Source organism: Mycobacterium pinniadriaticum (assembly GCF_026242045.1).
Classification (GTDB): Bacteria; Actinomycetota; Actinomycetes; order Mycobacteriales; family Mycobacteriaceae; genus Mycobacterium; species Mycobacterium pinniadriaticum.
Window position 1 is genome coordinate 230,687 of the sequence record NZ_JAPJDO010000005.1, and the last position, 56,254, is coordinate 286,940.

A 56,254-nucleotide genomic window follows, 5' to 3' on the forward strand; every position below is an offset into this window, starting at 1 on the left:
CAATCGCTCGGCGATCGACGTGTACCGCTACGCGGCCGACCCGGCGCATCTGTCGCAGTGGGCGGCCGGACTGGCCCAGGGCGAGGTGACCAGGGTCGGGGATACCTGGGTGGCGCAGTCGCCGATGGGGGAGATCACCATCGAATTCACCCCGGCCAACGATCTCGGGGTGCTCGACCACGTCGTGACCATGCCGTCGGGCGAGCCGGTGTTCAATCCGCTGCGGGTGGTCCCCGCCGGTCCGCAGTGGTGCGAGGTGGTGTTCACGCTGCGGCGCAGATCCGGGATGTCCGATGAGGACTACGCGGCCGACGCGGCGGCGGTGGCTGCCGACCTGGCCACCCTGAAGCGGATCCTGGAGAGTTAGCGCCGGCGCAGCCCGAACACCAGCCACACCACCGTGGAGGTCCCGGCGGCCAGCAGCACGGCCGGCGCGGCATTCGCCGTCGCGACGCCGACCACGGCGAACACGATCAGGCCAAGGGCCAGGGCGACGAGCTTGTAGCGCGGCCACGGAACTCCCGCGATCTGCACCTGACGCATGCTCGTCATGGTTTCACGATAGCTCGTATCTTTTGTTTCGGGTACCCGAAACCATCAGGCCGATGCGCGGGGGTGGGCCGGCAGCACGGCCAGCACGATCACCGCCCCCGCCACGCAGACCGTGGCGGCGGTCAGGCAGCCGGCCTGCAGGCCGACCAGGAACGCGTTGTCGACGGCGCTGCGCACTGCCCCGGCGATCGGCGCGGGCGCCTGGGCGGACACCGCGAGTCCTTGGGCCAGCCCTTCGCGGGCCACGGACTGCACGGGCGACGGCAGCAGGGCCAGTGGCTGGCTATCGGCCAGATGCCGGATATAGAGGGTGGAGAAAATGCTGCCGATGACCGCCACTCCCAAGGTGCCGCCGACCTGGCGGGTGGCATCGTTGACCGCCGATCCGGCTCCGGCCTGCTCGGGGCGCACCACGCCCATGATCGAATCGGTGGCCGGTGCCGTGGTGAGTCCCAGCCCGCCGCCGAGCAGCGCCATCTGTGCGGCCATCGTCGGATAGGTGATGCCCAGATCGCTGGCCGCAATCCAGAAGAACGACCCGGCCAGCAGCAGAAGGCCGGCGAACACAACGACTTTGGTGCCGACGCGGGTCACCGCCAATCGGGTGCCGAGGATCGATCCCACGGCGATGGACAGTGCCACGGGCAGGATGCGCACCCCGGTTTCCAGAGGGCTGTAACCCTGGAGCAGCTGCATGAATTGGGTGATCAGGAAGATGAAGCCGAACAGGGCGAAGAACGCGATGGTCACCGCGCCGCTGGCGGCGCTGAACCGCAGGTTGGTGAACAGGGAGACATCGAGCAGCGGATCGCGTTGTCGGCGTTCCCACCACGCGAAGCCCACCGCGGCGACGAGTGCGACGGCGAACCCGGTCAGGGTCGCGCCGCTCGCCCAGCCCCGGTCCGGGGCCTCGATGATCGTGTAGACGAGAGCGCCGAGCATGATCACCGACAGCACGACGCCGCCACGGTCCAGTCGGTGCTGCCGGCCGGGCGACGCGCCTGGAATGACGATGGGGGCCGCCAGCGCCGCGGCCAGGGCGATCGGGGCCAGTGCCAGAAACAGGCTGCCCCACCAGAAGTTTTCCAGCAGTGCGCCGCCGAGAATGGGTCCGATGGCCACGCCAAGACCGGTGACCGCGCCCCAGACGCCGATCGCGGCCGCCCGCTGCCGAGCCTCGCGGAAGGTGTCGGTGATGATCGCCAGCGTCGTGGGAAAGATCAGCGCCGAGGCCACGCCCATTACCAGCCGCATGCCGATCAGTGGTCCGGTCGAGGTGCACAACGCGGCGCCCACGCTGCCGACCGCGAACAGCAGCAGGCCGGCGATCAGGGTGCCGCGGCGGCCGAACCGGTCGCCGACGGTGCCGCCGGCCAGGACCAGTGCGGCGAAGGCCAGGTTGTAGGCGTCGACGATCCATTGCAGCGCCTTGGTGGAGGCACCGAGGGCCGAATTCAGGGTCGGCAGAGCGACATTGACAATCGTGGTCTCGACGTTGATGGCCAAGGCGGCCACCAGGACCACCGTGAGGATGGCGACGGGCCGGCCGCGCCGGGATGCCCCGCGCAGGGACTCCGGTGAGCGGGTTTCGACGGACATGGGCGGACGACCTTCATGTTGACGGCGATAACATTCGTGAGCATGCCAGCGTAAGTTATCGCTGTCAACATCAGGGCCTAGCTCAGGCCTTCGCCGAAGGCATCGAGCAGGCGGTCGGTGATCAGCTGCTGGCGTTCGGTACCGGCCATCCCCAACGGACCGTCGAGGAACAGCGTCGCCGCGCCGTGTACGGCCGCCCAGGCCGCTTCGTCGAAACCGTCCCTGCGGCCTTCGGCGAGCAGGCCGGCGGCCACCAGGTCGTCGACGCAGCCGCGCAGGATCTGGAACGGATGGCGGTCGGCGGGCACCACCTCGTCGCCCGGTTCGGCACCGTCCGGCGCGAACGCGGTCCGGAACAGGCCCGGCTCGGCGACGGCGAAGTCGATGTAGGCCTGACCGGTGGCGCGGAACCTGGCCAGCGCCCGGGCCGACCGTGCGCCCCGGGAGGGCACCCGATCCAATGCCTCCACCATCGCCGCTCCCATCTGCGCCATCACGTTGGCCTTCACCGCCGTCAGCAGTGCCTGCCGGTCGGCGTAGTGGCGGTAGGCCGCCGAGTTACTCACCCCGGCCAGGCGCTGCACGTCGCGCAACACCACCGCGTCGGGGCCACCCGCGCGGGCGAGTTCGACTCCGTGCTCGAGCAGCGCCTGCCGCAAGTTGCCATGGTGGTAGGAGGCGGTCGCCATGTTGACAAGTGTTACATCGCGGCAGGAATGCGTACCGGTAAAGTGCGGCGTGCAGTCGCAGGGGAATCCGGTGCGAATCCGGAGCTGTCCCGCAACGGTATGCGCGGCGTGTGCGCCCGCGAGTCCGACTACCTGCCGGCTGTGCCGGGCGCGCGGCGCCCGGGGGTTTGTCGCCACGTGGATTGGGGAGCTGCCATGCATATCGAGCCAGGGATCGTCGAAGGTCCCAAGATCGTCCTGAGTTATGTCACCGCCGCCGGGGCGGGCGCCTTTGGGGCCTACGCCACCTGGCAGCTGATCAAGGAGCGCGGAATCGCCGCCCTCCTGGCGCGCAGCGCCGCCAGCACGGCGCTGGTGTTCGTGTTCTTTCAGGTGTTCCCGCACTATCCGGTCGGGATCTCCGAGGTCCACCTGATCCTGGGCTCGACCCTGTTCCTGCTGTTCGGTGCCGCCCCGGCCGCGATCGGGCTGGCCGGCGGTCTGCTGATTCAGGGGTTGTTCTTCGCCCCGTTCGACCTGCCGCAATACGGCATGAACGTCACCACGCTGCTGGTGCCGCTGTTCGCGTTGCGGTTGGTCGCCAATCGGGTCATCGCCCCGCGGACACCCTATGTGCAGCTGCAATATCGCCAGGCTCTCGCCCTGTCGGCCACCTACCAGGCCGGCATCGTGTCGTGGGTGGCCTTCTGGGCGCTCTACGGTGAGGGGTTCGCCGCCCAGGCGATCACCGACATTGCGACGTTCGGTGCTGCGTATATGACGGTGATCATCGTCGAGCCGCTCGCCGATCTCGGCGTGTTGGCCGCCGCCAAGGGTTGGCACCGGCGCAAGGACTCGCCCTTTCTGGAACGTCGTCTGCTCAACCCTGCCTGAGCTCACAACGCCGTCGCGGCAGATGTGAGCGGGCGTTATCGCAGCTATAACGCCTCTCGGCTCCGCCCGTAATTTTTTCCATGCAGGGTGAAGCGGTGACCGGTGGGGACGATCGCGATGAGGAGACCCACCGCGGAAAGCTTCCCGTAACAGTCGTGAAACAACGCCGCCCTATCAAGGCGTGTAGGGGCTTGAGAACAACGTCAGGGTGGTCGATGGATTCATCGAGAGCAGAAGTCGCCGACCCACTCGCCGGCTTCACCGTGGGGGTGACGGCAGCTCGCCGCGCCGAGGAACTGATCATGCTCCTGGAGCGCCGGGGGGCCGCGGTCGTCCACGCGCCGGCGATCCGGATCGTGCCCCTGGTCGACGACCTGGAGTTGCGCCGGGTGACGGCACAGCTGATCGAGGAACCACCGGACCTCGTCGTGGTCACCACCGGGATCGGGTTTCGTGGCTGGATCGAGGCCACTCACGGCTGGGACGTCTCCGATGACCTGATCGCCGCGCTCGAGTCGACGCGCATCCTGGCCCGCGGCCCCAAAGCCCGCGGCGCGGTCCGTCAGGCCGGGCTGTGCGAAGAGTGGAGCCCCGAATCGGAATCCTCCGTGGAGGTGTTGGAGCGGCTGTTGTCCGACGGGGTCGATCAGCTGCGCATCGCGGTCCAGCTGCACGGCGCGGCCAGCGAATGGGAGCCCGATACCGATATCTGCGAGGCGCTGGCGCGGGCCGGGGCCCACGTGGTCAAAGTGCCGGTGTATCGCTGGGAACCGCCCGCCGATACCCGGCGAATCGACCAGCTGATCTCGGCGATTGTCGATGCCGATGTGGACGCGGTGAGCTTCACCAGCGCACCCGCCGTCGCGGCGTTGCTGGAGCGCGCGAAAGCCCTTGGCGCCCTGGAATGTCTGGTCAACGCGCTGCGCAACGACGTCGCGGTGTTCTGTGTCGGGCCGGTGACGGCCACCCCGCTGACCCGACTCGGAATCGAGGCCCGCTTCCCGCAGCGGTACCGGCTCGGCGCGTTGGCCCGGCTGATCACCGATGAATTGCCATGCCTGGCAAAGCAGTACAGTGCGGGCGGGCACGACATCAGTGTCCGCAGCGCCAGCGTCGAGGTGGATGGCCAGCTGAAGGTGCTGCCACCGGCCGCCATGGCACTCTTGCGTCGGCTGCTGGTGGCACCCGGGCTGGTGGTGTCGCGCGAGGAGTTGCTCGCGGAGCTGCCCGGCGGTGGCGACGACACCCATGCGGTGGAGACGGCGGTGGCCCGGCTGCGTTCGGCACTGGCCGCGCCCCGCGTCGTCCAGACTGTCGTCAAACGTGGTTACCGCCTGGCGCTGGACCCGGCCGCGACATGACGCAAGAACTGGTCCTGGTCGCTCACGGCACCCGAAATCCGCTGGGGCTGGCCACCATCACCGAGATCGCGTCGGCCGTTGCAGCGCACGTCGGTGCGGTCCGAACCGCGTTCGTCGACGTACTCGGGCCCAATCCCCGTGAGGTGCTGGCGGATTCGACAACCCGGGCGGTCGTGGTTCCCGCGTTTCTGGCCTCGGGCTACCACGTCAACACCGACCTTCCGGCCCGGGTCGCCGAGAGCGGCCACCCCGACGTCACCGTCACTCGTGCGTTGGGACCCGACCCGGTGCTCGCCGAGATCATGCACGGCCGACTGCTCGAGGTCGGCTGGTCACCCGGTGACGCGGTGGTGATGGCGGCCGCCGGCTCGTCGGATCCGGCCGCACGACGCGAACTGGCGCAGGCCGCGGCGCTGCTGGGCGAGCTGGTGGGGGAGGTTCACCTCGGATTCGTGGCCACCGGAGTGCCGACCGTCGCCGATATCGTGCGCCGGCTGAGGAAATCCGGCCGCCGGGCGTTCATCGCCTCCTACCTGCTGGCGCCCGGGGTGTTCCACACCAAGCTCGGCCATTGCGGTGCGCACGCGGTGACCGAGCCGCTGGGCGCGCACCCCGATCTGGTGGCGCTGCTGGCACGTCGCTTCACCACGCCGGTCGGCATACGCTGGACCCCATGCCACTGACCGGAGATTACGAACCCAGCACTTCGGACTGGGCGCGCGAGAACGCCGAGTTGATCATGTCGTCGGGTGGAACGGAAGGCACCGAGCTCAAGGGGAAGGCAGTCATCCTGTTGACCACCGTCGGAGCCAAGACCGGCAAGATCCGCAAGACGCCGTTGATGAGGGTCGAGCACAACGGTGAGTACGCCGTCGTCGCCTCGCTCGGCGGCGCCCCGAAGAACCCGGTCTGGTACTACAACGTCAAGGCCCATCCGCGGGTCGAGTTGCAGGACGGCACAACCACCGGCGAGTACGAAGCCCGCGAGATCTTCGGCGACGAGAAGGCGACTTGGTGGCAGCGCGCGGTCCAGGCGTGGCCCGACTATGCCGAATACCAGCAGAAAACCGACCGTCAGATCCCGCTGTTCGTGCTGAGCCCGATTCACTGATTCGCCGTGGAAGGTGGCACCATTGAGCGGTGACCGCCGAACTGAGCCAGCACCGATTGTCAGCGCCGCTAACCGCGGCTGACATCGATGAGGCCGCGCGGCGAATTTCCGGTGTGGTCAGCCAGAGCCCGCTGCAGCACAGCGACCGGCTCTCGCAGGCCACCGGCGCCGAGGTGTATCTCAAGCGCGAGGATCTGCAGAGCGTGCGGTCCTACAAGCTGCGCGGGGCATACAACCTGCTCAAGCAACTCTCCGATGCCGAACTCGCCGCCGGGGTGGTGTGCTCCTCGGCCGGTAACCATGCGCAGGGATTTGCGCTGGCCTGCCGCTCGATGGGTGTGCACGGCAGGGTCTACGTGCCGGCCAAAACCCCGAAGCAGAAGCGTGACCGCATCCGCTATCACGGCGGGGACTACATCGACCTGATCGTCGGTGGGAACACCTACGATCTGGCGGCCGCCGCGGCGTTGGACGACGTCGCGCGCACCGGTGCCACCCTGGTCCCGCCGTTCGACGATCCGCGCACCATGGCCGGGCAGGGCACGATCGCCGTCGAGATCCTCGATCAGCTCCAGGCCGAGCCGGACCTGGTGGTCGTTCCGGTCGGTGGCGGCGGGTGCATCGCCGGGATCACCACCTACCTGGCCGAGCGGACCACGAGCACCGCGGTGCTCGGCATCGAGCCCGCGGGCGCGGCATCGATGATCGCGGCACTTGCCGCCGGCGGTCCGGTCGCGCTGGATCACGTCGACCAGTTCGTCGACGGCGCGGCGGTCAAGCAGGTCGGTGCGCTGACCTATCAGGCACTGGCCGCGGCCGGTGACATGGTGTCGGTCACCACGGTCGACGAGGGCGCGGTCTGCACCGCCATGCTGGACCTGTATCAGAACGAGGGCATCATCGCCGAGCCCGCCGGGGCGCTGTCGGTGGCGGGGTTGCTGGAGGCCGATGTCGCACCGGGGTCGACGGTGGTGTGCCTGATCTCCGGAGGCAACAACGACGTGTCTCGCTATGGCGAGGTGCTCGAGCGGTCGCTGGTGCACCTGGGCCTCAAGCACTACTTCCTGGTCGACTTCCCGCAGGAGCCCGGCGCGCTGCGCCGGTTCCTCGACGAGGTGCTCGGCGCAGGCGACGACATCACGCTGTTCGAGTACGTCAAGCGCAACAACCGCGAGACCGGGGAGGCGTTGGTCGGTGTCGAGCTTGGCTCGGCCACTGGACTCGACGGGCTGCGGGCACGGATGGACGCCTCCGGCATCCATGTCGAGGCACTGGAACCCGGTTCGCCGGCCTACCGCTACCTGACCTGACCCGCCCGCGTCACCACCACCGAATGCCCGGGCAGGTGGGTGCCGTGTGCACCCACTTCCGGCTCACCCCAGGCCAGCACCACTTCGCCGGCGGCCGGAACAGTGACCGGTTGCTCGCTGAGGTTGCAGGCGATCGCGATTGCACCGCGGCGCATCACGATCCAGCGCTCGTCCTCGTCGTAGTCGACCACCAGGTCGGTCAACCACGGGTCGGCCATGTCGGGGTCGGTGGCGCGCAGCGCGATCAGGGCCCGGTAGAAGGTCAGCAGCCTGGCGTGCTCGCCGGAGTGGATCTCGTCCCAGTCCAGCTTGGAACGCAGGAAGGTCTGTGGGTCCTGGGGGTCGGGGACGTCGTCGGCGTCCCAGCCGTGGTCGGCGAATTCGGCCTTGCGCCCTTCGGCCGTCGCCACGCCCAGTTCGGGTTCGGGGTGCGAGCTGAAGAACTGGAACGGGCTCGATGAACCCCACTCTTCGCCCATGAAAAGCATTGCGGTGTAGGGCGACCCGATGGCCAGCGCGGCTTTGACCGCGAGCTGCCCGTAGTCCAGGTTCTGCGATGGCCGGTCGCCGAGTGCCCGGTTGCCGACCTGGTCGTGGTCGGTGGTGTAGGCCATCAGCCGAGTCGCCGGGATCAGGGAGGTGTCCAACGGCCTGCCGTGTCTGCGTTGCCGGAACGACGAGTAGGTGCCGGCATGGAAATACCCGTTCTGCAGGGTGGCGGCCAGCGTGGCCATCGAGCCGAAATCGGAGTAATAGCCTTGCCGTTCGCCGGACACCGCGGTGTGGATGGCGTGGTGGATGTCGTCGTCCCACTGGGCGGTCAGCCCGTAGCCGCCGCGGTCGCGGGGAGTGATCAGCCGGGGGTCGTTGAGATCGCTTTCGGCGATCAGGGACAGCGGCCGGCCCAGAACCGCTGACAGCGCGTCAGTCTCGATGGCCAGCTCCTCCAGAAGATGGATCGCGGTGCTGTCGACGAGGGCGTGCACCGCGTCCAGTCGCAGGCCGTCGACGTGGAAATCGCGCATCCAGCGCAGCGCGCAGTCGATGATGTAGCGGCGCACCTCGTCGGCGTCCGGTCCGGACAGGTTGATGCCCTCGCCCCACGGGTTGCTCACCGCGGACAGGTACGGCCCGAACTTGGGCAGATAGTTTCCCGACGGGCCCAGATGGTTGAACACCGCGTCGATCAGTACCCCGAGTCCGCGGGTGTGACAGGCCTCGACAAAGCGCACCAAACCGTCGGGGCCGCCATAAGGTTCATGCACGGCGTACCACAGCACCCCGTCGTAACCCCAGCCGTGGATGCCGTTGAAGGCGTTGACAGGCATCAGCTCGACGAAATCGACACCCAGATCCACCAGGTAGTCCAGCTTCTCGACGGCGGAATCGAAGGTGCCGTCGGCGGTGAACGTCCCGGTGTGCAGTTCGTAGATCACCGCGCCCTCGATCGACCGGCCCGCCCACTGCTGATCTGCCCACCGCACCGCCGAGGCATCCCACAGTTGGGATCGCTCGTGTACTCCGTCGGGCTGGCGAGGGGAACGCGGATCGGGAAGTACGACCGGATCATCGTCCAGGACAAAGCCGTAGCGGGCATCCGGGGCGCAGTCCACATCGGCGCGCCACCAGTCGTCGTCGCCGGCCGTCATATCGTGCAGCTGGCCATCGACATCGAGGCGCACCAGATCGGGCACCGGCGCCCACACCGCGAATTCAGGCATCCGACCTCTCCAACAGCACGACGGGCAGATCACCGAACAACACGCCGGCCGGCGTGGGGCCGCAGAAGCGCGCACCGGTGAGCCGGTCGGTCCAGACGCCGTCCGGCAACGGCACAACGGTGTCGCCCCAGCCGTCGTGCTGCAGTCGAACCGTCCAGCGGGTGACCGCGACCAGCACGTCGGCACCACGCCCGAACGCCACGATGTGGTGGGCGGCGCCTCCGGCTGCCAACACCGGCCGATAGTCGCCGGACAGGAACGTGTCGGGGCGATCACGCCGGGCCTGCAGGGCGGCCCGCACCACCCGAATCTTCGGATGCGACAGGTGTTCGAGCTCGACTCCACGCAGGGCATAGTCGACCGGCCTGCGGTTGTCGGGGTCGACCAGGCTGTCCTCCCACAACTCGGTGCCCTGGTAGACGTCCGGGACCCCGGGGACGGTGAGGGCCAGGAGTTTCTGGCCCAGCGCGTCACTGTGTGCGTGGGGCTGGAGCTGGACCACCAGTCCGGTGAGCTCGGCGGCGGCCGGGCCATCGAGGATCGCATCCAGCCAGGCATGCACGGCGTTCTCGAATTCGGTGTCCGGATCCGTCCACGAGGTGCGCCACGCGGCTTCCCGGATCGCCTTCTCGGTGTACGCGTGCAATCGGTCGCGCAACTGGGTCGTGACCTGTCCATCCGCCGGCCACACCCCGAAGATGTTCTGCAATAAGAACAATGCGGTCGCAGGATCGGGCGCGGGTGAGGTGATCTGCCAGCTGGCGACGAATTCGGCCCACAGCGACGGCACCTGTGACAGCACGCCGATGCGCGCCCGCACATCCTCGCCGCGCTTGGTGTCATGCGTGGACAGCGTCATCATCGTGTGCGGCCACAGCCGACCGCGGACGGCGGCACTGCGGTGGAACTCCGCGGCGCTGATACCGAAGCAGGCCGGCTCACCGCCGACCTCGTTGAGCGAGACCAGCCGGGCATCGCGGTAGAAATAGCAGTCCTCCACCGCTTTTGCCGTCATCGCCCCGCACAGTTGCTGCAGGCGGGCCGCCGGTTCGGCGCAGACCATCGAGGCCGAAACCAGTGCCAGCGGCGCGGCCAACTCCGGCTCCGCCTCGACGGTGTGGGCGATGGCCACCGACAGCACCGCCGACAGGTTCTGATAGTCGCAGCGGTAGACGCCGACGTTCGTCAGCAGGGCAACCACCGCGTCGGGCAGCTGTGGGTGATCGGTGCCGACCGCGGCCACGATCGAACGGGACAGCCTGGCCAGTTCACTGGCCAAGGTGGTGGTGGCCGCACCGACCTTCAACTGGCGCAGCAGATTCGGAATGCCCGCGTAGTCGAACCCATTGACATCAACGAGTTCGGTCAGCGCTTCGGCCCCGGTGGGGTCGACAAAGATGCCACCGACCTCCCGCAGGACGTCATAACCGGTGGTGCCGTCGATCGGCAGTGAGGGATCCAGCGGCTCACCGACGCCGAGGATCTTCTCGATCACGATCCAGGCCCGTGGTCCGATCAATTCCCGCAGCCGGAGCAGGTATCCGGTCGGATCGGTCAGGCCGTCGGGGTGGTCGATGCGCACCCCGTCCACCAATCCGTCGCGAAACCAGCGGGCCACTTCGGCGTGGGAGGCCTCGAACACGGCCGGGTCCTCCTGGCGCAGACCGGCCAGCGACGTGATGGAGAAAAACCTGCGGTACCCGCACACACCGTTGCGCCAGCCGATCAGCCGGTAGTGCTGGCGGTCGTGCACCTCGGCGCCGGTTCCGTCCCCGGTGCCGGGCGCGATCGGGAAGGAGAGATCGCCGAGTCGGAGCCGGTCGCCGTCCACCCTCAGATCCGCCGTGTCTGCGTCAGAACCCAATACCGGCAACAGGATTCGGCTGTCCGGATCCGCCGACCAGTCGATGTCGAAGTACGTCGCGTAGGCCGACTGTCGGCCGTGCCGCAGCACATCCCACCACCAGGGGTTGCGCTCGGGCTGGTCCACTCCGACGTGGTTGGGGACGATGTCGACGACCAGACCCAGCCCGCGCGCCCGGGCCGCCTCGGCCAGCCGGGCCAGCCCCCCGGGGCCGCCCAGTTCGGCGGACACCGTGGTGGGGTCGGTAACGTCGTACCCGTGGCTGGACCCTGGTGCCGCGGTCAGAACGGGGGACAGGTAGAGATGGGTGACGCCGAGTCCGTCGAGATAGTCGAGGAGCTTCTCGGCGTCGGCAAAGGTGAAGGCGTCACCCGCCGAGGCGCCACGTAGCTGCAGGCGGTAGGTGGACAGCACCGGGTAGGCCATAGCTGTGACTGTTCCCGCTAGCCGGTCTTTTGAAGCACCAGAACCGATCGAGATGGCACGGTGATCGATTCGCCCGCCTTCACCACCACCTCGGTGGCGCCGGTGGCATCCCAGGTGTCCAGGACGGCGGTCCACTGCTCGGCGTAGTCGCCGTCGGGAGTGACGAACTCGATCGGCTTTCTGTGCGCGTTGAAGCACAGCAGGAATGAGTCGTCCACGACGCGTTCTCCGCGCGAATTGGGTTCGGGGATGGCGTCACCGTTGAGGAACACCCCCACAAACTTGAAGCCCGAGCCCCAGTCGTCGTGCGTCATCTCCTGGCCGGCCGGGGTGAGCCAGGCGATGTCACGGACCTGGTCGCCGGTGCGAAGCGGCTCTCCGTCGAAGAAGCGGCGCCGCCGAAAGACGGGGTGCGCCTTGCGCAGAGCGGTCGCTCTCTTGGTGAACTCGAGCAGATCGGCGTTGGTTTCCTTCAATGTCCAGTCCATCCAGGACAGCGGGGAGTCCTGGCAGTAGACGTTGTTGTTCCCCAGTTGGGTGCGGCCGATCTCGTCGCCGTGAGCGATCATCGGGGTGCCCTGCGACAGGAGCAGGGTCGCGATGATGTTGCGCATCTGTTGATGGCGAAGGGCCATGATCTGCGGATCGTCGGTCGGACCCTCCACCCCGCAGTTCCACGACCGGTTATGGCTCTCGCCGTCGCGGTTGTGCTCGCCGTTGGCTTCGTTGTGTTTCTCGTTGTAGGACACCAGGTCTGCCAGGGTGAAGCCGTCGTGGCAGGTGACGAAATTGATGCTGGCACCCGGGCGCCGGCCGGTGGCCTCGTAGAGATCCGACGATCCGGTCAACCGGGACGCGAATTCGCCGAGGGTGGCCGGCTCGCCGCGCCAGTAGTCCCGCACGGTATCGCGGTATTTGCCGTTCCACTCCGTCCACAGCCCGGGGAAGTTGCCGACCTGGTAGCCGCCCTCGCCGATGTCCCACGGCTCGGCGATCAGTTTCACCTGGCTGATCACCGGGTCCTGCTGCACCAGGTCGAAGAACGCCGACAGGCGGTCGACGTCGTAGAACTCGCGGGCCAGGGTCGAGGCTAGGTCGAAACGGAATCCGTCGACGTGCATTTCCAGCACCCAGTACCGCAGCGAGTCCATGATCAGCTGCAAGGTGTGCGGATGCCTGGCGTTGAGGCTGTTGCCGGTGCCGGTGAAATCCTTGTACAGCCGCTTGTCGTCATCGAGCAGCCGGTAGTAGGCAGCATTGTCGATGCCACGGAAGTTGATCGTCGGGCCCAGATGATTGCCTTCGGCGGTGTGGTTGTAGACCACGTCGAGGATCACCTCGATGCCGGCTTCGTGGAACGAGCGCACCATCGATTTGAACTCGGCCACCGCGCCCCCGGCGTGCTGGGTGGCGGCGTATTGGTAGTGCGGGGCGAAGAACCCGAAAGTGTTGTACCCCCAATAGTTCCGCAGTCCGAGGTCGAGCAGACGGTGGTCGTGCAAGAACTGGTGCACCGGCATCAGTTCGATCGCGGTCACGTTGAGGGTCTTGAGATGGTCGATCACCGCCGGGTGGCCCAGCCCCGCGTAGGTGCCGCGCAACTCCTCGGGTATGCCGGGATGGGTTTGGGTCATCCCCTTCACGTGGGCTTCGTAGATGATCGTCTCGTGGTAGGGGGTCCGCGGCAGGTGGTCGGATCCCCAATGGAAGAACGGGTTGATCACCACGCTGGTCATCGTGTGACCCAGGGAGTCGATCATCGGCGGAGTCCCGCCTGAGGCCGGGTCGTCGGCGTCGAGGTCATAGGAATACAACGCCTGGCTGAAGTCGAAGTCGCCGTGGAAGGACTTGCCGTAGGGGTCGAGCAGCAGCTTGCTGGGATCACACCGGTGCCCGGCCGCCGGATCCCACGGGCCGTGCACGCGGAAGCCGTAGCGTTGCCCCGGGGTGATGGTGGGCAGGTAGGCGTGCCAGACGAAGCCGTCGACTTCGTCGAGTTCGATGCGGGTTTCGGTGCCGTCCTTGGCGATCAGGCAGAGCTCCACCCGGTCGGCCACTTCGGAGAACAACGAGAAATTCGTTCCGGCACCGTCGTACTCGGCACCCAGCGGGTAGGAGGCCCCAGGCCACACGGTGGTCAGCGTGGGTTCGCTCGACGACATCTCTCGACCTTATCGACGTGGGGCGCAGGATGCGCGGGTTGTCACCACCAGCCGGTGGCCGCACCCAGCTGTCTGCCCAGTTCAGGGATCATGGTGCGCATATAGGTCGCGGAGATGTGATGAGAATCGTGGTAGATCAGCACATTTCCCTCGACAGCCCGGCACACGTCGGGCCGGCACACGGCGTCGGTCATGTCGAGGATCCTCATCTGAGGAAACCGGGCCAGAAAATCCAGGGTCTGGTTGCGGTCGGACAGTACCTTGGAACGCTTGATCCCGCAGGACACCGCGTCGCCGCCCTTGGCCAGACAATCTGCCGGGAAGAAGGGCTGTCCGTTGCGGACCAACCAGGGCGTGTCGCGCATCGCCAGGATCGGAATATTGTTGTCCGACAAGGTTTGCCAGATACCGATGTAGGTTGCCGGCATCACGTCGCCGGGCTTGATGTTCCATGGCCGGGTCGATGTGGTGAACACGAAGTCGGGATGGTCTTTGATCAGTTTGGCCATCACTCGCTGGTTCCACAGATGGCACTTCGGGTAGGGGCGGTTGTCACCCATCACCCGTGGAACTTCCTCCGTGGTCAGCGGGCAGCCCATCTTCAGATAGGTGACGATCTTGAAGTCGTGCATCTTGCCCAGCGCGTCCAGCGCGGTGATCCAGTGCTCGGCGTGTGACCCCCCGGCCAGCGCGATCGTCCGATGCGCCGCCGGGTCGCCGTAGGTGCAGTTGATGACGCCGGTGTTGTTGAAATCACTGATGCAGCCGTCGTTGGTCGACTCGGGCAGGTCGTCTTTGGCCTCCAACACGGTGGGCCGCATCGGCAGCTTCGGCACCCGGGCGTGCTCGGTCAGGGCCTGTGCACCGGGGTAGCCGGTCGTCGACAGCAAGGCCAGTTCCTTGCCGCTGGCGCGCTGGATGGTGACGTGCTCGCGCCAGGTGAACGACGTCGCCGTCAGTGCCACCCCGAGCAGTGCCACGGTGGTGCCCAGCGCGATGGTGGGCCGACGCAGACGGGTACGCCACGGAATGACGATCGGCTGCGGCGCAACCGCGGACGCCGACCTGCCGGGGGACCGCAGCGGCTCCTCGACGAACCGCATCGTCAGGTAGGCCAGTACTCCCGAGATCGCCAGGAGGATCGCACCGTCGAGGAAGCCGGCGTGGCTCCGGCCGCTGTAGGCGAGCCAGAAGATCAACAGCGGCCAATGCCACAGGTACAGCGAGTAGGCCATCGCACCGAGGGTCACCAGCGGCGCCGCGGACAGCAGCCGGTTGGGTAGTGGCAGCCGGTCACGCGTGGACGGACTGGCGTGGCGGTTGGACGCCGCCAGGATCATCAGCAGGGTCGCGCCCACGGGCACCAGCGCCCACGGTCCGGGGAACTCTTTGACCCCGTTGATGAGGGCGCCGCACGAGACGATCGCGGCCAGCCCGAGGGTGGCCAGCGCGGTGCGCAGCCACATCGGCCACCTGACATACGGCACCAGCGCACCGACGAGGGCGCCCAGCAGCAACTCCCAGGCGCGGGCGAAGCTGTTGTAGTAGGCGGCGGTCTGGTCGGAGACATGGATGACGGCGGCAAAGCTGAATGACGCGATGGTGAGCGTGGCCAGCAATGTCACAAACGTCACGCGCAGCCACCTGCCCAGGCGCCGGCGCAGCAGATAGGCAAACCCGAAAATAAAGACTAGGAACGAGATGTAGAACTGGCCCTGAACGGACATCGACCAGATGTGCTGCAGCGGACTGACCGCCTCACCGGCGCGGAGATAGTTCGACGCAGTCGCCGACAACTCCCAGTTCTGGAAGTAGCCCAGACTGGCCAGGCTCTGGTCAGCAAATGTCTCCCAGCGGGTCTGCGGCTGCACCAGGATGGTCAGCACCGCGCCCGCGGCAAGCACGACGACGAGCGCGGGCAACAGCCGCCGCACCAGTCGGAGGATCTCTGGCCAAGGCGACAGCGACGAACCCGGATTCAGGGCGGTGCGCAACAGCGAACCGCCGAAGAAGAAACCGGACAGCACCAGGAAGACGTCGACCCCGCCCGACACCCGACCGAACCACACGTGGAACAACGCCACCAAGGCGATCGCGACACCACGAAGGCCGTCGAGGTCGTGGCGGTAGAAACCCGACTTCCGCGAGCCCGTCGCGGCGCGTTGAGGGGAACCCGCGTCCGCCGCTGCCGCCGGCGGGTTGGGGGTGAGGGTCAACATGATCGGGTCTCAATGTACCCAACCGGACGGTGTGTCTCATCTGCAGCGAATCGCCGGGCCGCCGCTGTGTTGCCATGGAGCAAACGCCACCTCCGGGCCCGCATCGTCGCCCGACTAGGCTCTTCCAGCGTGTCGGCGTTGACCCCCCAACAGATCAGTGCGATCGATGCCGCGCACATCTGGCACCCCTACAGCACGATCGGCGCCGAGGCGATACCCCCGGTGGTCGCCGTCGGAGCCGACGGCGCCTGGCTGACCCTGATCCGCGATGGCACCCGGGTCCGCGCCCTGGATGCGATGGCCTCCTGGTGGACGGCCGTGCACGGGCACGGCCACCCGGTGCTCGATGCGGCGATCACCCGCCAGCTCTCGGTGCTCAATCACGTCATGTTCGGCGGTTTGACCCATGAGCCCGCCGCACGGCTGGCGCAACTTCTGGTCGACATCACTCCGCAGGGCCTGGACACCGTGTTCTTCTCCGATTCCGGCTCGGTGGCAGTCGAGGTCGCCGCGAAGATGGCGCTGCAGTACTGGCGCAGCGCGGGCCGGTTCGACAAAAGACGGCTGATGACCTGGCGTGGCGGCTATCACGGCGACACCTTCACCCCGATGAGCGTCTGCGACCCCGACGGCGGCATGCACTCGCTGTGGACCGACGTCCTGTTCCCGCAGGTCTTCGCGCCGGCAGTGCCGGCCGCCTACGACCCGGTTTATGTCGGGGCGTTCGAGGCGCAACTGCTCGAACATGCCGACGAACTGGCCGCCGTCATCGTCGAACCGCTGGTGCAGGGCGCCGGCGGTATGCGATTCCATGACCCGCGCTATCTGAGCGATCTGCGGGCCATCTGCGACCGGGCCGGTGTGTTGTTGATCTTCGACGAGATCGCCACCGGGTTCGGGCGCACCGGAGAGCTGTTCGCCGCCGATCACGCCGGGGTGACCCCGGACATCATGTGTGTCGGAAAAGCATTGACGGGTGGCTACGTGACGCTCGCGGCGACGCTGTGCACGCTGGAGATCGCGCGCACCATCAGCGGCAGTGAGGCCGGTGCGCTGATGCACGGTCCCACGTTCATGGCCAACGCGCTGGCGTGCGCCGTGTCGGTCGCCTCGGTCGAACTCCTGCTCGCGCAGGACTGGCGCGGCCGGGTCGCTGAGATCAGCGCGGGGCTGAGCGAGGGGCTGGCGCCGGCGCGCGCCGTGTCCGGCGTCGCCGACGTGCGGGTGTGCGGTGCGATCGGGGTGATCGAGACCGATCGGCCGGTCGACCTGACGGTCGCCACCCCGGTTGCCCTCGACAACGGCGTCTGGCTGCGGCCGTTCCGCAACCTGATCTACGCGATGCCGCCGTTCATCTGCACTCCGGCGGAGATAGGCCAGATCACCTCGGCGATGGTCGCTGTCGCGCGCGCCCTGGCCTGATGGCGCGTCTCCTCACCCCTCGTACCTCGGCGCTCGTCGCCACGCTGGGCCTGATGGCGCGTCTCCTCACCCCTCGTACCTCGGCGCTCGTCGCCACGCTAACCTGAACGGTGTTCAAGACGCCCTCGGAGGAGGATTCGATGACCCGCGCAGGGGTGTCACCGCTGGCCTGGCTCGACACCGTCGAGCAGCAGCGCCGACAGGCCGGCTTGCGTCGCAGCCTGCGGACCCGACCCGCCGTGGCCACCGAGCTCGACCTGGCCTCCAACGACTACCTAGGCCTGTCCCAACACCCCTCGGTCATCGACGGCGGGGTGGCGGCGCTGCGCACGTGGGGGGCCGGGGCCACCGGCTCTCGGCTGGTCACCGGCAACACCGAGCTGCACGAGGAATTCGAAACCGCCCTCGCCGCATTCGTCGGCGCCGACGCGGCACTGGTGTTCTCCTCGGGGTACACCGCCAACATCGGAGCCGCTGTCGCGCTGTCCGGGCCCGGCTCGCTGGTGGTGTCGGATGCCCTCTCGCACGCGTCGCTCGTCGACGCCTGCCGGTTGTCCCGGGCCAGGGTGGTCGTCACCCCGCACTGTGATGTCGAGGCTGTCGAGTCCGCGCTGGCCGGCCGGGACGAGGAACGTGCGCTGGTCATCACCGAGTCGGTGTTCAGCACCGACGGCGGGCTCGCGCCGCTGCCCCAACTTCACGAGGCCTGCCGCAGGCACCGGGCTCTGCTCCTGGTCGACGAGGCGCACGGGTTCGGCGTGCGCGGTGCGGGCGGGCGCGGCCTGATCCACGAGGCCGGCCTGGCCGGTGCCCCCGACGTCGTCATGACGACCACCATGTCCAAGTCGCTGGGCAGCCAGGGCGGCGTGGTGCTCGGACCCGCCGCGGTGCGCGACCACCTGATCGACGCGGCGCGCACGATGATCTTCGACACCGGACTGGCCCCCGCGCCCCTCGGTGCCGCCCTGGCCGCGCTCAGCGTGCTGGCCGCCGAACCCGGGCGCGCCGGTGCCGTCATCGAGCGGGCCCGGCAGCTCGCCGAGATGTGCGACGTCCCCGAAACTCCCGAATCGGCAGTGGTCTCGGTCATCCTCGGCGACCCCGAGATCGCGGTGGCCGCGGCGAGCGCCTGTCTGGATGCCGGGGTACGGGTGGGTTGTTTTCGCCCGCCGACGGTGCCCGCCGGTACCTCACGGCTGCGACTGACCGCGCGGGCGTCGCTGACCGACGACGAGATGGATACAGCCCGCGACGTGCTGACCGCGGTCCTGGCCGCGCATCCGCGATGAGCGTCGTGGTCATCACCGGAACCGGAACCGGTGTCGGAAAGACCGTTGTGACGGCGGCTCTGGCGTGCCACGCCCGGGTCAGCGGTCGCGACGTCGCGGTGTGCAAACCCGTGCAGACCGGCACCGCGGGCGGCGATGACGATCTTGCCGAGGTGGGCCGACTGTCCGGGATCACCCAACTCGTCGGTATCGCGCGCTATCCCGAGCCGCTGGCGCCGGTCGCCGCTGCCGAACGGGCCGGCCTGCCGCTGCCGAGTGCCGAGGAGCTGCTGGCCGCGGTCTGCCAGGTGGACCGCCCCGGCCGGCTGACCCTCGTCGAAGGGGCCGGCGGCTTGCTGGTGGAGCTGGCCGCCGGGGGAGTGACGCTGCGCGATCTTGCGGTGGAACTGGGCGCGCCGGTGCTCGTCGTTGTCGAACCGGGTCTGGGCACTCTGAATCACACCTCGCTGACGCTGGAAGGGATTGGCGCCAAGGGTCTTTCGTGTGCTGGCCTGGTGATCGGCTCGTGGCCGGCGGCGCCTGGGGCGACGGAGAAGTCCAACCGTGACGCGCTGGCCCGGTTGGCGCCGGTCCGGGCCGCGATGCCGGCCGGAGTGGGCGCGGTGTCACCCGATGACTTCGCCTTGGTCAGTGCGCGTGCATTCGATCCGGACTGGGTTGCCGGATTGATCTGACATGGCGCACTCGATCGAACTGCTGCTCGACCAGCGCGCCGACACCACTGTCCGTCAGATGTGGCGGGGACTGGCCGATGCCGGCCTGCCCAGCCAACTGAAGGTCACCTCCGACACCAACCGCCCGCACATCACACTGATCGCCGCCGAGCGGATTGCGCCCGATGTCGATGACCGCCTCGCCGAACTGGGGGATCACTTCCCGCTGCCCGCCGTGATCGGCGCCCCGCTGATTTTCGGCGGCGGCCGAATGACGTTGGCTCGCCTGGTCGTTCCATCGTCAGCGCTGCTGGCGCTGCACGAGCAGGTCTACGACCAATGCCGACGGTCCGTGTCCAACGTGTTCGCGCACAGCGCTCCGGGCCGGTGGACACCGCATGTCACGCTGGGCCGCCGGTTCACTCCGGCGCAGATCGGCGAGGCCATGGCCACGAGCCACGAGATCGCCGCGCCGTGCGCCGTGACCATCACCGGACTACGCCGCTGGGACGGCGATGCCCGGGTCGAGCATGTGCTGATGAGTTGACCTGTGCCCCACCTGCTCGACGGTGATCACACCGGCATGCGCTGTTGTGCGGCGATTCCGTCGACCAGCAGTCGCACGCCGAAGTCGAACTGGCTGCCGAGATCGGCGTCGAGCACGGATTGTCCGTCCGGCAATTCGGCCCCGGCCGCATCCCATTGCAGCCGGGACTGCTCGTCGGCGGTCGCACCGAGCACGTAATGCAGGACCGTACGGGCGGCCTGTACGCGGTGTGCAGTCGCGATCCCCGCCTCGCCGGCCGCTTCGGCGAGTACGCCCAGAATCTGTTCGATGGCGCGGGACTGGCCCGCCGCGAAGCTGGCCGACACCAGTTCGGCTCCGTCGGTGTGGGACAGCAGTGCATCCCGCAGGTCGCGGCACACGGTCTCGATGCGGTCCCGCCACCCCATCCGCGCGGGCGTGGTGCAGGCCGGGGCCAGCACGTGGTCGGCGACGGCGCCGAGGAGTTCCTGCTTGTTGGCGAAATGCCAATACAGCGCGCCGGCCGTGACCTCGAGTTCCCGGGCGAGCCGGCGCATCGTCAGATCGGCGATCCCGTATCCGTCCAGGATCGCCGCCGCCTTGGCGACCACGTCGCGTTTGTGCAGCTGCACACCCGTAGCCTAGCCTGAACACCGTTCAAGTTCGCTGAACTTCAGGAGGACAGCCGGTGACCCAGGCAGCGGTGGACGTGTTGGCACTGGCGCGCGAGCAGGTGCTCGAGCGTGGCGACGGATTGTCCCGCGAGCAGGTGCTCGAGGTCCTGCAACTGCCCGATGACCGGCTGGAGGAGCTGCTGGCCCTGGCCCACGAGGTGCGGATGCGCTGGTGCGGTCCCGAGGTCGAGGTCGAGGGCATCATCAGCCTGAAAACCGGTGGCTGCCCCGAGGATTGCCACTTCTGCTCGCAGTCGGGCCTGTTCGCCTCGCCGGTGCGCAGCGCCTGGCTGGACATTCCCAGTCTGGTCGAGGCGGCCAAGCAGACCGCGAAGTCCGGAGCCACCGAGTTCTGCATCGTGGCCGCGGTTCGCGGACCCGACGAGCGGCTGCTGGCTCAGGTGGCCGCCGGTATCGAGGCCATCCGCGACGAGGTCGAAATCCAGATCGCCTGTTCGTTGGGCATGCTCGACCAGGAGCAGGTGGATCGTCTCAAGGCGATGGGTGTGCACCGCTACAACCACAACCTGGAGACCGCGCAGTCCTACTTCCCGAACGTGGTCACCACCCACACCTGGGAGGAGCGCTGGAGCACCCTGGAGATGGTCCGGGAGGCCGGCATGGAGGTGTGTTGCGGCGGCATTCTCGGTATGGGGGAGACGCTTGAGCAGCGCGCCGAATTCGCGGCCAACCTGGCTGAGCTCGATCCGCACGAGGTGCCGCTGAACTTCCTCAACCCGCGACCGGGCACGCCGTTCGGCGATCTGGAGGTGCTGCCCGCGGCGGAGGCGCTCAAGGCGGTGGCGGCATTCCGCCTCGCTCTGCCCCGCACGATGCTGCGGTTCGCCGGCGGCCGCGAGATCACCCTCGGCGACCTGGGGGCCAAGCAGGGCATCCTGGGCGGCATCAACGCCGTGATCGTCGGAAACTACCTGACCACCCTGGGGCGTCCGGCCGAGGCGGATCTGGAGTTGCTCGAAGATCTGCAGATGCCGATCAAGGCACTCAACGCCAGCCTGTAGAAAAGCAGGTGATGGTCGAACAATTGCCCGCGCCGGTCGGAGCGGGAATCTACAACGTCTACACCGGCGGACCGGCCGGCAGCGTAGTGCCCACGGCTGCCCAGCTGGGGCTCGAGCCGCCCCGGTTCTGCGCGGAGTGCGGGCGCCGGATGGTGGTGCAGGTGCGTCCCGACGGCTGGTGGGCCAAGTGTGCGCGGCATGGTCGCGTCGATTCCCACGACATCGAGGTGCAGCGATGAACCCTGAACAGCAGCAGCGATTTTCGCGAGGTCGTGCGGCCGGCATCGTGGTGGTCGGCTTGGCGCTGGCCGGTGCCGCGGTCGGTGTCTTGTGGTCGTGGATGGCGCCGCCGGCGCACGGCGTGATCGCCCTGACCCGGTCCGGCCAGCGGGTGCAGACCTACCTGGGCAGCGAATCCGATCACCTGTTCGTGTCGGCGGCGATGCTGATCGGGTTGCTGACCTCGATGGCGATCGTGGCAGCCGTGCTGGTGTGGCAATGGCGTTCGGTCCGCGGACCGCTGATCGCGACGGCGCTGTGGGTGGGTCTGGTGGTCGCCGCGGGCGCCGCCGCCGCTGTCGGTGCGGCACTCGTGCACTGGCACTACGGCCCGGTGCCGTTCGACACCGCCCCGGTCACACCGCAGAACCGGGTCTTCTACTACTCCGAAGCACCGCCGGTGTTCTTCGCCCGCGGCGCACTGCAGGTGGCGACGACGCTGTTGTTCCCGGCCGCGGTGGGTGCGCTCACCTACGCCCTGATGGCGGTGGCCACGCCGCGCGACGATCTCGGGGCCCTGCCGCCGGTGGAACGCGTACCGGTGGGGATTGCGTCGACCTAGAGCTGGCCCCTCAAAGAGGGCGCAGTGGAACCCGCCCGCCCGACACCACGCGGGCGACGATCCCGCCCAGGCGCCACATGCCGGCATAGGTCATCGGGTTGAGCAGCGTCGGCCACTTGGTGCGCACCGTGTGCTCCTCGAGGGGGCGCTTGTCGAACCGGTCGGTCAGCCAGCGCAGCGTCATCGGGGCCGACATCGGGTGCAGCAGCATGTGCTCGCTGAACATGTCGCGGTGGTAGGTCACCCGGGCGCCGCCCGCGGAATAGGTGTGCGCCAGGGTGTCGATGTCGTCGACGGCGATCACCGAGTCGTGCACCGCCTGCACGATCAGCACCGGCAGGTCGGGCACCGCCTTGCCGAGTTTGATGTTGTCGAAGACGTATTGCACCTCGGGCATCGCCAGGATGTCGTCCAGCGGTGGATGCACCAGGTCGTCCATGTCGGTCCGGAACAGCCGGATGATCGCCTCGGCCGTGGTCATCCGCTCGAGACGCTTCAGCAGCGCCAGGCCGTCGGAGGTGGCGTGTTCCTCGATGACCCGGTTGAGGTCGGGGTAGGTCTTGGCCAGCGCGGACACCACCAGGGCGGGTAGCGCGGCCAGATAGGAGCCGTTGAGCCGGCGAAAGGTGTTGCCCAGGTCGCCGACCGGTGATCCGAGCACCGCGCCGACGATGTTGAGTTCGGGTGCGTACTCGGCGTGCATCTCGGCCGCCCACGCGCTGGCCAGCCCGCCGCCCGAGTAGCCCCACAGCCCGATCTGGGTGTCCGCGCTCAGGCCGAACCGGGTGAAGCCGAGCACGGCCCGCAACCCGTCCAGGACGGTGTAGCCGGGTTCATAGGGGGCGCCCCACATCCCGTCGGGTCCCTCGTGGTCCGGAACGGACACCACCCAGCCTTCGGCCAGTGCGGCCGCGACCAGTAGGTATTCGAGCTGTGCGATGGAGCCGACGGCCTTGGCGCGCCGGCGCATCGCATACGACGGGAAGCAGCGCGAGGCCACCGCGTCGATCGCGCACTGGTAGGACACGACGTTGCGGACCTGGTCGGGAGTGTGCCCGGTGGGGATGAGGACCGTGGTGACGGTGACCTGAGGAAGCCCGTTGTGGTCGGTGGTGCGATACAGCAGCTGGGTGGCGCTGACCCGCTGGGGGATCAGTCCGAGGAAGCCCAGTTCGACCTCGCGCGACCGCAGCACGGTGCCCGGTTCGGCGTGTTCGAAGCCTTCCGGCGGTTCGTAGAACGGGTCCTCGGCCGGCAGCAGGGGATGCGCGCCGCGCTCGAGCTCCTCGTGCGGGGCGCGGCCGATCCATTCGGGGCGTGGCGCCCCGGCGGTGCCAACCGGATGCATTGCCCGTCATTCATACCTTAAGAAGGATCTAAGAATCCAATCCGACTCACCCTGGCGGCCGTAATGCAGCAAACTCGTCGGTCACCCGGATCTGGGAATCGGTGAAGCGATACAGGGCCGCGGGCCGTCCGCCGGTGCGGCCCGGATGGGCGGTGGTGCCGGTCGGCGTGATGACGCCGCGACGGACGAGCACCCGCTGCAGATTGGTGGCGTCGACCTGATAGCCGAGCGCGGCGCCGTAGATGTCGCGCAACGTCGAGAGCGCGAATTCTGTTGGAGCCAGGGCAAATCCGATGTTGGTGTAGGAGAGTTTGGCAACCAGCCGGGTTCGGGCGTACTCCACCATCGGGCCGTGGTCGAAGGCCATCGCCGGCAGCGCGTTCACCGGATGCCAGCGGGTGTCCGGCGGTAGTTCCGGGGTGGCGACCGATGGCACCAGGCCGAGGAACGTCGACGCGATCGTGCGAACCTCGCCCGGCAACCGGCCCGGATCGGAGAAGACGGCGAGTTGCTCCAAGTGGGCGATCTCACGTACGTCGACCTTCTCGGCCAGCTGGCGTCGCACCGAGCTGGTCAGGTCTTCGTCGGTGCGCAGCCTGCCGCCGGGCAGTGACCACTTGCCGCGCTCCGGCTCCAGGGCGCGTTGCCATAACAGCACGTTAAGGGCGGGTTTACGCGAGCTGACGTCGCCAACCTGGAATACGACGGCAAGCACTTCGTGTTCAGTGCTAGTATGGCTCATGTTTTCGATTGTAAGTCGAAAACCTCCAAAGCAAGACAGGAGGCGGAAATGACCGTCCTGGATCGTGCCGACAGTGGCCTCGTCGACCGCATCACCGACGGGCCCGGTGGCTTCGCCGGTGTGGACGGCGACGAGGAATGGGCCGCCGAGGTCCGCCGCCTGGCCGGCTTGCGCAACGCAACCATCCTGGCGCACAACTACCAGCTGCCGGCCATTCAGGATGTCGCCGACCATGTCGGCGACTCGCTGGCGCTGTCCCGGATCGCGGCCGAGGCCGCCGAGGAAACCATCGTGTTCTGCGGTGTGCATTTCATGGCCGAGACCGCCAAGATCCTGTCCCCGGAGAAGACCGTGCTGATCCCCGATCAGCGCGCCGGCTGCTCACTGGCCGACTCCATCACCGCCGAGGAGTTGCAGGCCTGGAAAGACGAGCACCCCGGGGCGGTCGTGGTGTCCTATGTCAACACCACCGCCGCGGTGAAGGCGCTCACCGACATCTGCTGCACCTCGTCCAACGCCGTCGAGGTGGTGGCTTCCATTCCCGCCGACCGTGAGGTGCTGTTCTGCCCCGACCAGTTCCTGGGCGCCCATGTCCGGCGGATGACCGGCCGCGCGAACCTGCACGTCTGGGCCGGCGAATGCCACGTGCATGCGGGTATCAACGGCGACGAGCTGGCCGACCAGGCCCGCAGCCACCCCGATGCCGAATTGTTCGTGCACCCCGAATGCGGTTGCGCCACATCGGCGTTGTACCTCGCCGGTGAAGGCGCCGTTCCGGCCGACCGGGTCAAGATCCTATCCACCGGTGGCATGCTCGACGCTGCCAGAGCCTCGCACGCCAAGCAGGTGCTCGTCGCGACCGAGGTCGGCATGCTGCACCAACTGCGCCGCGCCGCACCGGGTATCGACTTCCAAGCCGTCAACGACCGGGCATCGTGCAAGTACATGAAGATGATCACCCCCGCCGCACTGCTGCGCTGCTTGGTCGACGGGGCCGACGAGGTCGACGTCGATCCGGGCACCGCCCGACTCGCCCGCGCCAGCGTTTCGCGGATGATCGAGATCGGTCAGCCCGGCGGCGGCGAATGACCCGTCGCTTCGCCTGCGGTGCCAACAGCGCCGGGGTGGACTGGCAGCAACGCGCCGACGTGGTCGTCGTCGGAACTGGCGTCGCCGGCCTTGCCGCAGCTCTGGCCGCACACCGAAAAGGCAGTCGCACAGTTGTTTTGAGCAAGGCGCCGGACACCGCGACGTTCTACGCCCAGGGCGGTATCGCGGTGGTGCTGCCCTACACCGACGATTCCGTGGAAGCCCACGTCCAGGACACCCTGAGCGCCGGTGCCGGGCTGTGTGAACCCGATGCGGTGCGCTCGATCGTCGCCGACGGCTATCGCGCGGTGGCAGACCTGGTTGACGACGGAGCCCGATTCGACGAGAGCGGCCCCGGGCAATGGGCGCTCACCAGGGAAGGCGGCCATTCCCGCCGCCGGATCATCCATGCCGGCGGCGACGCCACCGGCGCCGAGGTCCAGCGCGCCCTCGATCACGCCGCCGGCACCCTGGACATCCGCCGCAATCACGTTGCACTGCAGGTCCTTCACGATGGTTCGGCGATCACCGGGGTGCTGGTCCGCAACGGTGACGGCGTGGGGATCGTGCATGCGCCGTCGGTCATCCTCGCCACCGGCGGTTTGGGACACCTGTACCGCGCGACCACGAACCCGGAAGGTTCCACCGGCGACGGCATCGCGCTGGCGCTGTGGGCCGGCGTGGGCGTCGCCGACCTCGAATTCGTCCAGTTCCATCCGACGATGCTGTATGACCGCGACGGTTCCGGCCGCCGCCCGCTGATCACCGAGGCGCTGCGCGGCGAGGGGGCCCTGCTGCGCGATTCCCGGGGCGAGGCGATGACGACGCACCACCCGATGGGCGATCTCGCCCCGCGCGATGTCGTCGCGGCGGCCATCGAGGCGCGCCTGCACGAAACGGGGGACCACTGCGTGTATTTGGACGCACGCGGTGTCAAAGGCCTGGCCGAACGCTTCCCAACGGTGACGGCCGCCTGCCGGGCCGCCGGCATCGACCCCACCCGAGAGCCGATCCCCGTCGTTCCCGGCGCCCACTACAGCTGCGGCGGTGTCGTCACCGATGTGCACGGCCGTACCGATCTGCCGGGGCTGTTCGCCGCGGGTGAGGTGGCTCGCACCGGGATGCACGGCGCCAACCGACTGGCTTCCAACAGCCTGTTGGAAGGCTTGGTGGTGGGTGGTCGCGCCGGCCGGATGGCTGCCGAGCAGGCCCGCGGTGCCGGCGCGCCGGTGGCGAAAATCGAAGAGCGCCAACATACCGCGCTCGACCGGCGGGTATTGCAGACCGCGATGACCCGGTGGGCGTCGGTGGTTCGCGACGGGGCCGGTCTCCAGCGTCTCGCCGACACCCTCGGTGAGGCGACACCGCGGCGCATGACCACCCGGGGCGATGCCGAGGACGTCGCCCTGACGGTGTCCGCGCGCGCGGTGGCGGCGGCGGCGTTGGCCCGCAACGAATCCCGTGGCTGCCACCATCGCCGCGACCATCCCGACACCGATCCGGCCCAGGCCGTCAGCCGCACTCTGTACGGTGACCACGCCGCGGTGTGCGCGCAGTGAAACTCACCGGCGACGAACTGGCGGAAGCCGCCATCACCATCCGCCGCGGTCTCGACGAGGATCTGCGCTACGGTCCCGACGTCACCACACTGGCCACGGTGCCCGAGGACGCCACCACGATCGCGTCGTTGATATCCCGTGAGCCGGGGGTGGCCGCCGGGATCGATGTGGCGCTGCTGGTTCTCGACGAGGTGCTCGGCGCCGACGGCTACCGGATCCTCGACCGTGTCGACGACGGCACCCGGCTGGACGCCGGCGCGGCGCTGTTGCGGGTAGAGGCGCCGACCCGCGGGCTGCTGACCGCCGAACGAACCCTGCTCAACCTGGTGTGCCACCTGTCCGGGATCGCGACCGCCACCGCGGCCTGGGTAGACGCCGTCGAAGGCACCGGAGCCCGGATCCGCGACACCCGCAAGACGCTGCCGGGCCTACGGGCGCTGCAGAAGTACGCGGTCCGGGTCGGCGGTGGCGTCAATCACCGGATGGGGCTGGGCGATGCCGCGCTCATCAAGGACAACCACGTCGCGGCCGCCGGGTCGGTCGTCGCCGCGCTGCGGGCCGTGCGCTCGGCCGCGCCCAGCTTGCCGTGCGAGGTCGAGGTGGACACCCTCGAGCAGCTCGATGAAGTCCTCGCCGAGGATGTCGAATTGATCCTGCTGGACAACTTCCCGATCTGGCAGACCCAGATCGCCGTCCAGCGCCGAGATGCGAACGCGCCGGGGGTGCTGCTGGAATCCTCGGGCGGGCTCAGCCTGGACAGCGCCGCGGAATACGCTGGCACCGGCGTGGATTACCTGGCCGTCGGCGCGTTGACCCACTCGGTGCGGGTCCTCGATGTCGGCCTTGATCTCTAGGAGGCGTTGCGCCGATCCGGTCGCACTCGCCGGGTTCTATCGGGAGACGCTGGGCCTGGAGGAGATGTTCTCCACGCCGGACTTCGTCGCCCTCAAGGGCGCCGCGGTGCTGCTGACCCTGCAGAAAGTCGCCGACCATCGCGCACCGGACTGGCCCGACGGCCCGGTTCCGAAGCAGATCCATCTGGAACTGGCGGTCTCCGATCTCGACGCGGAGGAAGACCGCATCGTCGGGCTCGGGGCGACGAAGGCGCCGGTGCAGCCCCAACCGGACAACTGGCGGGTGCTGATCGACCCCGCGGGTCACCCGTTCTGCATCACGAACCTGATACCGGAGACCTAGGCGTTCGCGTTCAGGCGATATCGGCCACGAAAGCGCCGACGCCGCGCTTGACACCAGCGCGGGCGATCCGGGGCAGCGACGGATCATCGGTGCCCGCGGGCACCACACGCGGATTGACCAGATGCAGGTTGTGGCGGCCCAGGCGGATGTCGGCCTCGCCGGAAGCCAGGATGTTCTTCACCCAGTTGGTCTTGCCGTGGCCCAGCAGGATGGCCAGGGTGTCACCCTGGCGGTAGGCGGAGACCACCGTTTCGTACTGCTTGCCCGACGTGCGGCCGCGGTGGGAGATGACCGACATGCCCGGCATGTACTTGGCCAGCGGCTTCACTGCCGGGTTGAAATACTTGATCTGAAAGTTCTCGAACCACACCGGAAACCTCATCGGCACGCCCGGGGCGTTGTTCGGATGATCCTTGGTCGACATAGTGGCAAATCTATACGACCTGCAGCAGGTCGAGCGCCGCTCGCTGCCGGTACTTGGCGGCTTTTCGGGCGGCGCGGCCACCCGAACGCCCGGCCTCCCGGCGGAGTTGGCGCCGCCCCCGCGCGGACGGCAGTGAATCGAGCAGCCCGGGATCGACCCCGGACAGCCGACCGTCGGTTCTCGCGGCAGCGATGAGGGCGACCAGTCGGCGGCGTTGGTAGCGCATCAACAGTGCGACGGCGACGCCGAACACCGTGATGTTGATCGCGAACTTGCTCAGGATGTCGGGGACCGGGGCGTTCCAGATGAAATGCATGAACGGTCCGGCGGCCAGCAACGGCACGGCCACGCCCACCCGCCGTCGCCAACTCCAGCTCGAACGGTCGGCGAAGGTCGGCAACAACACCAGCACGCCCACGGTCACCAGCCCCGTGTAGGCCCAGTGTGCCGGGATCGCGGTGAGGATCCGCACCATCAGGTTGCCGCCCGCGCCGAGCAGGTCGGAATCCAGGCTGTTCAATGCTTCGTTGGTGGCGTAGGTCAGGTCCTCGACGATGTCGAATCCGAATCCGACGAACATTCCAACCAGCAGAGCCTGCGGAATCCGATTGAAGACCCGGAAGCAGAGCATCAGGATGACCGAGGCGCACAGTGCTTTTGCGGCTTCCTCGATGACCGGCGCCGTGAGCGCGGCCTGCCACGCGCTGAGCGTGCCGGGGTCTATGTAGCGGGCCAGCACCTCGCCCAGCGCGGTGTTGCCGTTGGCGGACATCACCATCGCCGTCGTACCGCCCAGTGCGCTGCCGGCTACCAGGGCCTGCGGGTATCGGCGGACACTGCGGTAGGGGTCGAACTTGTACATCAGCCAGACCAGAAACACGATGAACGCCAACCACACCGGGGCGAGTGCCAGGTGGGCCGCCATCGTCTCGTGGATGGCGCCGCCGTCTCCGACCAGCAGGCCCAGGATCCCGGCGAGCAGGGCGATGACGTAGAGCCAGAACATCGCCGATTCGGGCCGGTAGATCACTGCCGGGCGCAGCTCGGCGGTCATTGTTGTCTCCGGCTGAAAAGCTCGAGAACCTGGCTGATCGGGGGTGCCGGCTGGCCGGGTTCGGCCAGGGACAGCACGGAGACGATGACGTCGTCGTCGTGCAGGAAGGCACAGGTGCCCGTCGCGGATGCCGTGACGACGACGCAGGTGTCTCCGGTCAAGGTGCCGTCCGGCAACTCGATGGTGCCGCCGTCGAGTGCGGAGGTGATGCCCTGGATGCGGTGCTGTCGGATCAGCCGCTCGGCGACGGCATCGGGATCGCGATCACCGCGGTCGTACACGTCGACGTACACGGCGGCGCCGTCGTGGCGGAGCACCGCGCTGTCACCGCCGTCCAGCGCCTCCCAGCCCTGCGGGGTCTCGATGACGACGACGTCTCCGTCCTCGGTGACCGCGGTGAGCTCTTCGGCGCTCGGTTCCGCCGGGTTCCACTGTCGCGGCGGCAGCGTCGCGTCCGCGATCATCGGCACCAGTGGCACGGCGAGCATCAGCGCACCGATGACCAGCGCCGCCGGCTTCTGCGTGAGTGAGCGCCGGGGCACAGGCCTGAGCTCGTCGGTCGGGCTGAAGGACACGGCGTGGTGACCCCTTTCGGGGCAAACACTAGTTCCTCATGCCGCCGCTCCGCGGCGGACCAGCGACAGCACCACCGCGGCGGTGGCGAACAGTCCCGAGAAGGTCCGGTTGAGGGCGGTCTGCTGGCGGGGTGTGCGCAGCCAGCCCAGCAGCCGGGCCGCGAGCCCCGTATAGGCGCCCATCACCACCAGGTCGACGACCACCATGGTGGCGCCGATGGCCAGGTATTGGGGGAGTAGCGGAGCGGTCGGGACGACGAACTGGGGCAGCACCGCGAGCAGGAACACCAAACCCTTGGGGTTGGTCACGTTGACCAGGCAGCCGCGCACCAACAGGTTCAGCCGTCCCGCGCCGGTCTCAGCTTTGACCTGTTGGTCCAGTTCAAAGGGCTTGCTGCGCCACTGGCGGACGGCCAGATACACCAGGTAGACGACCCCGATCCACTTCACCACCGTGAACGCGACCACCGACTGTGCCACCGCCGCGCCCAACCCCACGGCGACCGCCGCCAGCTGCATCATCAGGCCGATCTGAAGCCCGGTGATGCTCCAGTAGCCGCGGCGCAGACCGTACGACAGGCCGGTCGCCATCGACTGGATGGCACCGGCGCCGGGCGAGACACTGATGGCGATCGCGGCGCCCACGAAGGCCAGCCACAGCTCCCATTGCATGACCGCAGTATCCGGGCAGCGGAGACCGCCGCTCAATCGATTTTTATTCGGGTGGACCGATCGGGGACAATTGAACCGATGACCAGCTTCGCCATGAACCGGATCGACCTGCGCGGTCGAATCCTGACCACCGCTGCGCTGCGGGCGGCGCTGCCGCGCGGCGGCGTAGACGTCGACGCCGTGGTGCCCAAGGTCCGGCCGATCGTCGACGAGGTGGCCGAGCGCGGCGCCATCGCGGCGCTGGAATACGGCGAGCAGTTCGACGGGGTACGGCCCCAGACCGTGCGCGTGCCCGCCAAGCGCCTTGCCGCTGCCCTTGCCGAGCTCGATCCGGACGTGCGAGCCGCGCTTGAGGTGGCGATCGATCGCACCCGCGCCGTGCACGCCGACCAGCGTCGCACCGATATCACCACGTTGTTCGATTCCGGCGCCTCGGTCACCGAGCGCTGGGTACCGGTGGAACGGGTGGGCCTGTACGTGCCGGGCGGCAACGCCGTCTATCCGTCCAGCGTGGTGATGAACGTGGTACCCGCTCAGGCCGCCGGGGTCGACTCACTCGTGATCACCAGCCCACCGCAAGCGGAACACGGTGGCCTGCCGCACCCGACGATCCTGGCGGCGGCGGCCCTGCTCGGGGTCGACGAGGTGTGGGCGGTCGGCGGTGCACAGGCCGTGGCGCTGCTCGCCTACGGCGGAACTGACACCGATGGCGCTGAACTGGCGCCGGTCGACATGATCACCGGGCCGGGCAACATCTATGTCACCGCAGCCAAGCGGATCTGCCGTTCACAGGTCGGCATCGACGCCGAGGCCGGCCCCACCGAGATCGCGATACTGGCCGATTACACCGCCGACCCGGTACACGTCGCGGCCGACCTGATCAGCCAGGCCGAGCACGATGTGATGGCCGCCAGCGTGCTGGTGACCGACAGCACGGCGCTGGCCGAGGCCACCGACACCGAACTCGCCGTGCAACTGACCACCACCAAACACCGGGAGCGGGTCACCGAGGCGCTGCGTGGGCGCCAGTCGGGAATCGTGCTGGTCGACGACGTCGACACCGGAGTGCGTGTCGTCAACGCCTATGCCGCCGAGCATCTGGAAATCCAGACCGCCGACGCCAACGAGGTTGCCGGGCGTATCCGTGCTGCCGGGGCGATCTTCGTCGGGCCGTGGTCGCCGGTCAGCCTGGGTGACTACTGCGCGGGGTCCAACCACGTGCTGCCGACCGCGGGCTGCGCGAGGCACTCCAGCGGGTTGTCGGTGCAAACCTTCCTGCGCGGTATCCACGTCGTCGACTACACCGAGGCGGCCCTGAAAGACGTCTCCGGGCACGTGATCACCCTGGCGAAGGCCGAGGACCTGCCGGCGCACGGCGAAGCGGTCCGGCGGAGGTTCGAGAGATGAGCATCCCCGGCGCCCGGATCACACTGGCAGACCTGCCGCTGCGTGCGGACCTGCGCGGGAAATCCCCATACGGCGCACCGCAACTCGACGTGCCGGTGCGGCTGAACACGAACGAGAACCCACACCCGCCGAGCCCGGCGCTGATCGAGGACGTCACGCGGTCGGTCCAGGCCGCCGCCGCCGATCTGCACCGCTACCCCGACCGGGACGCCGTCGAGTTGCGCCGCGACCTGGCGGCGTACCTACGGGCTCAGACCGGTGTCGAAGTGCATACCGAAAATCTCTGGGCGGCGAACGGATCCAATGAGATCCTGCAGCAACTGCTGCAGGCCTTCGGCGGGCCGGGGCGCCGCGCGATCGGCTTCGTGCCGTCGTACTCGATGCACCCGATCATCTCCGACGGCACGCAGACCGAGTGGGTCGAGTCGGTGCGCGCGGCCGATTTCAGCCTTGACGTCGAGACGGCGGTCGCGGCCATCGCCGACCGCGGCCCCGACGTGGTGTTCGTGGCCAGCCCGAACAATCCGTCCGGACAGAGCATTCCGCTGGCCGATCTGCGCCGGCTGCTGGATGCGATGGAACACGGCATCCTGATCGTCGACGAGGCCTACGGCGAGTTCTCCAGCCAGCCCAGTGCGATCGCGCTGATCGACGAGTATCCGAACCGGCTGGTCGTCACCCGCACCATGAGCAAGGCGTTCGCCTTCGCCGGCGGCCGGTTGGGCTATTTGATCGCGGCGCCGGCGATCATCGACGCCGTGCTGCTGGTGCGGTTGCCCTATCACCTCTCGGTGGTCACCCAGGCCGCCGCCCGCGCCGCCCTGCGCCACGCCGACGACACCCTGGCCAGTGTCGCGACGCTGATCGCCGAACGGGAGCGGGTCAGCGCCGCCCTGAGGCAATTGGGGTTCCGGGTGATTCCCAGTGACGCCAACTTCGTCCTGTTCGGCGAGTTCGCCGACGCTCCGGCGGCCTGGCGGCGCTACCTCGACGACGGTGTCCTGATCCGCGATGTCGGGATCGGTGGATACCTTCGCACCACAATCGGATTGGCCGAGGAGAACGACGCCTTCCTGGCCGCCAGTGCACGGCTGGCCGCCGCTGAACCGGTCCACATAGGAGCGACATGACCACTTCGCCCGTTTCGACGGCCACGTCCACCCGCCGGGCCAGGGTCGAGCGCAAGACCCGCGAGTCCGACATCGTCGTCGACCTCGACCTCGACGGCACCGGGGACGTCAGCGTGCACACCGGCGTGCCGTTCTTCGACCATATGCTGACTTCGCTGGGCACGCACGCCAGCTTCGACCTGGCCATCTCGGCCCAAGGTGACGTCGACATCGAGGGCCACCACACGATCGAAGACACCGCGATCGTGCTCGGTACCGCGTTGGGGCAGGCCCTCGGCGACAAGAAGGGCATCCGCCGTTTCGGCGACGCCTTCATTCCGATGGACGAGACGCTGGCCCACGCCGCGGTCGACGTGTCCGGCCGGCCGTACTTCGTGCACACCGGTGAACCGGACTACATGGTCGACTTCACCATCGCCGGTTCCAGCGTGCCTTACCACACGGTGGTCAACCGGCACGTGTTCGAATCGCTGGCCTTCAACGCTCGCATCTCGCTGCATGTGCGCACCATCTACGGCCGCGATCCGCACCACATCACCGAGGCGCAATACAAGGCGGTGGCCCGTGCGCTGCGGCAGGCCGTCGAACCCGACCCCCGGGTGTCGGGCGTGCCATCCACCAAAGGCTCACTGTGACAAAGAGATCGGTCGTGGTCCTGGACTACGGCTCGGGCAATCTGCGCTCCGCGCAGCGGGCGTTGGAGCGAGTCGGGGCCGACGTCGAGGTGACCGCCGACGCGGATCAGGCGCGCAGCGCCGACGGCCTGGTCGTTCCCGGCGTCGGCGCGTTCGAGGCCTGTATGGCCGGACTGCGTGGAATCGGTGGCGAGCGGATCATCGCCGAGCGGGTGGCCGCGGGCCGGCCGGTGCTCGGGGTCTGCGTGGGCATGCAGATCCTGTTCGCCCGGGGCGTGGAGTTCGGGGTGGAATCGACCGGCTGCGGCCAGTGGCCGGGATCGGTCACCCGGCTCGACGCGCCGGTGATCCCGCATATGGGCTGGAACGTCGTCGAAGCCGCGCCGGGCAGCATGCTGTTCAAGGGGTTCGATGCCGACACCCGGTTCTATTTCGTGCATTCCTATGCCGCACAGAAGTGGGAGGGCGCACCCGATGCGCTGCTGACCTGGGCCACCCACCACGTGCGGTTCCTGGCCGCCGTCGAGGACGGTGCATTGTCGGCGACACAATTTCATCCGGAGAAGAGCGGTGACGCCGGGGCGGCGCTGCTCGCGAATTGGGTTGAGGGGCTGTAAGAGTGCCACTGATTCTTCTTCCTGCCGTCGACGTCGTCGACGGCAAGGCGGTGCGTCTGGTGCAGGGTAAGGCCGGCAGCGAGACCGACTACGGCTCGGCGCTGGACGCGGCGCTGACCTGGCAGCGTGACGGTGCCGAATGGATCCATCTGGTGGATCTCGACGCCGCGTTCGGCCGCGGGTCCAACCGTGAGCTGCTCGCCGAAGTGGTCGGCGCGCTCGATGTGAAAGTCGAACTCTCCGGCGGGATCCGCGACGACGATTCGCTCAAGGCGGCCTTGGCCACCGGCTGCGCGCGGGTGAACATCGGCACCGCGGCGCTGGAGAACCCGCTGTGGTGCGCGGCGGCGATCGCCGAGTACGGCGACAAGGTAGCCGTGGGACTTGATGTGCAGATCGTGGAGGGCGAGCACCGGCTGCGCGGCCGGGGCTGGGAGACCGACGGCGGCGACTTGTGGCATGTCCTGGAACGCCTCGACAGCGAAGGCTGCTCGCGGTTCGTCGTCACCGACGTGACTAAGGACGGCACGCTCACCGGCCCGAACCTCGACCTGCTGGAGGGTGTGGCCGAGTGCACCGATGCGCCGGTGATCGCCTCCGGCGGGGTGTCCAGCCTGGATGACCTGCGCGCCATCGCAACCCTGACCGGTAGCGGTGTCGAGGGCGCGATAGTCGGAAAGGCGCTGTACGCGGGACGATTCACGCTGCCGGAGGCGCTGGCCGCGGTGAGCCAGTAACGCCGATGGCCGTGCAGTCTCCGGATTTCGAGGCCCTGGTGGCCCAGGCGGCGGTGATCTTGGACGAGGCGTCCAAACCGTTCATTGCCGGGCATCGCGCCGAGTCCGCGGTGCAGAAGAAGGGCAACGACTTCGCCACCGAGGTGGATCTGTCCATCGAGCGCCAGGTGGTCCAAGCATTGGAGTCGGCCACCGGCATCGGCGTGCACGGAGAGGAATTCGGCGGCGCCGCCATCGATTCACCTTTGGTGTGGGTTCTCGACCCGATCGACGGCACTTTCAATTACGCCGCGGGCTCACCGATGGCCGCGATCCTGCTGGGCCTGCTGTGTGACGGCGAGCCGGTCGCCGGGCTGACCTGGCTGCCGTTCACCGACCAGCGCTACAGCGCCGTGGTCGGTGGACCGGTGTACTACAACGGAGTGGCCCAGCCCCCGATCAGGCGCGGCGAAATCGGGCAGTGCGTCATCGGGATCGGCACGTTCAACGTCGACTGGCGGGGACGGTTCCCGGGCCGCTACCGGTTGGCCGTGTTGGAGAACGTGAGCCGGGTCTGTTCGAAGCTGAGGATGCACGGCGCCACCGGTATCGACATCGCCTACGTGGCAGTCGGGATCATGGGCGCGGCCATCAGCTTCGGCCACCACATCTGGGATCACGCCGCGGGGGTGGCGCTGGTGCGTGCCGCCGGCGGGATCGTCACCGACCTGTCCGGCCAGCCGTGGACACCGGCGTCGCGGTCGGCGCTGGCCGCCGCGCCCGGCGTGCACGACCACCTGATGGAGATCCTGGACAGGGTCGGCTCACCGGAGGACTACCTGTAATGGACGTCGCGGTACGTGTGATTCCCTGCCTGGACGTCGACGCCGGCCGGGTGGTCAAGGGGGTCAACTTCGACAACCTGCGTGACGCGGGCGATCCCGTCGAACTCGCCGCCGCCTACGATGCCGAGGGCGCTGACGAGTTGACCTTCCTGGACGTCACGGCGTCCTCATCGGGGCGGGCCACCATGCTCGACGTCGTGCGCCGCACCGCCGAGCAGGTTTTCATCCCGCTCACCGTGGGCGGCGGCGTACGTTCGGTCGCCGATGTCGACGCCCTGCTGCGCGCGGGCGCGGACAAGGTGTCGGTGAACACCGCCGCGATCGCGCGCCCGGAGCTGCTGGCCGAACTGTCCCGGCAGTTCGGCTCCCAGTGCATCGTGTTGTCGGTGGACGCCCGCACGGTACCGGCCGGAGCGGAGCCCACCCCGTCCGGCTGGGAGGTCACCACCCACGGCGGACGGCAGGGGACCGGCATCGATGCGGTCGAATGGGCAACGCGCGGAGCCGAACTCGGCGTCGGCGAGATCCTGCTGAATTCGATGGACGCCGACGGCACCAAGGCCGGTTTCGATCTGGCGATGTTGCGGGCGGTGCGCAAAGCCGTCACGGTGCCGGTGATCGCCAGCGGCGGCGCGGGTGCGGTGGAGCATTTCGCGCCCGCGGTGGCGGCGGGCGCCGATGCTGTGCTGGCGGCCAGCGTCTTCCACTTCCGCGAACTCAGCATCGGTGAGGTGAAAGCCGCGATGGCCGCCGAGGGGATTACCGTCCGATGAGCCTGGACCCCGGCATCGCCGAGCGGCTCAAGCGCGACACCAACGGGTTGTTCGCGGCGATTGCGCAGGAGCGCGGCACCGGCGCCGTGCTGATGGTGGCCTGGATGGACGACGAGGCGCTGGCCCGCACGCTGGAAACCCGGGAAGCCACCTACTACTCGCGCTCGCGTGGTGAATATTGGGTCAAGGGCGCCACCTCCGGGCACACCCAGCACGTGCATTCGGTGCGGCTGGACTGCGACGGCGATGCGGTGCTGCTGGAGGTCGACCAGGTCGGCGGGGCCTGCCACACCGGCGATCACAGCTGCTTCGACGCCGACCAGTTGCTGGGACCTGAGCCGACGTAGTTCACAAAAACGTATGACCAATACCGAGGACTTACAGATCTTTCCTGGGTATGCTTTGACGTGTCGCGGCGGTGGTCATACACTTGGCGGATAGATGTCCGTAGATTCGCAGCAGCTGGATGTGGAGACTTCGAATGAAGATGACCAATGCCGCCCCGAATGTCTTCGACGCCGGCCTGCCCACGATCCGCTACGGCCTCGACGCCGCACCGAGCGACATCTTCGATGATCTTCGAATTGCGCAATCGCGCTCGCCCATCGCCATCGGGCCTCTGGGCCCGGAAATCCTGTCCTATGATCTGGCTCGGGACATGCTGCGGGACAGCAGATTCTGCCTGCCGCCCGGCATCACACTGGCAGCCCAAGGCATCACGTCAGGCCCGTTATACGACAAGTTGGCCAACAGCCTCCTGGGCCTGGAGGGTGCACCGCACATTCGGTTGCGCAAACTGGTTGCCAAGGCGTTCACTCCGCGCGCGACGTCTCGCCTTTCCGACACCATCCACGAAGTCGTCAACGGCCTGATCGACCGGGTGGCCGACGCCGGACGGTGCGATGTCGTCTCCGACATCGCTCGGCAATATCCCACCCCGATCATCTGCGCGCTGCTGGGTGCACCGCGCGAGGACTGGCAGTTGTTCGCCGACTGGACCGAGGAGGTTTTCAAAGCCCTCAACTTTCAGCCGGATGCCAGCTTCGACGAGGCCGAGATCATGCGCGCATGGGGCGAACTCGACGCCTACGTCGACGACATGGTCGCCGCCCGTCGCGACAATCTGGCCGATGATCTGCTGTCGGAACTCATTCGCGCCGAGAGCGGCGGCGACCGGCTGAATCTTGAGGAACTACGTGGCCTGGTCGCCGGTTTCTTGATGGCGGGAACCGACACCACGCGAAACCAGCTGGCGGCGTCGGTGCAGGTGCTCTGCGAGCATCCCGACCAATGGGCGAAGCTGCGCGACAATCCAGACCTTGCGATGCAGGCGGTCGAGGAGAGCATGCGCCACTCGCCGGCTGCCTGCATCGTGCCGCGCGCCGCGGTTGAAGACGCTGAGTTCGGTGGCTACCTGTTCCCGGCCGGGACCTTTGTACTCGTGAACACCTTTGCAGCCAACCGCGATCCAGCGATCTATGACGACGCTGACCGCTTCGACATCGCGCGCCGCGACGTCCCTCCCATTCTGACCTTCGGTGGCGGCGCGCACTACTGCCTGGGGGCGAATCTCGCCCGCCGAGAACTAGCCGAGGCGCTCGCGGTCCTCACTCGCCGCCTCTCGGCACCTCATCGCGTGGGCCCGGCGCCATGGAAATCTGTGTTGGGGATGACCGGCCCGACAACGCTTCCCATCGAATTCGATGCCGACGTGCTGGTGACGGCGGATGCGTAGTCGCGGCTGGGCAGGATCCACCCCCTCCTCGGACGAGGAGGCGATCGCCCGGATCCTGGACGTGGTGGACGAGGTGGTCGCCGAACACGGATCAGCGTTACGCCTGGCCGATGTTGCCCGTAGGCTCGGGGTCACTCGCCAGACGGTGTACCGCTACTTCCCAAATGCTGATGCGCTGCTGATCGCAAGCTCGATGCGTACGGTCAACGGGTTCATCGATCAGGTCGTGGACCACGTCAGCGGACTCACCGACCCTGTCACCGCCCTCGTGGAAAGTGTGGCGTTCGGGATCGACAACCTCGCCGGCGACCCACAGCTGGAGAGCCTTCTGACCCGCCGTCACGAGGGTGAAGCCGTCACGTCGCTGACGTCCGACACAGCAATCACCTTCTGCTTGTCGGTCTTTCACCGCTTCGACGTGGACTGGCGGCTTCACGGTTTTGATACCGCCGCGCTTCGTGAACTCGCCGAAATGACGCTACGCACCGTGCAATCCCTGCTGACCGATCCCGGGCAGCCCCGGCGGGAGGGAATCGAACTGCGCCGTTTCCTTTCACGGTGGCTCGGTCCGGCGATCCTCTACCCACGACTGATGGCGGTGACCGGTTACCAGCGAGGTCTAGACGTAGATGGCGGTCGTCTTGGCCCGGGCCGTCCAGCGTCCCTCGTGGTAGCCGACCGCGATCGGGTGTGAGAACGCGGCGCTGACGTTGTCGGTCGAGATCGTCTCGCGGGCCGGGCCGCTGGCCACGGTGCGGCCGTCGGCGATCAACAGCGCGTGCGTCGTGGTGGTGGGCAGCTCTTCGAGGTGATGGGTCACCAGGATCGACGCGACGTCGGGATGCGTCTGGTCGAGGGTGTCGATCGTCTCGAGTAGCTGCTCGCGGGCGGCGACGTCCAGCCCGGTCGTCGGCTCGTCGAGCAACAACAGCCTGGGCTGCGAAACCAGTGCTCGGGCAATGAGTGCGCGGCCCCGCTCGCCCTGCGACAGCGTCGGCCACACGTCGTCGGCCTTGCGGGTCATGCCCACCGCGGCGATCATCGCCTGGGCGTGCTCGATCTCGGCCGCACTCGGCGTCCAGCGCATCGGAATGTCGATGGTGGCGGTGATGCCGGTCAGCACAACCTCGCGCACGGTGAGCGAATACTGCAGCCGGTGGCGGGGATTCACGTGTCCGATCGACCGGCGCAGCGCCGCCAGATCCACCCGGCCCATTCGTTCGCCGAGAATCTCGACACAACCCGAGGTCGGGAAGGTGACCGCCGCGCAGAACCCGAGCAGCGTGCTCTTGCCGGCGCCATTGGGCCCCAGTAGCGCCCAGTGTTCGCCGCTCTGGACGGTCAGTGAGACGCCATCGATGATCTGCTTGCCGTCCCGGCGGAACGTCACATCCGCCAGTCGCAGAACAGGTTCCAAGATCTGCGCCCGTCAGGCCGACTGCCGCTGGCGCAGCACCTCCAGCGCCTTGTCGGCATGGGTGTCCATGTTGACTTCGCTGGAAATGACCTCGAGCACGGTGCGGTCGGTGTCGATGACGAACGTCGTGCGCTTGACCGGGATGAGCTTGCCGAGCAGCCCGCGCTTGACGCCGAACTGGGTGGCCACCGCACCGTCGGCGTCGGACAGCAGCGGATAATCGAAACTCTGCGAGTCGGCGAACCGGGCCTGCTTGTCGACCGGGTCGGTGCTGATGCCGACCCGGCTGGCACCCACCGCGGCGAACTCCGCACCCAGGTCGCGGAAGTGGCAGGCCTCTTTGGTGCAGCCGGGCGTCATCGCGGCGGGGTAGAAGAACAGCGCGATCGGCCCGTCGGCCAGCAGGTGAGTCAGCGAGCGCACAGTGTCGGTCTGGTCCGGCAGTTCGAAGTCCGCAACCCGGTCTCCACGTTTCATGGGTGACCAGGCTACGCCGGTCAGACCGGGCCGAGGGGTCTGGGAGGATGTATCCGTGCATTCCAACCTGGCCGCTACCACCACGCGCGAGGAGTTCCGCGCACTGGCCGCCGACCATCGGGTGGTGCCGGTGACCCGCAAGGTGCTCGCCGACAGCGAGACGCCCTTGTCGGCCTACCGGAAACTGGCCGCCGACCGGCCCGGAACATTCCTGCTCGAATCGGCCGAGAACGGACGCTCGTGGTCGCGCTGGTCGTTCATCGGGGCCGGGGCGCCATCGGCACTGACCGTCCGCGACGGTGAGGCGGTCTGGCTGGGAGCCACCCCGCGCGATGCCCCGACCGGCGGCGACCCACTGCAGGCGCTGCGCGAGACCATGGAGCTGCTGTCCACCGGCCCGCTCGCCGGGGTACCCCCGCTGTCGGGCGGCATGGTCGGCTTCTTCGCCTACGACTTCGTCCGGCGCCTTGAGCGGCTGCCTCAGCTGGCCGTCGACGACCTCGGTCTGCCCGACATGCTGCTGCTACTGGCCACCGATCTGGCCGCCGTCGACCACCACGAGGGCACCATCACCCTGATCGCCAACGCGGTGAACTGGAACGGCACCGACGAGCGGGTGGACTGGGCGTACGACGACGCCGTCGCCCGCCTCGACGTGATGACCGAGGCGCTCAGTCAGCCGCAGCCATCGAGTGTGGCAACATTCTCCCGGCCGCAACCCCGGCACCGATCGCAGCGCACTCCCGAGGAGTACAGCGCGATCGTGGAACGGCTGGTCAAGGAGATAGAGGCCGGTGAGGCCTTCCAGGTGGTGCCCTCGCAGCGTTTCGAGATGGACACCGCGGTGGACCCGATCGACGTGTACCGGATGCTGCGGGTCACCAACCCCAGCCCGTACATGTATCTGCTGCACATCCCCGATGAGGTTGGCGGAACGGCGTTTTCGATCGTCGGCTCCAGCCCGGAGGCGCTGGTGACGGTCCAGGACGGCTGGGCCACGACGCACCCCATCGCCGGGACCCGGTGGCGCGGTCACACCGAGGAGGAAGACCAGCTGCTGGAGAAGGAGTTGCTGGCCGACGAGAAAGAACGCGCCGAGCATCTGATGCTGGTCGACCTGGGCCGCAACGACCTGGGGCGGGTCTGTGTGCCGGGCACCGTGCGCGTCGAGGACTACAGCCACATCGAGCGCTACAGCCACGTGATGCACCTGGTGTCGACGGTCACCGGCCTGCTGGCCGAGGGGCGCACGGCGCTGGATGCGGTCACCGCGTGCTTCCCGGCCGGCACCCTGACCGGAGCGCCGAAGGTGCGGGCGATGGAACTGATCGAAGAGGTCGAGAAGACCCGCCGCGGCCTCTACGGCGGTGTGGTCGGCTATTTGGATTTCGCCGGCAATGCCGACTTCGCGATCGCCATCCGCACCGCCCTGATCAGCAAGGGCACCGCCTACGTGCAGGCCGGCGGTGGGGTGGTGGCCGACTCCAACGGTCCTTACGAGTACACCGAGGCGTCCAACAAGGCCAAGGCCGTGCTGAACGCGATCGCCGCGGCGGAAACGCTGGGCGCGCCGTGATCCGCATCGGGCAGCTGCTCCTGGTCGTCGCCGCAGTGCTGCTGTGGGTGGCGTCGCGGCTGACGTGGGTGTCGGTGACGTCGTTCGACGGCCTGGGCCAGCCCAAGACCCTGACGCTGTCGGGTGCCGGCTGGTCCAACGCCCTGCTGCCGCTGGCGGTGCTGCTACTGGCGGCGGCGGCCGCGGGACTGGCCGTGCGCGGATGGAGTCTGCGGGTGGTCGCGGTTCTGGTCGCCGTGGTGACCCTATTGCTGGGCTATCTCGGCGTGAGCCTGATCGTCACACCCGATGTCGGTCCGCGAGGCGCCGCGCTGGTCGGCGTTCCGCTGGCATCGCTGGTGGCCAGCGACCGGCAGTACCTCGGTGCCGGGCTGACTGTCGCCGCGGCGGTGTGTGCGCTGGTCGCCGCGGTGTTGATGATGCGCGCCGCGGCATCCGGGCGGGGCGCGACGGCCAAATACGCCGCACCGGCGGCGCGCCGCGGCACCGCCCGCAGCGCGGAGGCCGACCCGGCCATGTCGGAGCGCGGCATGTGGGACGCCCTCGACGAGGGCGTCGATCCCACCGAGCGACACATCGACACCGAGGGTCGGTGACGTATGTGCGGCGTAGTACGACTACCCTTCCTTAGGACATAAGCGAGATCGCCAGGGCGCTAGAAGGGATCGACGTTCGCATGAGTTCGGCAACCGTGCTCGACTCCATCATCGAGGGAGTACGCGAAGACGTTGCCGCCCGTGAGGCGATGATTCCCCTTGCCGAGGTGAAGGCGGCGGCCAAGGCCGCGCCGGCCCCGTTGAATGTGCTGGCCGCGCTGCGCGCGCCGGGTATCGCCGTCATCGCCGAAGTGAAGCGCGCCAGCCCCTCCCGCGGGCAACTCGCCAACATCGCCGACCCCGCCGAATTGGCCGGCGCCTACGAGAGCGGCGGCGCACGGGTGATCAGTGTGCTGACCGAGGAACGTCGCTTCCACGGCTCGCTGGCCGATCTCGACGCGGTGCGTGCCGCCGTCAAGATCCCGGTGCTGCGCAAGGACTTCATCGTCCGGCCCTACCAGATCCACGAGGCCCGGGCACACGGCGCGGACATGCTACTGCTGATCGTGGCCGCCCTCGAGCAGCCGGCTCTGGAGTCCATGCTGGAGCGCACCGAGTCACTGGGTATGACCGCCCTGGTCGAGGTGCACACCGAGGAAGAAGCCAGCCGGGCGCTGGAGGCCGGTGCGAAGGTGATCGGCGTCAACGCCCGCAATCTCAAGACGTTGGAGGTCGACCGGGACTGCTTCGCGCGGATAGCACCGGGGCTGCCGTCCGACATCATCCGGGTCGCCGAATCGGGTGTGCGTGGCACCGGAGATCTGCTGGCGTACGCGGGCGCCGGGGCGGACGCTGTGCTGGTCGGTGAGGGCCTGGTCACCAGTGGAGATCCGCGCAGCGCCGTAGCCGACCTGGTGACCGCGGGAGCCCACCCGTCCTGCCCGAAACCCGCTCGCTGAGTCGTGGCTGATACCTCCACCCCGAACGTGCCGCGCACCAGCGCGGCCGTCGCCGAACCGACCTCCCACGATCCCGATGTCCGCGGGCACTTCGGGGTGTTCGGCGGACGGTATGTACCCGAGGCGCTGATGGCGGTCATCGAGGAGGTGACGGCCGCATACGAAAAGGCCCGCACCGACTCCGAATTCCTCGACCGGCTCGACAATCTGCAGACCCACTACGCCGGGCGCCCGTCGCCGCTGTACGAAGCGGTCCGGCTCAGCGAGCACCTCGGTGGGGCGCGGGTGTTCCTGAAGCGCGAAGACCTCAATCACACCGGATCGCACAAGATCAACAACGTGCTGGGCCAGGCGCTGCTGGCCAAGCAGATGGGCAAAACCCGGGTGATCGCCGAGACCGGTGCCGGACAGCACGGGGTGGCGACCGCGACGGCGTGCGCACTGCTCGGTCTGGAGTGTGTGATCTACATGGGTGCGGTGGACACCGCGCGGCAGGCGCTCAATGTGGCCCGGATGCGGCTGCTGGGTGCCGAAGTGGTGTCCGTGGAGTCCGGGTCCAAGACGCTCAAGGACGCGATCAACGACGCCTTCCGCGACTGGGTCACCAATGCCGAGCGCACCTACTACTGCTTCGGGACCGCCGCCGGGCCGCATCCGTTCCCCACGATGGTGCGCGACTTCCAGCGCATCATCGGACTGGAGGCCAGGGCGCAGATCCTGTCCCAGGCCGGTCGACTGCCCGACGCGGTGGCCGCGTGTGTGGGGGGCGGTTCGAACGCCATCGGCATCTTCCATCCGTTCATCGACGACACTTCTGTGCGTCTCGTCGGCTTCGAGGCGGCTGGTGATGGTGTCGAAACCGGCAGGCATGCAGCGACATTCACCGGCGGGTCACCGGGCGCTTTTCAGGGTTCGTACTCCTACCTGTTGCAGGACGAGGACGGGCAGACCATCGAATCGCACTCGATCTCAGCGGGGTTGGACTACCCGGGCGTCGGCCCCGAGCATGCGTTCCTCAAGGACATCGGCCGCACCGAGTACCGACCGATCACCGATGTCGAGGCGATGGACGCGTTTCGGCTGTTGTGCCGGCTGGAAGGCATCATCCCGGCCATCGAATCGGCACACGCGGTGGCCGGAGCGGTGAAACTGGCGGCGGAGTTGGGGCCCGGTTCGATCATTCTGGTCAACTTGTCGGGCCGGGGTGACAAGGACGTCGAGACGGCGGCCAACTGGTTCGGGTTGTTCGACAAGTCCGGCCCGGGAGCCCCATGACGCTGCAGCACAGCCAGCCGGGCCGGCTGGGGTCGATCTTCGCCGCGTGTCACGACCAGGGCCGGGCGGCCCTGATCGGATACCTGCCGACCGGGTATCCCGCTGTCGGCACCTCGATCGACGCGATGGTGGCGCTGGTCGAATCCGGTTGCGACATCATTGAAGTCGGCGTTCCGTACTCCGATCCGGGTATGGACGGCCCGGTGATCGCGACCGCGACGGAGGCCGCGCTACAAGGCGGAGTGCGCGTCCGCGACACGCTGCGTGCGGTCGAGGCGATCAGTGCGGCCGGCGGCAATGCCGTGGTGATGACGTACTGGAATCTTGTGCTGCACTACGGGATTGACGCGTGGTCGCGTGATCTGGCGGCGGCTGGGGGATTGGGGATGGTCACCCCCGACCTGATTCCGGACGAGGCCGACGAATGGATGGCCGCCTCCGAAGCACACGACCTGGACCGAATCTTCCTGGTGGCACCGTCGTCGACTCCGGAGCGGTTGACCAAGACCGTGGAGGCCTCGCGGGGCTTCGTCTACGCGGCATCGACCATGGGCGTCACGGGTGCCCGCGACGTGGTGTCGAGCGCGGCCCCGGAACTGGTGCGGCGGGTCAAGGAAGTCTCAGACATTCCGGTGGGGGTCGGGCTGGGTGTTCGCTCACGCGAACAGGCTGCCGAGATCGCGGCGTTCGCCGACGGGGTGATCGTGGGGTCGGCGTTGGTGTCGGCCCTGACCGACGGGTTGGCGGCGGTGCGGACGCTGACCGAAGAGCTGGCTGTGGGTGTGCGACAGAAGGTGCCTGCCTCGTGACGACGACTGTCTTGGCTTATTTCCCGAGTCCGCCGCAGGGTGTCTGGCATTTGGGTCCGATTCCGATCCGGGCCTACGCGCTGTGCATCATCACCGGCATCATCGCCGCGCTGGTGATCGGCGATCGCCGCTGGGCGGCTCGCGGCGGCGAGCGGGGTGTCATTTACGACATCGCGTTGTGGGCGGTGCCGTTCGGTTTGATCGGCGGCCGGCTCTACCACCTGATGACCGACTGGAGAACGTATTTCGGTGAGGGCGGCGCAGGTATCGGCGCGGCGCTGCGGATCTGGGACGGCGGCCTGGGCATCTGGGGTGCGGTAGCCCTCGGCGGGGTCGGCGCCTGGATTGCCTGCCGGCGCAGGGGGATTCCGCTGCCGGCATTCGGCGACGCCATCGCTCCGGGCATCATCCTGGCGCAGGCGATCGGGCGGCTCGGCAACTACTTCAACCAGGAGTTGTACGGCCGGGAGACGACGGTGCCGTGGGGGATGGAGATCTTCTACCGGCGCGACGCGTCCGGGATGGTCGACGTGCACTCCCTCGACGGGGTGTCCACGGGACAGGTCGCCGCGGTGGTCCAGCCGACGTTCCTCTACGAATTGTTGTGGAACCTGCTGGTGTTCGCATTCCTGATCTACATCGACCGGCGGTTCAAGATCGGTCACGGTCGCCTGTTCGCGGCGTATGTGGCGGCATACTGCGTCGGAAGGTTCTGGGTGGAGTTGTTGCGCGACGACACCGCGACCCATATCGCCGGGATCCGGGTGAACTCGTTCACATCGGTGTTCGTGTTCATCGGCGCGATCGTGTACATCATGCTGGCTCCCAAGGGCCGCGAAGATCCGGCCACGCTGGGCGGTAAACAGGCCGCCGGTGAACCCGACGAAGAGTCGCCCGCCGAGCACATGGTCGAGGACTTGGTCGCCGTCGCGACCAATGGCGGTATCGCCGCCGCCGCGAGCGTCGCGGCGGAGCACGACAGCGAAGATGCCGCCGCCGTCGGCGACGTCGAGGAGCCCGAGGCCGAGCCGGAACCCGAGGCCGAAGCCGAGCCCGAGCCCGAGGCCGAAGCCGAGCCCGAGCCCGCCGCGGAAGCGGAAGCGGAACCAGAGGCGGCAGCCGAGCCGGAGCCCGAGGTTGAAGCCGAGCCCGAGCCCGCCGCGGAAGCGGAAGCGGAACCAGAGGCCGAAGCCGAGCCGGAGCCCGAGGTTGAAGCCGAGCCGGAACCGGAGCCCGCTCCCGCACCCCAGCGCCGCGAATTCCGTGCGGTCGTCCGACGCGTGCTGTGGGGCGTCGAAGTCCATCGCGACTGAGCTGCCGGATCTAGGTCTGCACACTTTGCAGTCGAAAGACTTGTCGCCCGCCTATGGCATACTCGAACACATGTTCGATCACTGGCCCGGCGAGTACTTCGAGCCATCCGAGACGGACCAGTCGCGCGACCTGATCAACCGGCTCGCCAACGTGTCGCGACTGGAGAATCGGGCCGCCGCGCAGCGCCTGCGGGTGATCGCAGATCTCTTCGAGCTGCGTCGCCACCAACGGGGTGAGCGTGAGGACTGGGCGGTGGACACCTGGGCCGCCGTCGGCGCCGAAGTCGCCGCCGCGCTGCGCCTGAGCCTCAGTAAGGCCAACAGTCACATGAACTACGCGCTGGCCATGCTCCGGCTACCCGCAGTCGCCGCCGTTTTCGAGGCGGGTGACATTGACTGCCGGTTGTTCAAGACGATCGTCTACCGCACCCATCTGATCACCGATTCCGACGCCATGGCCGAGGTCGATGCCGAGTTGTCCGCCATCGTCGCCCGTTGGCCCTCGATGACCCGCGGGAAGCTCGCCACCGAGATCGACGACATCGTGGTTCGGCACGACCCCGACGCGGTACGACGGGTGCAGGATCGCAGCAGTGACTGTGATGTCACATTCTGGGAGTCATCCGAGGGCCACGTGGAGATGACGGCCCGGCTGACGGTCACCGATGGGGCGGCTCTGGGCAAACGGCTGAACGCGATGGCGAAATCGGTCTGCCCGGACGACCCGCGGACGGTGGGGCAACGCCGCTCTGCCGCGCTCGGCGCGCTGGGCTCCGGTGTTGAGCGGGTTGCCTGCAAGTGCGGGCAATCCGATTGTCCGGCAACCGAAACACCGACCGGTTCGGTCGTCATCCATGTCGTCGCCGATCAGGCGACGCTCGATGGCGCCGCCAGCAAGCCGGCTTATCTGCTCGATACCGGGGCGCTGATCTCACCGGAACTGTTGGCCGAGCTCAAGGCGACGGCACGCCAGCGCCCAGTGATCGTTCCCGTCGAGGAGCCGCCGGGTTCCGGCTACCACCCGTCCCGGGCGCTTGCCGATTACGTGCGGTCCCGCGACCTCACCTGCCGCGCTCCCGGTTGCGACAAGCCCGCCACCCACTGCGACATCGACCACACCGTTCCGTGGCCCTACGGTGAGACGGATGCCTCCAACCTCAAATGTCTGTGCCGCGATCATCACATCCTGAAGACGTTCTGGGGCTGGAAGGACAAGCAGCTCGCCGACGGCACAGTGATCTGGACGCTTCCCGACGGCGAGACCTATGTGACGACTCCCGGGAGCGTCTTGCTGTTCCCCGCACTGATGACACCCACCGGCCCGCCGGCCACCCCGCCTCCAGCAGTCCACCGCTGCGGCGACCGCTCGGCGATGATGCCCAGACGGTCGACGACCCGAAGGCAGAACCGCGCCCACCGCATCGCCAACGAACGCGCCCGCAATCGCGCGGAACGCGCACCCGCAGCGGCGGGCCCCGCCCCACCAGGCCCAGACGCCGACGCGCCACCCTTCTAGGTTCGGGCCCGCTCTGGCATGCTGTGTGGCATGACCGAGCCGCAGTACGGAGGCACCGAGGGCGCTCCGCCGCCCAACTATCCGCCGCCGTCCAACTACCCGATGCCGCCGCAGTACCCGGCCCCGGGTGGCTACGTCGATCCCTCGGCGCCGTTCGGCCGACATCCGATCACCGGTGAGCCATTGTCGGACAAATCGAAGATCGTCGCCGGGCTGCTGCAGTTGCTGGGCTTGTTCGGGCTCGTCGGCATCGGCCGCATCTATCTGGGCTATACCGGCCTCGGGATCGCGCAGTTGCTCGTCGGCCTCGTCACCTGTGGGCTGGGTGCGGTCATCTGGGGCATTGTCGACGCGGTCCTTATCCTCACCGACAAGGTGCGCGACCCGCAGGGACACCCCCTGCGCGATGGATAGCAGCCAGCACCTCAAGACCCGGCGCTCGGTCACGATCGGTACTGGCGCCGCTCTGATCGGTGCCGTCACCTACGTCGGCCTCGTCGACCCACACCGGGCCGGCTCGCTGTTCCCGCCCTGTCCGTTCCGGCTGCTCACCGGCTTGAACTGTCCGGCCTGCGGCGGCCTGCGGATGACCCACGACCTGCTCCACGGCGACTTGGGCGCCGCCGTCGTCGACAACGTGTTCCTCCTGGTGGGTCTACCTCTCCTGGCCCTTTGGCTGCTGTGGCGGATCGGGCGAGGGGAGCGACCCCTACCGAAGCCCGCGATTGTGCTGATCGTGGTCGCGGCGATCGGCTGGACGATCGTTCGTAACCTGCCCGGCTTCCCGCTGGTCCCCACAATTTTCACCCAGTAGCGACCCGCCTGCGCTGATACACTCGGAATTCGGCGCGACGCGATTTCGCGCCGGATCATCGGGCCGGCGAAGTCCCAGACATCTCATGTCAGACTGCGGCAAGGCCTCAGCGCAAGCGCGTGGCGCGTATACCAGCTTCCCGCCGCAAATACCGACCGCGGAGGAGCGTGAATGCTGTTCTCAGCACTTCCCGAAGCGCAGGGTCTCTACGATCCCCAGCACGAGTCCGACTCGTGTGGCGTAGCGATGGTGGCCGACATCCAAGGCCGACGCTCGCACCAGATCGTTGCCGATGGCCTGACCGCGCTGGAACACCTCGAACACCGTGGTGCGGCGGGAGCGGAGCCGAACAGCGGAGACGGTGCCGGGATTCTGCTGCAGCTACCCGTCGAATTGCTTCGTGCGGTCGTCGACTTCGATCTGCCCGCACCCACCGCCGATGGTGCCAACACCTTCGCGGCGGGCATCTGCTTCCTGCCCCAGGACCCCGTCGCACGCCGGGCCGCCGTCGAGAAGATCGAGGCCATCGCCGAGGAGGAAGGCCTGCAGGTGCTCGGCTGGCGCGCGGTGCCGGTCGACCCGAACGGAGCCGAGGTCGGTGCGACGGCACTGGGCTGTATGCCGTACATGTCAATGCTTTTCGTCGCCGCACCGGAACGAAACGGCGGCCGTGCCGGCGGCATCGACCTCGACCGCCTGGTCTACCCGATGCGCAAGCGCTCCGGGCACCTTCCCGAGGGGGTCTACTTCCCGTCGCTGTCCAGCCGCACGATTGCCTACAAGGGCATGCTCACCACGATGCAGCTGCCCAAGTACTTCGCCGACCTACGAGACGAGCGCTGCATGAGCGCGATCGCGATCGTGCACAGCCGATTCTCCACCAACACCTTCCCGTCCTGGCCGCTGGCGCACCCGTTCCGCTTCGTCGCCCACAACGGCGAGATCAACACCGTGCGCGGTAACCGCAACCGCATGCATGCGCGCGAGGCCATGCTGGCCAGCTCCCTGATCCCCGGCGACTTGAGCCGGCTCTCGCCGATCTGCACCCCGGATTCTTCCGACTCGGCATCCTTCGACCAGGTTCTCGAACTGTTGCACCTCGGCGGTCGCAGCCTGCCGCACGCGGTGATGATGATGATCCCCGAGGCCTGGGAGAACAACGCCACCCTCACTCCGGCCCGCCGCGCCTTCTGCCAGTACCACGCCTCGATCATGGAACCGTGGGACGGCCCGGCCTGCGTGACCTTTACCGACGGCACTGTGGTCGGAGCGGTATTGGACCGCAACGGATTACGACCTGGTCGGTGGTGGCGCACCATCGACGACCGGGTGATCCTCGCCAGTGAGAGCGGTGTGCTGGACATCCCGCCGGGAGAGGTCGTCGCCAAGGGGCGCCTCGAGCCGGGGAAGATGTTCCTGATCGACACCGCGGCGGGCCGCATCATCTCCGACGACGAGATCAAGGACGAACTGGCCGCCGAACGTCCCTACTCCGAATGGCTGCACGCGGGGCTGCTCGACCTGACGGCCCTGCCCGCCCGAGCCCGGGTCTCGCCGAATCACGAATCGGTGGTCCGTCGCCAGATCGCCTTCGGCTACACCGAGGAAGACCTGCGGATCATGCTCACCCCGATGGCGGCCTCCGGGCAGGAGCCCCTCGGATCGATGGGCACCGACACCCCGGTCGCGGTTCTGTCCCAGCGCCCCAAGCTCATTTACGACTATTTCGTCGAACTGTTCGCTCAGGTCACCAACCCGCCGCTGGACGCCATCCGCGAGGAAATCGTCACCTCGATGGCCCGCGTCATGGGTCCCGAGCAGAATCTGTTGGAACCCACCGCCGCCTCGTGCCGCCAGATTCTTTTGCACTGGCCGGTCCTCGACAACGACGAATTGAACCGGATCGTCCATATCAACGACGACGGCGAGCAGCCCGGCCTCAAGACCGCGGTCCTGCGCTCGCTCTACGACGTCGAGCGGGGCGGGGAAGGCCTGGCCGAGGCGATCGAGGAGCTGCGCCTCAAGGCCTGCGAGGCCATCGCCAAAGGCGCACGTACGCTGGTGATCTCGGACCGCGACTCCGATCACACCCGCGCACCCATTCCGTCGCTGCTGGCCGTCGCCGCGGTCCACCACCACCTGGTGCGCACCAAACAGCGCACCATGGTCGCGCTGGTCGTGGAGAGCGGTGATGCTCGCGAGGTCCACCACATCGCCCTGCTCATCGGCTACGGCGCGGCCGCGGTCAATCCGTATCTGGCCTTCGAGTCGATCGAGGACCTGATCCGGGAGGGTGAACTCACCGGAATCGATGCCGGTGCCGCGGTACGCAACTACCTCAAGGCGCTGGGTAAGGGCGTCATGAAGGTGATGAGCAAGATGGGCATCTCGACCGTCGGGTCCTACACGGCCGCACAGGCTTTCGAGGCGGTCGGCCTGTCAAAGGAAGTGGTCGACGAGTATCTGACCGGAACGGTCAGCCAGCTCGGCGGGGTCGGACTCGACGTGCTGGCCGAGGAAGTCAAGCAGCGGCATCGTCGCGCCTACCCGGAGAATCCCACCGAGCGGGTGCATCGCCGTTTGGAGGTCGGCGGCGAATACCAGTTCCGTCGTGAGGGCGAGCTGCACCTGTTCACCCCGGAAACCGTTTTTCTGCTTCAGCATTCGACACGTACCGGACAGGGCGAAGTGTTCGCCAAGTACTCTGAGGAAGTCAACCGCCTCTCCCGCGAGGGCGGCACACTGCGCGGGCTGTTCGCCTTCAAGAAGGGTGTGCGCCCGCCGATCCCACTACACGAGGTGGAGTCCGTCGACGCCATCTGCAGCCGATTCAACACCGGCGCCATGAGTTACGGCTCGATCTCCCAGGAAGCCCACGAGACCATGGCGATCGCCATGAACAACCTCGGCGGGCGGTCGAACAGTGGCGAGGGCGGGGAAGACGTGGAGCGCCTCTACGACCCCCGCCGGCGCAGTGCGGTCAAGCAGGTGGCCTCCGGCCGGTTCGGTGTCACCAGCGATTACCTGGTCAACGCGTCGGACATCCAGATCAAGATGGCTCAGGGCGCCAAGCCCGGCGAGGGCGGGCAGCTGCCCGGCTTCAAGGTGTACCCCAACATCGCCAAGACCCGGCACTCCACGCCCGGCGTCGGACTGATCTCACCGCCGCCGCACCACGACATCTATTCCATCGAGGACCTGGCGCAGCTGATCCACGACCTCAAAAACGCGAACTCCGATGCCCGGATTCACGTCAAGCTGGTCAGCTCGGTCGGTGTCGGCACGGTGGCGGCGGGCGTGTCCAAGGCGCACGCCGACGTCGTCCTGATTTCCGGCTACGACGGCGGCACCGGCGCCGCCCCGCTGACCAGTCTCAAACACGCGGGCGCGCCCTGGGAGATCGGCCTGGCCGACACTCAGCAGACGTTGGTGCTCAACGGCCTTCGTGATCGCATCACCGTGCAGTGCGACGGAGGGCTGCGCACCGCGCGTGATGTCGTGGTCGCCGCGCTGCTCGGTGCCGAGGAGTTCGGTTTCTCCACCGCCCCGCTGGTGGTCGCCGGCTGCATCATGATGCGGGTCTGCCACCTCGATACCTGTCCCGTCGGTGTGGCCACCCAGAACCCGGAACTGCGCGCGCGCTTCAACGGCAAACCGGAGTTCGTCGAGAACTTCTTCCGGTTCATCGCCGAGGACGTTCGCCACATGCTGGCCGAGCTGGGCTTCCGCAGTATCGACGAGGCCGTCGGCCGCGCCGAGATGCTCGACACCGACGACGGTGTGGCGCACTGGAAGTCCAAGGGCTTGGACCTCAGTCCGATCTTCGCGGTGCCCACCGATGCTCACGGCGGCCCGCTGCCGCAGCGGCGGCGGCTGCGCGACCAGGACCACGGCCTGGATCAAGCACTCGACCAGACGCTGATCGCCCTGGCTGAGGGTGCATTGGAGGACGCCCACCCCGTGCGACTGGAACTGCCGGTTCGCAACGTCAACCGGACGGTGGGCACACTGCTGGGCTCGGAGGTCACCCGCCGCTACGGCGCCGCGGGTCTGCCCGACGACACCATCCACATCACGTTGACCGGCTCGGCGGGTCAGTCCATCGGTGCGTTCCTGCCGCCGGGCATCACCCTGGAACTCATCGGTGACGCCAACGACTATGTGGGCAAAGGGCTCTCCGGCGGCCGGGTGATCGTCCGCCCGCCCGAGGATGTGCTGTTCCTCCCCGAGGACAACGTGATCGCCGGCAACACCCTGCTGTACGGGGCGACCTCAGGGGAGGTGTACCTACGCGGCCGGGTCGGGGAGCGGTTCGCCGCGCGTAATTCCGGGGCGCTGGCGGTGACCGAGGGTGTTGGTGATCACGCCTGTGAGTACATGACCGGTGGGCGGGTCGTCGTACTGGGCCGCACCGGGCGCAACATCGCGGCGGGGATGTCCGGCGGTATCGCCTATGTACTGGGCCTGAATCCGGCCAAGGTCAACACCTCGATGGTCGAGTTGCAGCGCCTGGACCCCGACGACCTGGACTGGTTGCACGAGGTCGTCGCCCACCACGTCCACTACACCGGCAGCACGCTGGCGAAATCGGTACTCTCCGACTGGCCAAGGCGCAGTGCGCAATTCACCAAGATCATGCCCACCGATTACCAGAAGGTGCTCGAGGCGACCCGGATGGCCAAGGCGGAGGGACGCGACGTGGACATCGCGATCATGGAGGCAACTCGTGGCTGACCCCACCGGGTTTCTGAAGGTTCCCAAGGTCGAGGCCGCCAAGCGGGCTGTCGACGAGCGGGTCGGCGACTGGCGCGAGGTGTACGAGCGGCAGGACCCGGCAGAACGTGCCGGCGAGGTTTCCCAGCAGGCCCGCCGTTGCATGGACTGTGGAATCCCGTTCTGTCACTCAGGAACTGCAGGTTGCCCATTGGGCAACCTGATCCCGGAGTGGAATGACCTGGTCCGCCGCGGCCGCTGGGATGCCGCCAGCGAGCGCCTGCACGCCACCAACAACTTCCCGGAGTTCACCGGCCGTCTCTGTCCGGCACCGTGCGAGGCGGCCTGTGTGCTGTCGATCGCCGATGAGCAGACCGGTGGCAGCGTGACGATCAAGCGCATCGAGAACACCATCGCCGACCAAGCCTGGCGGATGGGCATCGTCGAGGCGCAGCCGGCGGCGATCGGCACCGGCAGGAGTGTGGCCGTGGTTGGCTCGGGCCCTGCGGGACTGGCGGCCGCTCAGCAGTTGACCCGTGCCGGGCACCACGTCACCGTGTACGAACGCGATGACCGCCTCGGTGGACTGCTGCGGTACGGCATCCCCGAGTACAAGTTGGAGAAGGCCACCCTCAACCAGCGGTTGGCCCAGATGCGCGCGGAGGGAACACGGTTCGTCACCGACTGTGAGGTCGGAGTGGACGTGTCGGTGGAGGAGTTGCGCAACCGGTTCGACGCCGTTGTGCTGGCGGTGGGCGCATTGCGCGCCCGCGACAACAACGTCGAGGGCCGCCACCTCAAGGGTGTGCACCTGGCGATGGAGCACCTGGTCCCGGCCAACCGTGAGTGCGAAGGCGACGGGCCGTCCGACATCTCGGCCAAAGGCAAGCATGTGGTGATCATCGGCGGCGGCGACACCGGCGCCGACTGCCTCGGCACCGCGCACCGGCAGGGTGCGGCCTCGGTCACCCAGCTGGACTACAACCCACAGCCACCGGACGTCCGCAACGACGAACTGTCCCCGTGGCCGACCTGGCCGCTGGTGCTTCGGACCTCGCCGGCCCACGCCGAGGGAGGCACCGTCCACTATCAGGTCGCGGTGCAGCGCTTCGTCGGTGACGAGGATGGCAATCTGCGTGCGATGCAGATCGCCGAGGTGAAGGTCGAGCGCGTCGACGGCCGCCGGGTCATCACCCCGGTTGGTGAATCACTGGAGATCCCTTGCGATCTGGCGCTGCTGGCCATCGGTTTCGAAGGCGTGGAACACATGACGTTGCTCGATGATCTCGGTATCACACTGAGCCCGCGCGGGTCGATCAGCTGCGGATCGGATTGGCAGACCGACGCGCCCGGCGTGTTCGTCTGCGGTGACGCCCACCGGGGAGCATCGCTGGTGGTCTGGGCAATCGCCGAGGGACGCGCCGCCGCCCACGCGGTGGATGCGTTCCTCATGGGGGATTCCGACCTGCCCGAACCGGTACGGCCGCACCAATTGCCATTGGCTGTCGGCTGAGTGAATAGCCAGCCACCGCGATCTGTATCGGTCGAGATGCCGACCAAGCGCGACTATGCTGAGGCGTCGTGACTAGACGCGGCAAGATCGTCTGTACCCTCGGCCCAGCCACCAGCACCGACGACTCCGTCCGGGCACTGGTCGACGCGGGCATGGATGTCGCGCGCCTGAACTTCAGCCACGGCGACTACGTCGACCACGAGGCCGCCTACAAGCGCGTTCGCAAAGCCTCCGACATCACGGGTCGCGCCGTCGGCATCCTCGCCGACCTGCAGGGACCCAAGATCCGGCTCGGCCGCTTCGCGGACGGCCCGACCTACTGGGCCAACGGGGAGACGGTGCGGATCACCGTCGAGGACTGCGAGGGTAACCACGACCGGGTGTCGACCACCTACAAGCATCTGGCCAAGGACGCTGCGCCCGGCGACCGGCTGCTGGTCGACGACGGCAAGGTGGCGCTGATCGTCGAACACATCGATGGCGACGACGTGGTGTGCATGGTCA

General features: G+C 67.9%; 55 protein-coding genes and 1 riboswitch (2 of these 56 cut by a window edge). Of the genes, 39 read left to right on the plus strand and 16 right to left on the minus strand.

What is annotated here, in order from left to right:
* On the plus strand, positions 1 to 367 hold the 3' portion of the coding sequence (locus ORI27_RS08590) for an SRPBCC family protein (protein WP_265996126.1). Its footprint begins 47 nt before the window's first position; 367 of the gene's 414 nt are visible here — the last part of the coding sequence; the start codon falls outside the window, past its left edge; it ends in the stop codon at positions 365 to 367.
* On the opposite strand, the gene ORI27_RS08595 is transcribed toward ORI27_RS08590, so the two are convergent.
* From ORI27_RS08595 to ORI27_RS08605, 3 genes are all read right to left on the minus strand, one after another.
* Positions 364 to 552: a hypothetical protein gene (locus tag ORI27_RS08595; RefSeq protein ID WP_265996125.1), complete on the minus strand. Its 189-nt coding sequence runs from the start codon at positions 550 to 552 to the stop codon at positions 364 to 366. The genes ORI27_RS08590 and ORI27_RS08595 overlap by 4 nt on opposite strands.
* Before the next feature lie 45 nt (positions 553 to 597).
* A complete protein-coding gene (locus ORI27_RS08600) occupies positions 598 to 2,151 on the minus strand; it encodes an MFS transporter (RefSeq protein ID WP_265996124.1) in 1,554 nt (517 codons plus the stop codon).
* A 77-nt stretch (positions 2,152 to 2,228) separates the two neighbouring features.
* Complete coding sequence (locus ORI27_RS08605; protein WP_265996123.1) at positions 2,229 to 2,840, minus strand: TetR/AcrR family transcriptional regulator; 612 nt, start codon at positions 2,838 to 2,840, stop codon at positions 2,229 to 2,231.
* A gap of 6 nt (positions 2,841 to 2,846) precedes the next feature.
* Positions 2,847 to 2,994, plus strand: a riboswitch (cobalamin riboswitch).
* 41 nt (positions 2,995 to 3,035) lie between these two features.
* On the opposite strand from ORI27_RS08605, the gene ORI27_RS08610 reads away from it, so the two are divergent.
* The 5 genes from ORI27_RS08610 (at position 3,036) to ilvA (ending at position 7,495) form a co-directional block, all read left to right on the plus strand.
* On the plus strand, positions 3,036 to 3,713 hold the full coding sequence (locus tag ORI27_RS08610) for an energy-coupling factor ABC transporter permease (RefSeq protein WP_265996122.1): 678 nt from the start codon (positions 3,036 to 3,038) through the stop codon (positions 3,711 to 3,713).
* A 215-nt stretch (positions 3,714 to 3,928) separates the two neighbouring features.
* Positions 3,929 to 5,074: a uroporphyrinogen-III synthase gene (locus tag ORI27_RS08615; protein WP_265996121.1), complete on the plus strand. Its 1,146-nt coding sequence runs from the start codon at positions 3,929 to 3,931 to the stop codon at positions 5,072 to 5,074.
* Positions 5,071 to 5,757 (plus strand): sirohydrochlorin chelatase, encoded by a 687-nt coding sequence (locus ORI27_RS08620; RefSeq protein ID WP_265996119.1) that lies wholly within the window; start codon positions 5,071 to 5,073, stop codon positions 5,755 to 5,757. Before ORI27_RS08615 ends, ORI27_RS08620 begins: the two co-directional genes overlap by 4 nt.
* Positions 5,748 to 6,185, plus strand: a complete 438-nt coding sequence (locus ORI27_RS08625) for a nitroreductase family deazaflavin-dependent oxidoreductase (RefSeq protein WP_265996117.1) — start codon at positions 5,748 to 5,750, stop codon at positions 6,183 to 6,185. The genes ORI27_RS08620 and ORI27_RS08625 overlap by 10 nt, the downstream gene beginning before the upstream one ends.
* A 29-nt stretch (positions 6,186 to 6,214) precedes the next feature.
* The gene (gene ilvA, locus ORI27_RS08630) at positions 6,215 to 7,495 is read left to right on the plus strand and encodes a threonine ammonia-lyase IlvA (RefSeq protein WP_265996115.1); all 1,281 of its coding nucleotides are present in this window, start codon (positions 6,215 to 6,217) and stop codon (positions 7,493 to 7,495) included.
* Here the strand turns inward: ilvA and treZ are convergent.
* The 4 genes from treZ to ORI27_RS08650 are packed head-to-tail and all read right to left on the minus strand — an operon-like array spanning position 7,483 to position 15,887.
* Positions 7,483 to 9,216 (minus strand): malto-oligosyltrehalose trehalohydrolase, encoded by a 1,734-nt coding sequence (treZ, locus tag ORI27_RS08635; RefSeq protein WP_265996114.1) that lies wholly within the window; start codon positions 9,214 to 9,216, stop codon positions 7,483 to 7,485. The two genes, ilvA and treZ, sit on opposite strands and share 13 nt — an antisense overlap.
* Positions 9,209 to 11,506 carry a malto-oligosyltrehalose synthase gene (treY, locus tag ORI27_RS08640; protein ID WP_265996113.1) on the minus strand — a complete coding sequence of 766 codons (2,298 nt, stop codon included), beginning with the start codon at positions 11,504 to 11,506 and terminating at the stop codon, positions 9,209 to 9,211. The genes treZ and treY overlap by 8 nt, the downstream gene beginning before the upstream one ends.
* Before the next feature lie 17 nt (positions 11,507 to 11,523).
* Entirely contained in the window at positions 11,524 to 13,668 is a 2,145-nt protein-coding gene (glgX, locus tag ORI27_RS08645; protein ID WP_265996112.1) for a glycogen debranching protein GlgX, read from the minus strand.
* 41 nt (positions 13,669 to 13,709) lie between these two features.
* Positions 13,710 to 15,887, minus strand: coding sequence for an acyltransferase family protein (locus tag ORI27_RS08650; protein ID WP_265996111.1), 2,178 nt, complete (start codon positions 15,885 to 15,887; stop codon positions 13,710 to 13,712).
* Positions 15,888 to 16,016: 129 nt separating this feature from the next.
* On the opposite strand from ORI27_RS08650, the gene ORI27_RS08655 reads away from it, so the two are divergent.
* The 4 genes from ORI27_RS08655 to ORI27_RS08670 all read left to right on the plus strand — a co-directional run bounded on the left by ORI27_RS08655 (position 16,017) and on the right by ORI27_RS08670 (position 19,798).
* The gene (locus ORI27_RS08655) at positions 16,017 to 17,309 is read left to right on the plus strand and encodes an adenosylmethionine--8-amino-7-oxononanoate transaminase (protein WP_323055580.1); all 1,293 of its coding nucleotides are present in this window, start codon (positions 16,017 to 16,019) and stop codon (positions 17,307 to 17,309) included.
* Positions 17,310 to 17,449: 140 nt separating this feature from the next.
* Positions 17,450 to 18,598: an 8-amino-7-oxononanoate synthase gene (locus ORI27_RS08660; RefSeq protein WP_265996110.1), complete on the plus strand. Its 1,149-nt coding sequence runs from the start codon at positions 17,450 to 17,452 to the stop codon at positions 18,596 to 18,598.
* Positions 18,595 to 19,272 (plus strand): dethiobiotin synthase, encoded by a 678-nt coding sequence (bioD, locus tag ORI27_RS08665; RefSeq protein ID WP_265996109.1) that lies wholly within the window; start codon positions 18,595 to 18,597, stop codon positions 19,270 to 19,272. Before ORI27_RS08660 ends, bioD begins: the two co-directional genes overlap by 4 nt.
* Before the next feature lies 1 nt (position 19,273).
* A complete protein-coding gene (locus tag ORI27_RS08670) occupies positions 19,274 to 19,798 on the plus strand; it encodes a 2'-5' RNA ligase family protein (protein WP_265996108.1) in 525 nt (174 codons plus the stop codon).
* Between the two features lie 26 nt (positions 19,799 to 19,824).
* On the opposite strand, the gene ORI27_RS08675 is transcribed toward ORI27_RS08670, so the two are convergent.
* Positions 19,825 to 20,409, minus strand: coding sequence for a TetR/AcrR family transcriptional regulator C-terminal domain-containing protein (locus ORI27_RS08675; RefSeq protein WP_265996107.1), 585 nt, complete (start codon positions 20,407 to 20,409; stop codon positions 19,825 to 19,827).
* 56 nt (positions 20,410 to 20,465) lie between these two features.
* Here ORI27_RS08675 and bioB point away from each other — a divergent pair, with 56 nt between their 5' ends.
* Genes bioB through ORI27_RS08690 form a run of 3 tightly spaced genes read left to right on the plus strand, consistent with a single transcriptional unit; the run spans position 20,466 to position 22,314 of the window.
* Positions 20,466 to 21,473, plus strand: coding sequence for a biotin synthase BioB (bioB, locus tag ORI27_RS08680; protein ID WP_265996106.1), 1,008 nt, complete (start codon positions 20,466 to 20,468; stop codon positions 21,471 to 21,473).
* Positions 21,474 to 21,484: 11 nt separating this feature from the next.
* Positions 21,485 to 21,712: a biotin synthase auxiliary protein BsaP gene (gene bsaP / locus ORI27_RS08685; protein WP_265996105.1), complete on the plus strand. Its 228-nt coding sequence runs from the start codon at positions 21,485 to 21,487 to the stop codon at positions 21,710 to 21,712.
* A complete protein-coding gene (locus ORI27_RS08690) occupies positions 21,709 to 22,314 on the plus strand; it encodes a DUF2567 domain-containing protein (RefSeq protein WP_265996104.1) in 606 nt (201 codons plus the stop codon). The genes bsaP and ORI27_RS08690 overlap by 4 nt, the downstream gene beginning before the upstream one ends.
* 10 nt (positions 22,315 to 22,324) lie before the next feature.
* On the opposite strand, the gene ORI27_RS08695 is transcribed toward ORI27_RS08690, so the two are convergent.
* Both ORI27_RS08695 and ORI27_RS08700 read right to left on the minus strand, forming a co-directional pair.
* On the minus strand, positions 22,325 to 23,662 hold the full coding sequence (locus ORI27_RS08695) for a lipase family protein (protein ID WP_265996103.1): 1,338 nt from the start codon (positions 23,660 to 23,662) through the stop codon (positions 22,325 to 22,327).
* 46 nt (positions 23,663 to 23,708) lie between these two features.
* Entirely contained in the window at positions 23,709 to 24,404 is a 696-nt protein-coding gene (locus tag ORI27_RS08700; protein ID WP_265996102.1) for an NUDIX hydrolase, read from the minus strand.
* A 48-nt stretch (positions 24,405 to 24,452) separates the two neighbouring features.
* Here ORI27_RS08700 and nadA point away from each other — a divergent pair, with 48 nt between their 5' ends.
* From nadA to ORI27_RS08720, 4 genes are read left to right on the plus strand one after another with little or no spacing between them, the layout of a single operon-like run.
* Complete coding sequence (nadA, locus tag ORI27_RS08705) at positions 24,453 to 25,493, plus strand: quinolinate synthase NadA (protein ID WP_265996101.1); 1,041 nt, start codon at positions 24,453 to 24,455, stop codon at positions 25,491 to 25,493.
* Positions 25,490 to 27,052 (plus strand): L-aspartate oxidase, encoded by a 1,563-nt coding sequence (locus ORI27_RS08710; RefSeq protein ID WP_265996100.1) that lies wholly within the window; start codon positions 25,490 to 25,492, stop codon positions 27,050 to 27,052. The genes nadA and ORI27_RS08710 overlap by 4 nt, the downstream gene beginning before the upstream one ends.
* Positions 27,049 to 27,906 (plus strand): carboxylating nicotinate-nucleotide diphosphorylase, encoded by an 858-nt coding sequence (nadC, locus tag ORI27_RS08715; protein WP_265996099.1) that lies wholly within the window; start codon positions 27,049 to 27,051, stop codon positions 27,904 to 27,906. The genes ORI27_RS08710 and nadC overlap by 4 nt, the downstream gene beginning before the upstream one ends.
* Entirely contained in the window at positions 27,887 to 28,249 is a 363-nt protein-coding gene (locus ORI27_RS08720) for a VOC family protein (RefSeq protein ID WP_265996098.1), read from the plus strand. Before nadC ends, ORI27_RS08720 begins: the two co-directional genes overlap by 20 nt.
* A gap of 10 nt (positions 28,250 to 28,259) precedes the next feature.
* Here ORI27_RS08720 and ORI27_RS08725 read toward each other — a convergent pair whose 3' ends face one another.
* The 4 genes from ORI27_RS08725 to rhtB are packed head-to-tail and all read right to left on the minus strand — an operon-like array spanning position 28,260 to position 30,974.
* On the minus strand, positions 28,260 to 28,673 hold the full coding sequence (locus tag ORI27_RS08725) for a nitroreductase family deazaflavin-dependent oxidoreductase (protein WP_265996097.1): 414 nt from the start codon (positions 28,671 to 28,673) through the stop codon (positions 28,260 to 28,262).
* A 10-nt stretch (positions 28,674 to 28,683) separates the two neighbouring features.
* Positions 28,684 to 29,727, minus strand: coding sequence for a PrsW family glutamic-type intramembrane protease (locus tag ORI27_RS08730; protein WP_265996096.1), 1,044 nt, complete (start codon positions 29,725 to 29,727; stop codon positions 28,684 to 28,686).
* Entirely contained in the window at positions 29,724 to 30,302 is a 579-nt protein-coding gene (locus ORI27_RS08735; RefSeq protein ID WP_265996095.1) for a hypothetical protein, read from the minus strand. The genes ORI27_RS08730 and ORI27_RS08735 overlap by 4 nt, the downstream gene beginning before the upstream one ends.
* Before the next feature lie 36 nt (positions 30,303 to 30,338).
* Positions 30,339 to 30,974 (minus strand): homoserine/homoserine lactone efflux protein, encoded by a 636-nt coding sequence (rhtB, locus tag ORI27_RS08740; RefSeq protein ID WP_265996094.1) that lies wholly within the window; start codon positions 30,972 to 30,974, stop codon positions 30,339 to 30,341.
* A gap of 78 nt (positions 30,975 to 31,052) precedes the next feature.
* Between rhtB and hisD the strand changes: the two genes are divergently transcribed.
* The 10 genes from hisD to ORI27_RS08790 all read left to right on the plus strand — a co-directional run bounded on the left by hisD (position 31,053) and on the right by ORI27_RS08790 (position 39,526).
* On the plus strand, positions 31,053 to 32,381 hold the full coding sequence (gene hisD / locus ORI27_RS08745; RefSeq protein WP_265996093.1) for a histidinol dehydrogenase: 1,329 nt from the start codon (positions 31,053 to 31,055) through the stop codon (positions 32,379 to 32,381).
* Positions 32,378 to 33,511: a histidinol-phosphate transaminase gene (locus ORI27_RS08750; RefSeq protein WP_265996092.1), complete on the plus strand. Its 1,134-nt coding sequence runs from the start codon at positions 32,378 to 32,380 to the stop codon at positions 33,509 to 33,511. The genes hisD and ORI27_RS08750 overlap by 4 nt, the downstream gene beginning before the upstream one ends.
* Positions 33,508 to 34,146, plus strand: a complete 639-nt coding sequence (gene hisB / locus ORI27_RS08755) for an imidazoleglycerol-phosphate dehydratase HisB (RefSeq protein WP_265996091.1) — start codon at positions 33,508 to 33,510, stop codon at positions 34,144 to 34,146. The genes ORI27_RS08750 and hisB overlap by 4 nt, the downstream gene beginning before the upstream one ends.
* Positions 34,143 to 34,763: an imidazole glycerol phosphate synthase subunit HisH gene (gene hisH / locus ORI27_RS08760; protein ID WP_265996090.1), complete on the plus strand. Its 621-nt coding sequence runs from the start codon at positions 34,143 to 34,145 to the stop codon at positions 34,761 to 34,763. Before hisB ends, hisH begins: the two co-directional genes overlap by 4 nt.
* Before the next feature lie 2 nt (positions 34,764 to 34,765).
* On the plus strand, positions 34,766 to 35,500 hold the full coding sequence (gene priA / locus ORI27_RS08765; RefSeq protein WP_265996089.1) for a bifunctional 1-(5-phosphoribosyl)-5-((5-phosphoribosylamino)methylideneamino)imidazole-4-carboxamide isomerase/phosphoribosylanthranilate isomerase PriA: 735 nt from the start codon (positions 34,766 to 34,768) through the stop codon (positions 35,498 to 35,500).
* Between the two features lie 5 nt (positions 35,501 to 35,505).
* Entirely contained in the window at positions 35,506 to 36,324 is an 819-nt protein-coding gene (locus tag ORI27_RS08770) for an inositol monophosphatase family protein (protein ID WP_265996088.1), read from the plus strand.
* Entirely contained in the window at positions 36,324 to 37,097 is a 774-nt protein-coding gene (gene hisF / locus ORI27_RS08775; RefSeq protein ID WP_265996087.1) for an imidazole glycerol phosphate synthase subunit HisF, read from the plus strand. The genes ORI27_RS08770 and hisF overlap by 1 nt, the downstream gene beginning before the upstream one ends.
* Positions 37,094 to 37,444, plus strand: a complete 351-nt coding sequence (hisI, locus tag ORI27_RS08780) for a phosphoribosyl-AMP cyclohydrolase (protein WP_265996086.1) — start codon at positions 37,094 to 37,096, stop codon at positions 37,442 to 37,444. Before hisF ends, hisI begins: the two co-directional genes overlap by 4 nt.
* A 134-nt stretch (positions 37,445 to 37,578) precedes the next feature.
* The gene (locus ORI27_RS08785) at positions 37,579 to 38,832 is read left to right on the plus strand and encodes a cytochrome P450 (protein WP_265996085.1); all 1,254 of its coding nucleotides are present in this window, start codon (positions 37,579 to 37,581) and stop codon (positions 38,830 to 38,832) included.
* Complete coding sequence (locus ORI27_RS08790; protein WP_265996084.1) at positions 38,825 to 39,526, plus strand: TetR/AcrR family transcriptional regulator; 702 nt, start codon at positions 38,825 to 38,827, stop codon at positions 39,524 to 39,526. The genes ORI27_RS08785 and ORI27_RS08790 overlap by 8 nt, the downstream gene beginning before the upstream one ends.
* On the opposite strand, the gene ORI27_RS08795 is transcribed toward ORI27_RS08790, so the two are convergent.
* Together ORI27_RS08795 and ORI27_RS08800 are read right to left on the minus strand one after the other, a co-directional pair.
* Complete coding sequence (locus ORI27_RS08795) at positions 39,452 to 40,249, minus strand: ABC transporter ATP-binding protein (RefSeq protein ID WP_265996083.1); 798 nt, start codon at positions 40,247 to 40,249, stop codon at positions 39,452 to 39,454. The two genes, ORI27_RS08790 and ORI27_RS08795, sit on opposite strands and share 75 nt — an antisense overlap.
* A gap of 12 nt (positions 40,250 to 40,261) precedes the next feature.
* Positions 40,262 to 40,726, minus strand: coding sequence for a peroxiredoxin (locus ORI27_RS08800; protein WP_265996081.1), 465 nt, complete (start codon positions 40,724 to 40,726; stop codon positions 40,262 to 40,264).
* A gap of 55 nt (positions 40,727 to 40,781) precedes the next feature.
* Between ORI27_RS08800 and ORI27_RS08805 the strand changes: the two genes are divergently transcribed.
* The 12 genes from ORI27_RS08805 to pyk all read left to right on the plus strand — a co-directional run.
* Entirely contained in the window at positions 40,782 to 42,302 is a 1,521-nt protein-coding gene (locus ORI27_RS08805; protein ID WP_265996080.1) for an anthranilate synthase component I, read from the plus strand.
* Entirely contained in the window at positions 42,299 to 42,898 is a 600-nt protein-coding gene (locus ORI27_RS08810; RefSeq protein WP_265996079.1) for a TIGR02234 family membrane protein, read from the plus strand. Before ORI27_RS08805 ends, ORI27_RS08810 begins: the two co-directional genes overlap by 4 nt.
* A gap of 80 nt (positions 42,899 to 42,978) precedes the next feature.
* Positions 42,979 to 43,797, plus strand: coding sequence for an indole-3-glycerol phosphate synthase TrpC (trpC, locus tag ORI27_RS08815; RefSeq protein ID WP_265996077.1), 819 nt, complete (start codon positions 42,979 to 42,981; stop codon positions 43,795 to 43,797).
* A 3-nt stretch (positions 43,798 to 43,800) separates the two neighbouring features.
* Complete coding sequence (gene trpB, locus ORI27_RS08820; protein WP_265996076.1) at positions 43,801 to 45,072, plus strand: tryptophan synthase subunit beta; 1,272 nt, start codon at positions 43,801 to 43,803, stop codon at positions 45,070 to 45,072.
* Positions 45,069 to 45,881: a tryptophan synthase subunit alpha gene (trpA, locus tag ORI27_RS08825; RefSeq protein WP_265996075.1), complete on the plus strand. Its 813-nt coding sequence runs from the start codon at positions 45,069 to 45,071 to the stop codon at positions 45,879 to 45,881. Before trpB ends, trpA begins: the two co-directional genes overlap by 4 nt.
* Positions 45,878 to 47,194: a prolipoprotein diacylglyceryl transferase gene (lgt, locus tag ORI27_RS08830; protein ID WP_265996073.1), complete on the plus strand. Its 1,317-nt coding sequence runs from the start codon at positions 45,878 to 45,880 to the stop codon at positions 47,192 to 47,194. The genes trpA and lgt overlap by 4 nt, the downstream gene beginning before the upstream one ends.
* Before the next feature lie 70 nt (positions 47,195 to 47,264).
* Positions 47,265 to 48,710 (plus strand): HNH endonuclease signature motif containing protein, encoded by a 1,446-nt coding sequence (locus tag ORI27_RS08835; RefSeq protein WP_265996072.1) that lies wholly within the window; start codon positions 47,265 to 47,267, stop codon positions 48,708 to 48,710.
* A gap of 18 nt (positions 48,711 to 48,728) precedes the next feature.
* Positions 48,729 to 49,124, plus strand: a complete 396-nt coding sequence (locus tag ORI27_RS08840; RefSeq protein ID WP_265996071.1) for an NINE protein — start codon at positions 48,729 to 48,731, stop codon at positions 49,122 to 49,124.
* Entirely contained in the window at positions 49,117 to 49,524 is a 408-nt protein-coding gene (locus tag ORI27_RS08845) for a DUF2752 domain-containing protein (RefSeq protein ID WP_265996070.1), read from the plus strand. The genes ORI27_RS08840 and ORI27_RS08845 overlap by 8 nt, the downstream gene beginning before the upstream one ends.
* A 171-nt stretch (positions 49,525 to 49,695) precedes the next feature.
* On the plus strand, positions 49,696 to 54,258 hold the full coding sequence (gene gltB, locus ORI27_RS08850; RefSeq protein WP_265996068.1) for a glutamate synthase large subunit: 4,563 nt from the start codon (positions 49,696 to 49,698) through the stop codon (positions 54,256 to 54,258).
* Entirely contained in the window at positions 54,251 to 55,750 is a 1,500-nt protein-coding gene (locus tag ORI27_RS08855) for a glutamate synthase subunit beta (protein WP_265996067.1), read from the plus strand. Before gltB ends, ORI27_RS08855 begins: the two co-directional genes overlap by 8 nt.
* Positions 55,751 to 55,818: 68 nt before the next feature.
* Positions 55,819 to 56,254, plus strand: the start of a protein-coding gene (gene pyk, locus ORI27_RS08860) for a pyruvate kinase (protein WP_265996066.1). It continues 983 nt past the right edge of the window; the window shows 436 of its 1,419 coding nt (coding positions 1-436); the start codon lies at positions 55,819 to 55,821; its stop codon lies beyond the right edge, outside the window.

What these genes read in the sequence shown, in the direction of transcription:
- ORI27_RS08660 (WP_265996110.1), top strand. Translation starts at nt 17,450, where the DNA reads ATGACCCGCGCAGGGGTGTCACCGCTGGCCTGGCTCGACACCGTCGAG.
- ORI27_RS08700 (WP_265996102.1), bottom strand. Translation starts at nt 24,404, where the DNA reads ATGAGCCATACTAGCACTGAACACGAAGTGCTTGCCGTCGTATTCCAG.
- ORI27_RS08625 (WP_265996117.1), top strand. Translation starts at nt 5,748, where the DNA reads ATGCCACTGACCGGAGATTACGAACCCAGCACTTCGGACTGGGCGCGC.
- ORI27_RS08690 (WP_265996104.1), top strand. Translation starts at nt 21,709, where the DNA reads ATGAACCCTGAACAGCAGCAGCGATTTTCGCGAGGTCGTGCGGCCGGC.
- ORI27_RS08595 (WP_265996125.1), bottom strand. Translation starts at nt 552, where the DNA reads ATGACGAGCATGCGTCAGGTGCAGATCGCGGGAGTTCCGTGGCCGCGC.
- ORI27_RS08695 (WP_265996103.1), bottom strand. Translation starts at nt 23,662, where the DNA reads ATGCATCCGGTTGGCACCGCCGGGGCGCCACGCCCCGAATGGATCGGC.
- ORI27_RS08670 (WP_265996108.1), top strand. Translation starts at nt 19,274, where the DNA reads ATGGCGCACTCGATCGAACTGCTGCTCGACCAGCGCGCCGACACCACT.
- ORI27_RS08730 (WP_265996096.1), bottom strand. Translation starts at nt 29,727, where the DNA reads ATGACCGCCGAGCTGCGCCCGGCAGTGATCTACCGGCCCGAATCGGCG.
- glgX (WP_265996112.1), bottom strand. Translation starts at nt 13,668, where the DNA reads ATGTCGTCGAGCGAACCCACGCTGACCACCGTGTGGCCTGGGGCCTCC.
- rhtB (WP_265996094.1), bottom strand. Translation starts at nt 30,974, where the DNA reads ATGCAATGGGAGCTGTGGCTGGCCTTCGTGGGCGCCGCGATCGCCATC.
- treZ (WP_265996114.1), bottom strand. Translation starts at nt 9,216, where the DNA reads ATGCCTGAATTCGCGGTGTGGGCGCCGGTGCCCGATCTGGTGCGCCTC.
- ORI27_RS08650 (WP_265996111.1), bottom strand. Translation starts at nt 15,887, where the DNA reads ATGTTGACCCTCACCCCCAACCCGCCGGCGGCAGCGGCGGACGCGGGT.
- hisD (WP_265996093.1), top strand. Translation starts at nt 31,053, where the DNA reads ATGACCAGCTTCGCCATGAACCGGATCGACCTGCGCGGTCGAATCCTG.
- ORI27_RS08845 (WP_265996070.1), top strand. Translation starts at nt 49,117, where the DNA reads ATGGATAGCAGCCAGCACCTCAAGACCCGGCGCTCGGTCACGATCGGT.
- ORI27_RS08720 (WP_265996098.1), top strand. Translation starts at nt 27,887, where the DNA reads ATGTCGGCCTTGATCTCTAGGAGGCGTTGCGCCGATCCGGTCGCACTC.
- hisI (WP_265996086.1), top strand. Translation starts at nt 37,094, where the DNA reads ATGAGCCTGGACCCCGGCATCGCCGAGCGGCTCAAGCGCGACACCAAC.
- treY (WP_265996113.1), bottom strand. Translation starts at nt 11,506, where the DNA reads ATGGCCTACCCGGTGCTGTCCACCTACCGCCTGCAGCTACGTGGCGCC.
- ORI27_RS08615 (WP_265996121.1), top strand. Translation starts at nt 3,929, where the DNA reads ATGGATTCATCGAGAGCAGAAGTCGCCGACCCACTCGCCGGCTTCACC.
- ORI27_RS08610 (WP_265996122.1), top strand. Translation starts at nt 3,036, where the DNA reads ATGCATATCGAGCCAGGGATCGTCGAAGGTCCCAAGATCGTCCTGAGT.
- ORI27_RS08835 (WP_265996072.1), top strand. Translation starts at nt 47,265, where the DNA reads ATGTTCGATCACTGGCCCGGCGAGTACTTCGAGCCATCCGAGACGGAC.
- bioD (WP_265996109.1), top strand. Translation starts at nt 18,595, where the DNA reads ATGAGCGTCGTGGTCATCACCGGAACCGGAACCGGTGTCGGAAAGACC.
- hisB (WP_265996091.1), top strand. Translation starts at nt 33,508, where the DNA reads ATGACCACTTCGCCCGTTTCGACGGCCACGTCCACCCGCCGGGCCAGG.
- trpC (WP_265996077.1), top strand. Translation starts at nt 42,979, where the DNA reads ATGAGTTCGGCAACCGTGCTCGACTCCATCATCGAGGGAGTACGCGAA.
- ORI27_RS08800 (WP_265996081.1), bottom strand. Translation starts at nt 40,726, where the DNA reads ATGAAACGTGGAGACCGGGTTGCGGACTTCGAACTGCCGGACCAGACC.
- ORI27_RS08770 (WP_265996088.1), top strand. Translation starts at nt 35,506, where the DNA reads ATGGCCGTGCAGTCTCCGGATTTCGAGGCCCTGGTGGCCCAGGCGGCG.
- ORI27_RS08620 (WP_265996119.1), top strand. Translation starts at nt 5,071, where the DNA reads ATGACGCAAGAACTGGTCCTGGTCGCTCACGGCACCCGAAATCCGCTG.
- ORI27_RS08840 (WP_265996071.1), top strand. Translation starts at nt 48,729, where the DNA reads ATGCTGTGTGGCATGACCGAGCCGCAGTACGGAGGCACCGAGGGCGCT.
- bsaP (WP_265996105.1), top strand. Translation starts at nt 21,485, where the DNA reads ATGGTCGAACAATTGCCCGCGCCGGTCGGAGCGGGAATCTACAACGTC.
- trpA (WP_265996075.1), top strand. Translation starts at nt 45,069, where the DNA reads ATGACGCTGCAGCACAGCCAGCCGGGCCGGCTGGGGTCGATCTTCGCC.
- ORI27_RS08600 (WP_265996124.1), bottom strand. Translation starts at nt 2,151, where the DNA reads ATGTCCGTCGAAACCCGCTCACCGGAGTCCCTGCGCGGGGCATCCCGG.
- gltB (WP_265996068.1), top strand. Translation starts at nt 49,696, where the DNA reads ATGCTGTTCTCAGCACTTCCCGAAGCGCAGGGTCTCTACGATCCCCAG.
- nadA (WP_265996101.1), top strand. Translation starts at nt 24,453, where the DNA reads ATGACCGTCCTGGATCGTGCCGACAGTGGCCTCGTCGACCGCATCACC.
- ORI27_RS08710 (WP_265996100.1), top strand. Translation starts at nt 25,490, where the DNA reads ATGACCCGTCGCTTCGCCTGCGGTGCCAACAGCGCCGGGGTGGACTGG.
- ORI27_RS08605 (WP_265996123.1), bottom strand. Translation starts at nt 2,840, where the DNA reads ATGGCGACCGCCTCCTACCACCATGGCAACTTGCGGCAGGCGCTGCTC.
- ORI27_RS08790 (WP_265996084.1), top strand. Translation starts at nt 38,825, where the DNA reads ATGCGTAGTCGCGGCTGGGCAGGATCCACCCCCTCCTCGGACGAGGAG.
- ORI27_RS08750 (WP_265996092.1), top strand. Translation starts at nt 32,378, where the DNA reads ATGAGCATCCCCGGCGCCCGGATCACACTGGCAGACCTGCCGCTGCGT.
- ORI27_RS08725 (WP_265996097.1), bottom strand. Translation starts at nt 28,673, where the DNA reads ATGTCGACCAAGGATCATCCGAACAACGCCCCGGGCGTGCCGATGAGG.
- ORI27_RS08785 (WP_265996085.1), top strand. Translation starts at nt 37,579, where the DNA reads ATGAAGATGACCAATGCCGCCCCGAATGTCTTCGACGCCGGCCTGCCC.
- hisF (WP_265996087.1), top strand. Translation starts at nt 36,324, where the DNA reads ATGGACGTCGCGGTACGTGTGATTCCCTGCCTGGACGTCGACGCCGGC.